Annotated in this window: 53 protein-coding genes, 1 pseudogene and 1 riboswitch (2 of these 55 cut by a window edge); of the genes and pseudogenes, 37 read left to right on the top strand and 17 right to left on the bottom strand. The window is 66.4% G+C overall.

Annotated features, from left to right (window positions below):
- The 3 genes from ACW5IY_RS21675 to ACW5IY_RS21665 all read left to right on the top strand — a co-directional run.
- Nucleotides 1-1,271, top strand: the 3' end of a protein-coding gene (locus ACW5IY_RS21675) for a hybrid sensor histidine kinase/response regulator (RefSeq protein ID WP_049436039.1). The gene continues 2,188 nt to the left of window position 1, outside the view; the window shows 1,271 of its 3,459 coding nt (coding positions 2,189-3,459); the start codon falls outside the window, past its left edge; the stop codon is at nt 1,269-1,271.
- 140 nt (nt 1,272-1,411) lie between these two features.
- Nucleotides 1,412-1,501: riboswitch (yybP-ykoY riboswitch) on the top strand.
- Nucleotides 1,502-1,589: 88 nt separating this feature from the next.
- Entirely contained in the window at nt 1,590-2,165 is a 576-nt protein-coding gene (locus tag ACW5IY_RS21670) for a manganese efflux pump MntP (protein ID WP_010482394.1), read from the top strand.
- 146 nt (nt 2,166-2,311) lie between these two features.
- Entirely contained in the window at nt 2,312-2,767 is a 456-nt protein-coding gene (locus ACW5IY_RS21665; RefSeq protein WP_049436037.1) for an REP-associated tyrosine transposase, read from the top strand.
- 157 nt (nt 2,768-2,924) lie between these two features.
- On the opposite strand, the gene ACW5IY_RS21660 is transcribed toward ACW5IY_RS21665, so the two are convergent.
- Both ACW5IY_RS21660 and acs read right to left on the bottom strand, forming a co-directional pair.
- Nucleotides 2,925-3,590, bottom strand: coding sequence for a response regulator transcription factor (locus ACW5IY_RS21660; protein WP_005420420.1), 666 nt, complete (start codon nt 3,588-3,590; stop codon nt 2,925-2,927).
- A 121-nt stretch (nt 3,591-3,711) separates the two neighbouring features.
- Nucleotides 3,712-5,655, bottom strand: coding sequence for an acetate--CoA ligase (gene acs / locus ACW5IY_RS21655; protein WP_049436035.1), 1,944 nt, complete (start codon nt 5,653-5,655; stop codon nt 3,712-3,714).
- A gap of 245 nt (nt 5,656-5,900) precedes the next feature.
- On the opposite strand from acs, the gene ACW5IY_RS21650 reads away from it, so the two are divergent.
- The 4 genes from ACW5IY_RS21650 to xth all read left to right on the top strand — a co-directional run bounded on the left by ACW5IY_RS21650 (nt 5,901) and on the right by xth (nt 11,567).
- Nucleotides 5,901-7,328, top strand: coding sequence for a DcaP family trimeric outer membrane transporter (locus ACW5IY_RS21650; protein ID WP_049436033.1), 1,428 nt, complete (start codon nt 5,901-5,903; stop codon nt 7,326-7,328).
- 98 nt (nt 7,329-7,426) lie between these two features.
- Nucleotides 7,427-9,088, top strand: coding sequence for an MFS transporter (locus ACW5IY_RS21645; RefSeq protein WP_049436031.1), 1,662 nt, complete (start codon nt 7,427-7,429; stop codon nt 9,086-9,088).
- A gap of 155 nt (nt 9,089-9,243) precedes the next feature.
- Nucleotides 9,244-10,653, top strand: a complete 1,410-nt coding sequence (locus ACW5IY_RS21640; RefSeq protein WP_049436029.1) for a coniferyl aldehyde dehydrogenase — start codon at nt 9,244-9,246, stop codon at nt 10,651-10,653.
- A 146-nt stretch (nt 10,654-10,799) separates the two neighbouring features.
- The gene (xth, locus tag ACW5IY_RS21635; protein WP_049436028.1) at nt 10,800-11,567 is read left to right on the top strand and encodes an exodeoxyribonuclease III; all 768 of its coding nucleotides are present in this window, start codon (nt 10,800-10,802) and stop codon (nt 11,565-11,567) included.
- A gap of 81 nt (nt 11,568-11,648) precedes the next feature.
- Here the strand turns inward: xth and ACW5IY_RS21630 are convergent, their stop codons facing one another.
- Complete coding sequence (locus tag ACW5IY_RS21630) at nt 11,649-11,900, bottom strand: GlsB/YeaQ/YmgE family stress response membrane protein (protein ID WP_005411656.1); 252 nt, start codon at nt 11,898-11,900, stop codon at nt 11,649-11,651.
- 84 nt (nt 11,901-11,984) lie between these two features.
- Here ACW5IY_RS21630 and ACW5IY_RS21625 point away from each other — a divergent pair, with 84 nt between their 5' ends.
- From ACW5IY_RS21625 to ACW5IY_RS21585, 9 genes are all read left to right on the top strand, one after another.
- On the top strand, nt 11,985-12,584 hold the full coding sequence (locus ACW5IY_RS21625; RefSeq protein ID WP_049436026.1) for a 4'-phosphopantetheinyl transferase family protein: 600 nt from the start codon (nt 11,985-11,987) through the stop codon (nt 12,582-12,584).
- Nucleotides 12,585-12,623: 39 nt separating this feature from the next.
- Nucleotides 12,624-13,262: a 16S rRNA (guanine(527)-N(7))-methyltransferase RsmG gene (rsmG, locus tag ACW5IY_RS21620; protein WP_049436024.1), complete on the top strand. Its 639-nt coding sequence runs from the start codon at nt 12,624-12,626 to the stop codon at nt 13,260-13,262.
- A 112-nt stretch (nt 13,263-13,374) separates the two neighbouring features.
- A complete protein-coding gene (locus ACW5IY_RS21615; protein ID WP_032128472.1) occupies nt 13,375-14,172 on the top strand; it encodes a ParA family protein in 798 nt (265 codons plus the stop codon).
- Nucleotides 14,172-15,095: a ParB/RepB/Spo0J family partition protein gene (locus tag ACW5IY_RS21610; protein ID WP_049436023.1), complete on the top strand. Its 924-nt coding sequence runs from the start codon at nt 14,172-14,174 to the stop codon at nt 15,093-15,095. The genes ACW5IY_RS21615 and ACW5IY_RS21610 overlap by 1 nt, the downstream gene beginning before the upstream one ends.
- Before the next feature lie 126 nt (nt 15,096-15,221).
- Nucleotides 15,222-15,953 (top strand): suppressor of fused domain protein, encoded by a 732-nt coding sequence (locus tag ACW5IY_RS21605; RefSeq protein WP_049436022.1) that lies wholly within the window; start codon nt 15,222-15,224, stop codon nt 15,951-15,953.
- Between the two features lie 51 nt (nt 15,954-16,004).
- Nucleotides 16,005-16,970 (top strand): NAD-dependent epimerase/dehydratase family protein, encoded by a 966-nt coding sequence (locus ACW5IY_RS21600; protein ID WP_049436021.1) that lies wholly within the window; start codon nt 16,005-16,007, stop codon nt 16,968-16,970.
- Nucleotides 16,971-17,059: 89 nt separating this feature from the next.
- On the top strand, nt 17,060-17,782 hold the full coding sequence (locus ACW5IY_RS21595; RefSeq protein ID WP_049436020.1) for a glycosyltransferase family 2 protein: 723 nt from the start codon (nt 17,060-17,062) through the stop codon (nt 17,780-17,782).
- On the top strand, nt 17,782-18,129 hold the full coding sequence (locus ACW5IY_RS21590) for a lipid-A-disaccharide synthase N-terminal domain-containing protein (RefSeq protein WP_010482376.1): 348 nt from the start codon (nt 17,782-17,784) through the stop codon (nt 18,127-18,129). The genes ACW5IY_RS21595 and ACW5IY_RS21590 overlap by 1 nt, the downstream gene beginning before the upstream one ends.
- Before the next feature lie 161 nt (nt 18,130-18,290).
- On the top strand, nt 18,291-20,063 hold the full coding sequence (locus ACW5IY_RS21585; protein ID WP_049436019.1) for a DUF885 domain-containing protein: 1,773 nt from the start codon (nt 18,291-18,293) through the stop codon (nt 20,061-20,063).
- A 100-nt stretch (nt 20,064-20,163) separates the two neighbouring features.
- Here ACW5IY_RS21585 and ACW5IY_RS21580 read toward each other — a convergent pair whose 3' ends face one another.
- The 5 genes from ACW5IY_RS21580 to ACW5IY_RS21560 form a co-directional block, all read right to left on the bottom strand.
- Nucleotides 20,164-23,373 carry an efflux RND transporter permease subunit gene (locus tag ACW5IY_RS21580; RefSeq protein WP_049436018.1) on the bottom strand — a complete coding sequence of 1,070 codons (3,210 nt, stop codon included), beginning with the start codon at nt 23,371-23,373 and terminating at the stop codon, nt 20,164-20,166.
- A gap of 10 nt (nt 23,374-23,383) precedes the next feature.
- Complete coding sequence (locus ACW5IY_RS21575) at nt 23,384-24,589, bottom strand: efflux RND transporter periplasmic adaptor subunit (protein ID WP_049486819.1); 1,206 nt, start codon at nt 24,587-24,589, stop codon at nt 23,384-23,386.
- Nucleotides 24,586-25,839 (bottom strand): TolC family protein, encoded by a 1,254-nt coding sequence (locus ACW5IY_RS21570; RefSeq protein WP_049436017.1) that lies wholly within the window; start codon nt 25,837-25,839, stop codon nt 24,586-24,588. The genes ACW5IY_RS21575 and ACW5IY_RS21570 overlap by 4 nt, the downstream gene beginning before the upstream one ends.
- A gap of 56 nt (nt 25,840-25,895) precedes the next feature.
- Nucleotides 25,896-26,228, bottom strand: a complete 333-nt coding sequence (locus tag ACW5IY_RS21565) for a hypothetical protein (RefSeq protein ID WP_010482368.1) — start codon at nt 26,226-26,228, stop codon at nt 25,896-25,898.
- Between the two features lie 227 nt (nt 26,229-26,455).
- Nucleotides 26,456-26,845 carry a RidA family protein gene (locus ACW5IY_RS21560; protein ID WP_049436016.1) on the bottom strand — a complete coding sequence of 130 codons (390 nt, stop codon included), beginning with the start codon at nt 26,843-26,845 and terminating at the stop codon, nt 26,456-26,458.
- A gap of 108 nt (nt 26,846-26,953) precedes the next feature.
- Here ACW5IY_RS21560 and ACW5IY_RS21555 point away from each other — a divergent pair, with 108 nt between their 5' ends.
- From ACW5IY_RS21555 to ACW5IY_RS21515, 9 genes are all read left to right on the top strand, one after another.
- Entirely contained in the window at nt 26,954-27,847 is an 894-nt protein-coding gene (locus ACW5IY_RS21555; protein WP_049436014.1) for a LysR family transcriptional regulator, read from the top strand.
- 55 nt (nt 27,848-27,902) lie between these two features.
- Nucleotides 27,903-28,412, top strand: a complete 510-nt coding sequence (gene dnaQ / locus ACW5IY_RS21550) for a DNA polymerase III subunit epsilon (RefSeq protein WP_049436013.1) — start codon at nt 27,903-27,905, stop codon at nt 28,410-28,412.
- A gap of 244 nt (nt 28,413-28,656) precedes the next feature.
- On the top strand, nt 28,657-28,893 hold the full coding sequence (rpmB, locus tag ACW5IY_RS21545; RefSeq protein ID WP_005411638.1) for a 50S ribosomal protein L28: 237 nt from the start codon (nt 28,657-28,659) through the stop codon (nt 28,891-28,893).
- Nucleotides 28,894-28,903: 10 nt separating this feature from the next.
- Entirely contained in the window at nt 28,904-29,071 is a 168-nt protein-coding gene (gene rpmG / locus ACW5IY_RS21540; protein WP_170272460.1) for a 50S ribosomal protein L33, read from the top strand.
- A gap of 192 nt (nt 29,072-29,263) precedes the next feature.
- Nucleotides 29,264-30,682, top strand: coding sequence for a cardiolipin synthase (gene cls, locus ACW5IY_RS21535; RefSeq protein ID WP_049436012.1), 1,419 nt, complete (start codon nt 29,264-29,266; stop codon nt 30,680-30,682).
- 45 nt (nt 30,683-30,727) lie between these two features.
- Nucleotides 30,728-32,149 (top strand): FAD/NAD(P)-binding protein, encoded by a 1,422-nt coding sequence (locus ACW5IY_RS21530; RefSeq protein ID WP_049436011.1) that lies wholly within the window; start codon nt 30,728-30,730, stop codon nt 32,147-32,149.
- A 9-nt stretch (nt 32,150-32,158) separates the two neighbouring features.
- Entirely contained in the window at nt 32,159-34,351 is a 2,193-nt protein-coding gene (uvrD, locus tag ACW5IY_RS21525) for a DNA helicase II (RefSeq protein ID WP_049436010.1), read from the top strand.
- A 104-nt stretch (nt 34,352-34,455) separates the two neighbouring features.
- Entirely contained in the window at nt 34,456-34,782 is a 327-nt protein-coding gene (locus ACW5IY_RS21520; RefSeq protein ID WP_049436009.1) for a low molecular weight protein tyrosine phosphatase family protein, read from the top strand.
- Nucleotides 34,783-34,959: 177 nt separating this feature from the next.
- On the top strand, nt 34,960-35,514 hold the full coding sequence (locus ACW5IY_RS21515) for a hypothetical protein (RefSeq protein WP_043399601.1): 555 nt from the start codon (nt 34,960-34,962) through the stop codon (nt 35,512-35,514).
- An 81-nt stretch (nt 35,515-35,595) separates the two neighbouring features.
- Here the strand turns inward: ACW5IY_RS21515 and ACW5IY_RS21510 are convergent, their stop codons facing one another.
- Complete coding sequence (locus ACW5IY_RS21510; RefSeq protein ID WP_162838409.1) at nt 35,596-35,742, bottom strand: hypothetical protein; 147 nt, start codon at nt 35,740-35,742, stop codon at nt 35,596-35,598.
- Between the two features lie 185 nt (nt 35,743-35,927).
- On the opposite strand from ACW5IY_RS21510, the gene ACW5IY_RS21505 reads away from it, so the two are divergent.
- Nucleotides 35,928-36,374 (top strand): universal stress protein, encoded by a 447-nt coding sequence (locus ACW5IY_RS21505; RefSeq protein WP_005411629.1) that lies wholly within the window; start codon nt 35,928-35,930, stop codon nt 36,372-36,374.
- 130 nt (nt 36,375-36,504) lie between these two features.
- Here ACW5IY_RS21505 and ACW5IY_RS21500 read toward each other — a convergent pair whose 3' ends face one another.
- Nucleotides 36,505-36,789, bottom strand: coding sequence for a DUF2782 domain-containing protein (locus tag ACW5IY_RS21500; RefSeq protein WP_005411628.1), 285 nt, complete (start codon nt 36,787-36,789; stop codon nt 36,505-36,507).
- A 98-nt stretch (nt 36,790-36,887) separates the two neighbouring features.
- Between ACW5IY_RS21500 and polA the strand changes: the two genes are divergently transcribed.
- The gene (gene polA, locus ACW5IY_RS21495) at nt 36,888-39,662 is read left to right on the top strand and encodes a DNA polymerase I (RefSeq protein ID WP_049436008.1); all 2,775 of its coding nucleotides are present in this window, start codon (nt 36,888-36,890) and stop codon (nt 39,660-39,662) included.
- Between the two features lie 328 nt (nt 39,663-39,990).
- Nucleotides 39,991-40,470 carry a DUF421 domain-containing protein gene (locus tag ACW5IY_RS21490; protein WP_032129193.1) on the top strand — a complete coding sequence of 160 codons (480 nt, stop codon included), beginning with the start codon at nt 39,991-39,993 and terminating at the stop codon, nt 40,468-40,470.
- A gap of 78 nt (nt 40,471-40,548) precedes the next feature.
- Here ACW5IY_RS21490 and ACW5IY_RS21485 read toward each other — a convergent pair whose 3' ends face one another.
- From ACW5IY_RS21485 to ACW5IY_RS21455, 7 genes are all read right to left on the bottom strand, one after another.
- A complete protein-coding gene (locus ACW5IY_RS21485; RefSeq protein WP_049436006.1) occupies nt 40,549-42,069 on the bottom strand; it encodes a hypothetical protein in 1,521 nt (506 codons plus the stop codon).
- A gap of 96 nt (nt 42,070-42,165) precedes the next feature.
- Complete coding sequence (gene hemF, locus ACW5IY_RS21480) at nt 42,166-43,062, bottom strand: oxygen-dependent coproporphyrinogen oxidase (RefSeq protein ID WP_049436005.1); 897 nt, start codon at nt 43,060-43,062, stop codon at nt 42,166-42,168.
- A gap of 40 nt (nt 43,063-43,102) precedes the next feature.
- Nucleotides 43,103-44,806, bottom strand: coding sequence for a hypothetical protein (locus ACW5IY_RS21475; protein ID WP_152906227.1), 1,704 nt, complete (start codon nt 44,804-44,806; stop codon nt 43,103-43,105).
- 37 nt (nt 44,807-44,843) lie between these two features.
- Nucleotides 44,844-45,986 carry a hypothetical protein gene (locus ACW5IY_RS21470; protein WP_049436004.1) on the bottom strand — a complete coding sequence of 381 codons (1,143 nt, stop codon included), beginning with the start codon at nt 45,984-45,986 and terminating at the stop codon, nt 44,844-44,846.
- A 32-nt stretch (nt 45,987-46,018) separates the two neighbouring features.
- On the bottom strand, nt 46,019-46,579 hold the full coding sequence (locus ACW5IY_RS21465) for a hypothetical protein (RefSeq protein ID WP_049436003.1): 561 nt from the start codon (nt 46,577-46,579) through the stop codon (nt 46,019-46,021).
- A 27-nt stretch (nt 46,580-46,606) separates the two neighbouring features.
- Nucleotides 46,607-47,026, bottom strand: coding sequence for an NUDIX hydrolase (locus tag ACW5IY_RS21460; RefSeq protein ID WP_049436002.1), 420 nt, complete (start codon nt 47,024-47,026; stop codon nt 46,607-46,609).
- A complete protein-coding gene (locus tag ACW5IY_RS21455) occupies nt 47,023-49,392 on the bottom strand; it encodes a S9 family peptidase (protein ID WP_049436001.1) in 2,370 nt (789 codons plus the stop codon). Before ACW5IY_RS21455 ends, ACW5IY_RS21460 begins: the two co-directional genes overlap by 4 nt.
- Nucleotides 49,393-49,559: 167 nt before the next feature.
- Here ACW5IY_RS21455 and ACW5IY_RS21450 point away from each other — a divergent pair, with 167 nt between their 5' ends.
- From ACW5IY_RS21450 to ACW5IY_RS21410, 9 genes and pseudogenes are all read left to right on the top strand, one after another.
- The gene (locus ACW5IY_RS21450; RefSeq protein WP_049436000.1) at nt 49,560-49,889 is read left to right on the top strand and encodes a hypothetical protein; all 330 of its coding nucleotides are present in this window, start codon (nt 49,560-49,562) and stop codon (nt 49,887-49,889) included.
- 37 nt (nt 49,890-49,926) lie between these two features.
- Nucleotides 49,927-50,580: pseudogene (locus tag ACW5IY_RS21445) on the top strand (RNA polymerase sigma factor).
- Nucleotides 50,577-50,792, top strand: a complete 216-nt coding sequence (locus ACW5IY_RS21440; RefSeq protein ID WP_049435999.1) for a hypothetical protein — start codon at nt 50,577-50,579, stop codon at nt 50,790-50,792. Before ACW5IY_RS21445 ends, ACW5IY_RS21440 begins: the two are co-directional and overlap by 4 nt.
- Nucleotides 50,793-51,058: 266 nt before the next feature.
- Nucleotides 51,059-51,364 (top strand): hypothetical protein, encoded by a 306-nt coding sequence (locus tag ACW5IY_RS21435; protein WP_152906226.1) that lies wholly within the window; start codon nt 51,059-51,061, stop codon nt 51,362-51,364.
- Nucleotides 51,365-51,416: 52 nt separating this feature from the next.
- Nucleotides 51,417-52,628, top strand: a complete 1,212-nt coding sequence (locus ACW5IY_RS21430; protein ID WP_152906225.1) for a hypothetical protein — start codon at nt 51,417-51,419, stop codon at nt 52,626-52,628.
- Nucleotides 52,625-53,443, top strand: a complete 819-nt coding sequence (locus ACW5IY_RS21425; protein ID WP_049435997.1) for a hypothetical protein — start codon at nt 52,625-52,627, stop codon at nt 53,441-53,443. Before ACW5IY_RS21430 ends, ACW5IY_RS21425 begins: the two co-directional genes overlap by 4 nt.
- A 54-nt stretch (nt 53,444-53,497) precedes the next feature.
- Nucleotides 53,498-54,244 carry an ABC transporter permease gene (locus tag ACW5IY_RS21420; RefSeq protein ID WP_457327245.1) on the top strand — a complete coding sequence of 249 codons (747 nt, stop codon included), beginning with the start codon at nt 53,498-53,500 and terminating at the stop codon, nt 54,242-54,244.
- Nucleotides 54,201-54,776, top strand: a complete 576-nt coding sequence (locus tag ACW5IY_RS21415; protein ID WP_239682858.1) for an FtsX-like permease family protein — start codon at nt 54,201-54,203, stop codon at nt 54,774-54,776. Before ACW5IY_RS21420 ends, ACW5IY_RS21415 begins: the two co-directional genes overlap by 44 nt.
- Before the next feature lies 1 nt (nt 54,777).
- Nucleotides 54,778-55,973, top strand: partial view of an ABC transporter permease gene (locus tag ACW5IY_RS21410; protein WP_049435996.1) — the 5' portion only. 4 nt of this gene lie beyond the right edge of the window; only the first 1,196 of its 1,200 coding nucleotides appear in the window; the start codon lies at nt 54,778-54,780; its stop codon lies beyond the right edge, outside the window.

Genomic DNA, 55,973 nt, shown 5'->3' with positions numbered 1-55,973 from the left:
AGATGCGTGGGCAGGCGCTGCCCGGCGGCGGTTACGTGACCAGCTACAACGACATCACCGACTACAAGCACGCGGAAAAAGCACTGCTGGAAGCCAACGAGACGCTGGAACAGCGCGTGGCCGAGCGCTCGCACGAGGCCGAGGTCGCGCAGCAGTCGAAGACGCGGTTCCTGGCGGCGATCAGCCACGACGTGCTGCAGCCGTTGAACGCCGCGCGCCTGTTCGCTTCGGCGCTGCGCGACAGCGACCACGTGAGCGACGAACAGAAGCACCTGGCCGAACGCGTGGATGCGTCGCTGCGCGCGGCCGAAGAACTGCTGGATGGCCTGCTGGACGTGTCGCGGCTGGATGCCGGTGGCCTGCACCCGGTCATCGGCGAGTTCGACGTGAGTGCGTTGATGCGCGAACTGGCGGCGCAGTACACGCCGGTGGCTGCAGGTCGTGGCCTGCGCCTGGACCTGTTCGCGCGCCCGGCGTGGGTACGCAGTGACCGCCGCCTGCTGCGCCGCGTGCTGCAGAATTTCCTGGCCAACGCGTTGCGCTACACCCGTCAGGGGCGCATCGTGCTGGCGGTGCGCCATCGTGGCGATGAGGTGGAGCTGCAGGTATGGGATACCGGACCCGGCATTCCCGAGCACCATATGCGGCAGATCTTCGACGAGTTCCACCGCTACCAGCAGCCGTTCGACTGGGGCGAGCAGGGTCTGGGGCTGGGCTTGTCGATCTGCCAGCGCATCTCGCGCCTGCTTGACCATCGCCTCAATGCGCGCAGCCGCGTCGGCAGCGGCTCGATGTTCTCGATCATCCTGCCGCGTGTGGCGCCGTTGCCGGGTTACACCGAGCTGGCCACGCCGGTACAGGCGGTGGCCGCACCGGTGCGCAGCGATTCGCTGGCCGGCCTGCGCGTACTGTGCGTGGACAACGACGAAGAGATCCTGGACGGCATGCGCGCATTGCTTGGCCGTTGGCAGGTGCAGGTGATCACCGCTGCCACCGTCGACCAGGCGCTGGAGAAGATTGCCGAGCGCCCGCAGGTGATGCTGGTGGACTACCACCTGCACGACCGCATGGATGGCCTGGATGCGCTGGTGGCACTTCGCGAGGCTGCGGGCTACCCGTTGCCCGGAGCGCTGCTGACCGCCGATGGTCGCGACGAGTTGAAGCGGATGGCGCGCGAACGCGGCTACCGCGTGCTGACCAAGCCGATCAAGCCGGCCTCGCTGCGCGCCTTCCTGGGCGCGCTGCGCGACGCCGGCAGCAGCGACGCCTGACGGGCAACTGTAGAGCCGAGCCCACGCTCGGCTCCCGCACGCAGTGCGGGCCTGATATAGCCATCGCTATACAAACCAGCCCTGCCTGCGCGTTTCGCTGCAAATGCGCCATGCGCGAATCGCGGTGCTAAGCTGCGCGTCCCCTTGGGGAGTAGCCGGATTCCTTCGCAGGAATCGTCCACGTCAACATACTCGGCCAGTGCGCCGTGGCGTGGACAACCATGATGGTTGGCGAGACCAGCGGCCCGCGCGCGCAACGTCAGGTTGGGCGCGAGCGCGAGCCGTGCGTCCGTCCTTGCCCGACCTCAGCAGCCGCCAATGTCCCCCATTTCGATCCTCCTGATCGGCTTTGCCATGTCCACCGATGCCTTCGCCGCGGCGATCGGCAAGGGTGCGGCCATGCGCAAGCCGGTGTTCCGCGATGCGCTGCGCGCCGGCATCATCTTCGGCGTCATCGAGGCGATTACACCGATCATCGGCTGGTTGCTCGGCCGTGCCGCCCTGCAGTACGTGGAAGCGTTCGACCACTGGATCGCCTTCGGCCTGCTCGGTGCGCTGGGCATCCACATGATCTACAACGGCCTGCGTCCGGACAGCGCCGAGGAAGACGAAGATCCTTCGCAGCATCACGGCTTCTGGAAGCTGGCGTTGACCGGTTTCGCCACCAGCATCGATGCGATGGCGGTGGGTATCGGCCTGGCCTTCATGGACGTGCATATCGGCGTGATGGCTGCGGTCATCGGCCTGTGCACGCTGACCATGGTTACCGTCGGCATCATGCTCGGCCGCGTGCTGGGCAGCATGGTCGGCAAGCGCGCCGAGATCATCGGTGGTGTGATCCTGGTGATCATCGGCGCGACGATCCTGTACGAACACCTGCACGGCGTGGGGTAACGCCCGCCCCTGTAGAGCCGAGCCCATGCTCGGCTGCTTCGCGCGCCAGCCGAGCATGGGCTCGGCTCTACCTCAGGGTGTTGGCTGACAAGCATTGCGGTGTTGCACTGATGGAAGGGCTGTCATGCGTGCCATAGCCTCTTCGCATGGCCAGTCCCGCACTCCGCTTTGGTCGCTGGTCGCAGACCGGCAATGTCTACGCGATCACGGCTGTGACACGCGCACGCCGTCCTTGGTTCGACGACAAGGCCAACGTCGATCTGCTGAACGAAGCGCTGCGCACCCTAGAGCGAACGGGGCGGACCTCCTCCCTCGCCTGGGTGGTGATGCCGGATCATCTGCATTGGCTGTTCGAACTCCGTACCGGCACGCTTGCCGGCTGCATGCAGATCCTCAAATCACGGAGCGGGCGTTCCATCGGCAGGCGCGCTGATGCCAACGCGCCGATCTGGCAGCCGGGATACTACGACCACGCGCTGCGCAGCGATGAATGCCTGCGGACGCAGGCGATGTACATCGCGGCCAATCCCGTGCGTGCTGGGCTGGCCACGCGCATCGGGGAATACCCCTATGTGTGGAGTCGATGGCCGCTTGAAGCGTGATCTGGAACCTGGCGAAGAGCAACCGTGCATGGGCTCGGCTCTACAAAGGCAGGTGCTGTGGAGTCCTGTAGAGCCGAGCCTGCGCTCGGCTCACGCGCGTAGCGCGGGCTTCAGGCGAACAGCAGCCGAGCATGGGCTCGGCTCTACAGCGGAGGTCTCAGTCTTCTTCCGGCGGCAGCACGATGGCGTCGTCGTCGATGGCCAGCTTGCCGGCCATCAGCACGGCCTGGGTGCGGTTGGTCACGCCGAGCTTGCGCAGGATGGCGGTGACGTGGGCCTTGATCGTTGCTTCGGAGACGTTGAGGTCGTAGGCGATCTGCTTGTTCAAGCGACCGGCGCCGAGCATCTGCAGGACGCGGAACTGCTGCGGGGTCAGCTCGCGCAGGCGCTGGCCGACTTCGCGTTCTTCGCTGCCGGTGGGCGGCACGTTGTGCGCTTCCGGCGGTGCCCAGGTCTCGCCATCGAGGATGGTGCCGAGTGCATGGCCGATGGTGTCCGAGTCGGCCGATTTGGGAATGAAGCCGAGCGCACCGTGGTCGAGCGCGCGGCGCATCACCGTGGCTTCTTCGCGCGCGGACACCACCACCACCGGCAGCTGGGGGTGCAGTGAGCGCATGTGCACGAGTGCGTTGAAGCCCTGCGCACCCGGCATGTTGAGGTCCATCAGGACCAGGTCGGCGTCGTTGTGCTGATCGGCCAGCGCGTACAGTGCTTCCACGCTGTCGGCCTCGAACAGCTGCACGCCGGGGATGACCCGCTGCACGGCCCCACGCAGGGCTTCGCGGAACAGCGGGTGGTCATCGGCAATCAGGAGGGTGGTCATGGGTCGAGCTTATCGATCAGGAAAAAGAGCGACGTGATGGCAGGTGCAGGACGGGTCGGACACGGCCGGGTCCCTCCTCCCGGCCACGTCCCTGGCGCGTCCTGCGCCTGCAGTCACGCCATCAGCGCACCTTGCGCTCGTCCACCAGCGACGCCACCACCGACGGATCGGCCAGGGTCGAGGTGTCACCCAGCTGGTCCGGTGCGTTCTCGGCGATCTTGCGCAGGATGCGGCGCATGATCTTGCCCGAGCGGGTCTTCGGCAGGCCCGGCGCCCACTGCAGGTGGTCCGGCGTGGCGATCGGGCCGATTTCCTTGCGTACCCAGGCGACCAGTTCCTTCTGCAGTTCGTCGCTCGGCGCTTCTTCGGCCACCAGGGTCACGTAGGCATAGATGCCCTGGCCCTTCACGTCGTGCGGGAAGCCGACCACGGCGGCTTCGGCCACCTTCGGATGCGAGACCAGCGCGCTTTCCACTTCGGCGGTGCCGATGCGGTGGCCGGACACATTGATCACGTCGTCAACGCGGCCGGTGATCCAGTAATAGCCGTCTTCGTCGCGGCGGCAACCGTCACCGGTGAAGTAGCTGCCCGGGTAGGTGCGGAAATACGTATCGATGAAACGCTGGTGGTCGCCGTACACCGTACGCATCTGGCCTGGCCAGGAATCACGAATGATCAGGTTGCCCTCGGTCGGGCCGTCCTGGATCTCGCCATCGGCATTGACCAGCGCCGGCTGCACGCCGAAGAAGGGCAGGGTGGCCGAACCCGGCTTGAGGTCCATCGCGCCGGCCAGCGGCGAGATCAGGATGCCGCCGGTCTCGGTCTGCCACCAGGTATCGACGATCGGGCAGCGGCTGTCGCCGACCACCTCGTAGTACCAGCGCCAGGCTTCCGGATTGATGGGTTCGCCCACGCTACCGAGCAGGCGCAGCGACGCGCGGGAGGTCTTCTTCACCGGCTCCTCGCCCTCGCGCATGAGCGCACGGATGGCGGTCGGGGCGGTGTAGAAGATGCTCACCTTGTGCTTGTCGATGACGTTCCAGAAGCGCGAGGTATCCGGGTAGTTCGGCACGCCTTCGAACATCAGCGAGGTCGCGCCGTTGGCCAGCGGACCGTACACGATGTAGCTGTGGCCGGTGACCCAGCCGACGTCGGCGGTGCACCAGTAGATGTCGTCCTCGCGCAGGTCGAACACCGCTTCATGCGTGTAGGCCGCGTACAGCAGGTAACCGCCGGTGGTGTGCAGCACGCCCTTCGGCTTGCCGGTGGAACCGGAGGTGTAGAGGATGAACAGCGGGTCTTCGGCGTTCATGCGTTCCGGCTCGCAGCTGGCCGGCTGGCTGTCCACCACATCGTGGAACCAGCGGTCGCGCGGCGCCTGCATGTCCACCGCGCCGCCGGTGTGGCGCACCACCAGCACTGTTTCCACGGTATTGGTGCCGGGCAGCTTCAGCGCGGCATCGACGTTGGCCTTCAGCGGAATCCTGCGGCCACCGCGCAGGCCCTCGTCGGCGGTGATGATCAGCTTGCTCTGGCAGTCGCTGACGCGGTCGGCAATCGAGTTCGGCGCGAAGCCACCGAACACCACCGAGTGGATCGCACCGATGCGCGCGCAGGCCAGCATGGCCACCGCAGCGTCGACAATCATTGGCAGGTAGATGGTGACCCGGTCGCCCTTCTTGACGCCCAGGTTGCGCAGCGCGTTGCCGAGGCGGCAGGTGCGCTCGTACAGCTCGCGATAGGTCACGTGCTGGGCCGGTGCATCCGGGCCGTCCGGCTCGAACAGCAGGGCGGTCTTGTCGCCGCGCGTTTCCAGCTGGCGATCCAGGCAGTTCACGCTGGCATTGAGCTCGCCATCTTCGAACCACTTGATGTGGAAGTCGGACAGGTCATAGCTGACGTTCTTGATCTTCGTCGGCGCGCGCATCCATTGCAGGCGCTCGGCGGCCTTGCCCCAGAATCCATCCGGATCGGTCACCGACGCCTGGTACTGCTGTTCATAAGTCTTCTTGTCGATGCGTGCCTTGGCGGCGAACTGCGGATCGACGGGGTAGATATCAGCCATGGCACCCTCACTTGCACGTTGACTTTGTGTGTGCGGTCGCAGCATCGCAGCGACCGATCCCCCTCAGTTTGCCCCATCCACCCCCGGTCGCGTCACCACTCTGGTTAGACCATGGTCGAAAGTGAGCGCCCAGCAGGGCCGGGTTCGACCAATGGCGAATAGCCGCTATACATAATCGCCCCGCAGTCTCGGCTCGACCGTGCCCCACGCGCGGCATCACCTTGCCACTTGGGAGAGAGGGCAACATGAGCCACCGTACGTTGAAAGCCGTGCGCACACCTTTGGCGGCCTGCCTATTGGTCGCCCTGGTCGCACCGGGCATGGCGTTCGCAGAGACCGCCAAAGAGAAGGCGCTGGAAGCACGCGTTGCCGAACTGGAACGCCAGGTCCAGCTGCTGCTGTCTTCGCAGCAACAACAACAGACCCAGATCAGCCAGACCCAGCAGGCCGTAACCGAAGTCCGCACGGTGCAGGCCGAGCAGAAGCCGGTCGCACAGGTGCCGGCCGGCAAGCAGCCGATCCAGGTCACCACCATCACCCCGGGCGCGGCGCCGGGCACCACGGTCAAGATCGGCGGCTTCATCAAGGCCGACTTCCTGGCCACCCAGACCAGCGATGGCCAGCTGGCCGACGACGCCACCGGCCGCTCGCTGTACCTGCCGGGCCAGACCCCGGTGGAAGGCGCCGGCGGCAGCGGCAAGCGTTCGGGCACCGACTTCAACGCCCACGCCAAGTTCTCGCGCTTCAACCTGGGCATCGACAACGTCAGTGAGTCGGGCAACAAGGCCGGCGCGTTCTTCGAGATGGACTTCTTCGGCAATTCACTGGGCAACCAGACCGCCACCAATACCTACGGCGTGACCCTGCGTCACGCCTACATGTACTGGAACAACTGGATGGCCGGCCAGACCTGGTCCAACTTCATGGATGCCGCGTCGCTGCCGGAAGCGGTCGACTTCGTCGGCCCCACCGACGGCGTGATCTTCGTGCGCCAGGCCCAGGTGCGCTACACCCAGGGCGGCTTCAGCGTCGCACTGGAAAACCCGGAAACCACCACCCTCACCGGTACCCGCAATCCGGTCACCGGCGCCTGGACCAACGCCAGCGCCAACTCCGACCGTGGCAGCCTGCCCGACCTGACCCTGCGCTATGGCTGGAAGGGCAACTGGGGCACCTTCGGTGTCGGCGGCATCGTCCGTCAGCTGAAGGTCGACAACCAGGCCACCGGCGCCAAGGCCGACAAGGTGGCTGGCGGCCTGACACTGGGCGGCAAGTGGGTGATGGGTGACAGCGATTCGCTGCACTACCAGCTGACCGGCGGCGAAGGCATCGCCCGCTACATCGGCCTGGGCATCACTGCCGACAGCGCCTACGACGTGGCCCGCGACGAGCTCAACCCGACCGGCGTGCTTGCCGGCTACGTGGGCTGGCGGCATGCGTTCTCGCCGAAGCTGCGCACCAACCTGATCTATGCGCGCAGCGACTACGACAACGACAGCATCCTCGGCCCGCTGGTGACCAAGAGCGTGCAGAGCATCCGCGGCAACATCTTCTATTCGCCGCTGCCCAAGGTCGATATCGGCGCGGAGTTGATGTACGGCCGTCGCGAGGTGGAGAACGGCAACAAGGGTGACATCACCCGGTTGCAGTTCACCACGAAATACAGCTTCTAAGAGCGTGCCGGCCAACGGCCGGCACCTACCGAATTGAGTGCCGACCAACGGTCGGCACCCACCGACCCAGGTCGGCATCCACAGAGGGAAAGCGTCCCATGTCCAGCACACCCAGCACCGCACACAAAGCGGGCACCCTGACCCAGGGCCACAAGAAGGTCATCTTCGCCTCGAGCCTCGGTACGGTCTTCGAGTGGTATGACTTCTTCCTGTACGGCTCGCTCGCAGCCATCATCGCCAAGCAGTTCTTCAGTGGCGTCAATGAAACCACGGGCATGATCTTCGCCCTGCTGGCGTTTGCCGCCGGCTTCTTCGTGCGTCCGTTCGGCGCGGCCTTCTTCGGCAGCCTCGGCGACCGCATCGGCCGCAAGTACACCTTCCTGGTCACCATCCTGATCATGGGCATCTCGACCTTCCTGGTCGGCGTGCTGCCCAACTACGCTTCGATCGGTTTCGCCGCGCCGGTGATCCTGATCATCCTGCGCCTGGCCCAGGGCCTGGCGATGGGCGGCGAGTACGGCGGTGCCGCCACCTACGTGGCCGAGCACGCGCCGGACGACAAGCGCGGCCTGTACACCAGCTTCATCCAGTGCACCGCCACGCTCGGCCTGTTCATGTCGCTGCTGATCATCCTGGCCTGCCGCTACTTCTTGGGCAACGAAGCCTTCGAAGCCTGGGGCTGGCGCATTCCGTTCCTGGTCTCGATCCTGCTGCTGGGCGTGTCCGTGTGGATCCGCCTGCAGCTGAGCGAATCGCCGCTGTTCCAGCAGATGAAGTCCGAGGGCAAGGGTTCCAAGACCCCGTTCCGTGACAGCCTGAAGGGCGGCAACCTGAAGCTGATGCTGCTGGTCCTGCTCGGCGCCGCGGCCGGCCAGGCCGTGGTCTGGTACGGCGGCCAGTTCTACGCGCTGTTCTTCCTGAGCAGCATGCTGAAGGTCGATGCCACCACCTCCTACCTGCTGATCGCCGCCGCGCTGGCGCTGGGTGTGCCGTTCTTCATCTTCTTCGGCTGGCTGTCCGACCGCATCGGCCGCAAGAAGATCATCCTGGCCGGCTGCCTGCTGGCCGCCGTCACCTACATCCCGATCTTCAAGGGCCTGACCCACTTCGCCAACCCGGCCATCGAAGAAGCCCGCAGCAGCTCGCCGGCCCTGGTCGTGGCCGATCCGAACACCTGCTCGTTCCAGTTCGATCCGGTCGGCCTGCGCAAGTTCACCAGCTCCTGCGACGTGGCTACCGCCGCGCTGACCAAGGCTGGTGTGCCGTACGACGTGCAGCCCGCCGCCGCCGGTTCGCTGGCGATGGTGAACGTGGGCAGCGCCAGCGTCACTTCGTATGAAGCTGCCGGCCTGACCAAGGAAGACGGCAAGGCCAAGGCCGATGCGTTCGGCGCGGAACTGAAGACCGCGCTGACCACCGCCGGCTACCCGGCCAAGGCAGATGGCGCCCGCATCAATATCGCCGGCACCATCTTCATGCTGTGGCTGCTGGTGCTGTACGTGACCATGGTCTACGGCCCGATCGCCGCCTACCTGGTCGAGCTGTTCCCGACCCGCATCCGCTACACCTCGATGTCGCTGCCCTACCACATCGGCAACGGCTGGTTCGGTGGCTTCCTGCCGGCGATCTCCTTCGCGCTGGTGGCCGGTACCGGCAACCTGTACTACGGCCTGTGGTACCCCATCATCATCGCGCTGATGTCGGTGGTGATCGGCGGCCTGTTCCTGCGCGAAACCAAGGACGTGGATATCACCAAATAACCGGCGTGCCGACCAACGGTCGGCACCCACCGGGTTTCAGGGGCCGTGGTGCAGACCACGGCCTTTTCGTTTCCCTGTTTTTGGGGTCAGATCCCTTTCGCTTGCGAAAGGGATCTGACCCCACCGAGACGTGCCGCACCCCGTATAGTCGGCCCATGACCACCACCGTCCCGGCCGAGCTCCCCGCCATCCTGCACACCCTGCGCAGCGCCTGGCAGTCGCAGCGCCCGTCGCTGGACCAGCGCGAAGCTGACCTGCGCCGCCTGCGCGAGGCGTTGAAGCCACGCCTGGACGAAATGGCCCAGGCCATCGCCGAAGACTTCGGCCATCGCGCGCACGTCGAATCGAAGCTGGCCGATGGCATGAGTGTGCTGTCGGCCATCGACCACCTGCGCCGCCACCTGCGGCGCTGGTCGAAGCCGCAGCGAGTCGGCGCCGGCTGGCGGTTGTGGCCGGCACGCGCGCAGCTGCGACCGACGCCACTGGGTGTGGTCGGGGTGATCTCGCCCTGGAACTACCCGGTCACGCTGGCACTGGTGCCTTTGGCCACCGCCATCGCCGCTGGCAACCACGTGCTGCTGAAGCCCTCTGAACACACGCCGCGCACCAGCGCGTTCCTGGCCGATCTGCTGGCCAGTGTGTTCCCGCCCGATCGGGTGGCGGTGGTGCAGGGCGGGGCGGACGTGGCGGCGGCAGTGTCTTCGCTGCCGCTGGACCATCTGCTGTTCACCGGCTCGACGGCCGTTGGTCGCAAGGTGATGGCGGCCGCAGCCGAGCATCTGGTGCCGGTCACGCTGGAACTGGGCGGCAAGTCGCCGGCGATTGTCTGTCGCGATTTCCCGCTGGACAAGGCCGCCGCGCGGTTGGCCACCGGCAAGTGGTTCAACGCCGGCCAGACCTGCATCGCGCCGGATTATGTGCTGATCGATACCGTTCGCCAGCGCGAGTTCGTACAGGCGCTGCAGCAGCAGGTGCGCGAGCGCTACGGCGATTTCAGCGATGCCGACGACTACACGCGCATCATCAACGAAGGCCAGTACCGGCGCCTGCAGGGCTATCTGGCGCAGGCGCGCGAACGCGGTGTGCCAGTGATTCCGCTGGCGCAGGTGGATGATGCGCGTGCTGACCGTGAGCGCCTGCTGGTGCCGACCGTGGTGCTGGACCCGCTGGACGACCTGGACCTGATGCGCGAGGAGATCTTCGGGCCGATCCTGCCGGTGCGGGCCTACCCGGATCTGGATGCTGCGCTGGCCGACGTGCTGTCGCGTGACCGGCCCCTGGCGCTGTATCCCTTCAGCCATGACACGGCGACGGTGGAGCGCATCCTCGGCCAGGTGGTGGCGGGCGGGGTGACGGTGAATGACACGCTGCTGCACTTCGCCGCCGATGGCCTGCCGTTTGGCGGGGTAGGGGCCAGCGGCATGGGCGCGTACCACGGGCAGGCCGGGTTCGATGCCATGAGCAAGCGGCTGCCGGTGTTGTGGCAGTCGCGCTGGTCGGCCAGTGATAGGCTGCGGCCACCGTATTCGAAGATTGCCGGGTTGTTGAGGTTGCTGTTGCGGTGAAGCCATTCCGGTGACGCATTCCCGTAGAGCCGAGCCCATGCTCGGCTGCTCTTGGCTGGTCCAGGCAGAAGCAGCCGAGCGTGGGCTCGGCTCTACACGGGAATCCGGGCCGACCCCCATCCCGCCCACCCGGGTAGAATGCGCCCATGAAGATCGCCTCGTGGAACGTCAATTCGCTCAATGTCCGCCTGCCGCACCTGGAGCAGTGGCTCAAGGATTTCGGCCCGGACATCGTCGGTATCCAGGAAACCAAGGTGGAGGACCACAAGTTCCCCGATTCGGCGCTGATCGCCGCGGGTTACCGCAGCGTGTTCGCCGGCCAGAAGACCTACAACGGCGTGGCGCTGCTGTCGCGTGAGCCGGCGCAGGACGTGCAGATCGGCATTCCCGGTTTCGAGGACGAGCAGAAGCGCGTCATCGCCGGTACCTTCGGCGACCTGCGCGTGATCAACCTGTACGTGGTCAACGGCCAGGACATCGGCACCGACAAGTACGACTACAAGCTGCGCTGGCTGGACGCGGTGCATGCCTGGATCGCCGAAGAACTGCAGCGGCACCCGAAGCTGATCGTGATGGGCGACTTCAACATCGCCCCGGACGCGCGCGATGTGCACGACCCGGAGGTGTGGAACGAAAACCACATCCTGACCTCCACCGCCGAGCGCGGCGCATTGAACAAGCTGCTGCAGCTGGGCCTGCACGATGGCTTCCGCCTGCACAATGACGAGGCGGGTACCTTCAGCTGGTGGGATTACCGCGCCGCCGGTTTCCGCCGCAACCTGGGCCTGCGCATCGACCTGACCCTGGTCTCCGACGCGCTGAAGGGCAGTGCGGTGGCCTCGGGCATCGACCGCGAACCGCGTACCTGGGAACGCCCGAGCGACCATGCGCCGGCGTGGGTGCAGTTGGGTTGAGTTGAGGTAGCGCCGGGCCATGCCCGGCGAGCGCAGCGGCGGCAGGGTGACGCCGGGCATGGCCCGGCGCTACCCCCCAGATCACCGTATGCTCTTGCGGGTGAACAGGTTGACGATCGCCAGCAGGATCACCGCACCGATCAGCGAGAACAGGAAGGTGCGGATGGTGATCGCTTCGTTGATGCCGCCGCCGAACAGCCAGCCGGAAATCAGCGCGCCGACAATGCCGACCACGATGTTGAGGATGATGCCCTGCTGGGCATCGCGCTTCATGATGATGCTGGCCAGCCAGCCTACGATGCCGCCGACGATCAGCCAGATGATGATGCCCATGATCGAACCTCCGGTGGGGAACTGTGACCAGTTGACGCGCAGGGCTGTGAACCCGTCGTGGAATTGCGTGATGGGCGCGTGCGGATGAGCCTGCCAGCGACCTTGGACGGCCCGTGGCGCTTCGGTCCGGTGACGGTCTGGCGGCGCCCGCATGTGCCGGGCCAGCGTGGTGAACCGCAGGCGCGGCAGGTGCTGGCACAGGCACTGGGTACCGATCCGGAGGCGCTGCCGCTGGTCCGCGACGACAAGGGCCGGCCGGAGCTGAGCGGCGCGCTGGCCCACTACGGCACTGGCTGGAGCCACAGCGGCGAGGTGTTGCTGGTGGCGCTGGGCGAGGGTGTGCGGTTGGGCGTGGACCTGGAACTGCTGCGGCCGCGGGCCCGCCTGCTGGAGATCGTGCAGCGTTTCTTCCACCCCGAGGAAGTGGCCTGGCTGGAAAGCCTGGACGAGGCCGGGCGCGAGCACTGGTTCTTCCGCGTGTGGTGCATCAAGGAGGCCATCCTGAAGGCGCATGGGCAGGGCATCTCGTTCGGCCTGCACCGCCTGCAGCTGGCGCCGGGGGCCGATGGCGCCCTGCACCTGCGCTGGTGCGACCCGGAACTGGGCGAGGCCGCGCGCTGGCACCTGCACGAATGGCAGGCCACCGGCCAGTTCCGTGCGGCATTGGCCTGGTATCCGCACTGAAGCGGGGAATCAGCACGCAAAACCGGCGATAATGCCTGCATGAGCGAACACCCACTTCCCGCCAGCGTGGCTGCCACGCTGGAACAGGGCCTGGCCAGCATGGGCCTGGACGCCGCGCTGGCGCCGCCGCTGCTGCGCTACCTGGCCCTGCTGCACCGCTGGAACGGCACCTACAACCTCACCGCCATCCGCGACCCGCAGGAGATGGTCACCCGCCACCTGCTCGATTCGCTGGCGATGCAGCCGTTCGTGGCCGACGGCAGCCTGGCCGACCTCGGTACCGGCCCCGGGCTGCCCGGCATCCCGCTGGCGATCGCCTGCCCGGGCCTGCAGGTCACCCTGGTCGAGAGCAACGGCAAGAAGGCGCGCTTCATGCGCGAGGCCGTGCGCCAGCTGGGTCTGGACAATGCCCGCGTGGCCGAATCGCGCGCCGAGGCGCTGGACGAGGCCGGCCGCTACGACCAGCTGACCGCGCGCGCGATGGACACCCTGGCCGGCATCGTCCGCGTTGGTGGCCACCTGCTGCGCCCCGGCGGCGTATTGCTGGCCATGAAGGGCGTCTACCCGCATGAGGAAATCGCGGACCTGCCGGCTGGCTGGCAGGTGCGTGAGGTGACCCCGTTGAGCGTGCCCGGCCTGGCCGGCGAACGCCACCTGGTCACTGTTACAGGCCCCTGATTCCCGCCGCCAGCCCCTTGTGGAACAACGGGTTGGCGATCCACGATTTCCGCAAGGGGCCGGTTGTACGCATAATGACCGGTCCCAGCACACGTCGACGAGGCACACCCGCATGGCCCGCATCATCGCCATCGCCAACCAGAAGGGTGGCGTCGGCAAGACCACGACCGCCGTCAACCTGGCCGCTTCCCTGGCCAACGCACCCAAGCGCGTGCTGTTGGTCGACCTGGATTCGCAGGGCAACGCGACCATGGGCAGTGGCGTGGACAAGCGTGAGCTGGTCTCCTCCACCTACGATCTGCTGCTGGGCGAGTCCAGCGCCGCCGATGTGCGCGTGCAGACCGCCGAAGGCTATGACCTGCTGCCCGGCAACATCGACCTGACCGCGGCCGAGATCCAGCTGATGGCGCAGAGCGAGCGCGAGCAGCGGCTGAAGCGCGCGCTGGCACCGATCCGCGACGAGTACGACTACATCCTGATCGACTGCCCGCCGGCGCTGTCGCTGCTGACGCTCAACGCGCTGGCCGCCGCAGATTCGGTGATCGTGCCGATGCAGTGCGAGTACTACGCACTGGAAGGCCTGAGCGCGTTGGTGGAAACCATCGAAGCGCTGCGTGCCAACCTGAACCCGGCGCTGGAGATCGAAGGCGTGCTGCGCACCATGTTCGACGTGCGCAACAACCTGGCCAACGCGGTCTCGGCCGAGCTCACCGAGCACTTTGGCGACCGCGTGTTCCGCACCATCGTGCCGCGCAACGTGCGCCTGGCCGAGGCGCCCAGCCATGGCCAGAGCATCGTCGGCTACGACCGCGCCTCGCGCGGTGGCGTGGCCTACCTGGGCCTGGCCGGCGAGATCATCCGCCGCAACAACGAACGCAACAAGGCCGCCAAGGCCGTGGAGACCGTCTGATGACCAGCAGCAAGCCGGCAGCCAAGAAGCGAGGCCTCGGCCGTGGCCTGGATGCGCTGCTGGGTCCCAAGGGGGCGGTCAGCCAGGTGCAGGCCACCACCGCGGTGATCGAGCCGCTGCCGGGCGAAGTGCTGCGCAAGCTGGCCGTGGGCCAGCTGCAGCCGGGCAAGTACCAGCCGCGCCGCGAGATGGACGAGGGCAAGCTGTCCGAGCTGGCCGACTCGATCAAGTCGCAGGGTGTGATCCAGCCGATCCTGGTGCGCCAGCTGCCGGCGGGCAACTACGAAATCGTTGCCGGTGAGCGCCGCTGGCGCGCCTCGCAGCTGGCCGGGCTGGACGAAGTGCCGGTGGTGGTGCGCGAGCTGGAAGACCGCACCGTCATCGCGATGGCGCTGATCGAGAACATCCAGCGCGAAGACCTCAACCCGCTGGAAGAAGCCGAGGCGCTGCAGCGCCTGATCAGCGAATTCACCCTGACCCATGCCGAGGCCGCCGAGGCCGTCGGCCGCTCGCGCGCGGCGGTGTCCAACCTGCTGCGCCTGCTGGAGCTGCCGGTGGCGATCCGCCTGCTGCTGGAAACCCGCCGCCTGGAAATGGGCCATGCCCGCGCGCTGCTGACCCTGGCCCCCGAGCTGGCCGGCAAGCTGGCACAGGAAGCGGCCGATGAAGGCTGGTCGGTGCGCGAGGTCGAGCGCCGTGCGCAGGCCTTCGCCGCCGGCAAGGTGCCGAGCAACCGCCCGCTCGCCACGCCGAAGGTGCAGCAGGCCGACATCGCCTCGCTGGAAACCGAGCTGTCCGAAGCGCTGGGCGCCAAGGTGGCGATCAGCCACGGCCGGGGCGGCAAGGGCAAGCTGATCATCCACTACACCGACCTGGATACCCTGGACGGCGTGCTGGAAAAGCTGCGTACGCGCCAGGGCTGAGCCCGGCGCAGCGCCAGGGGATGCGGCCTGTTCCTGCCGTGTCCTGCAGATGACAGGGAACGCACCGCCGCGCACACCGGGGGATGCATCGCTCTCCGGTCCGTGGCCTCATCCAGGGAGCAGGACATGAGCAACACATTCGACGACGTCAGCCCGGGCGGCAGCCCGATCATGGTGCACAGCCGCCAGAAGGACTTCACCCCGCCACAGGGCGAAGAACACATCGAGGCGATCGGCGCGCACATCGAGCGCCATCTGGGTCCGGTGTCCGGTGTCTTCCACGAGATCATCTCCGACCTGGTGCACATCGACGTGCACGTGGTACCGGCCACTGACCAGTGTCCGTACCTGCGCCTGGTCACCTCCGGCATGAGTGACCTGCCGATGACCGTGCCCGCCGAGGTGGACGCGGACGTGCCCCGCTACATGGAACTGATGGTGACCCTGCCGGCTGACTGGCCGATCTCGCAGGATGCCTTCGAGGACGAACGCAATTACTGGCCGGTGCGCCTGCTGAAGGGCATGGCGCGGCTGCCGCACGAGTACGACACCTGGCTGGGCTTCGGCCACACCATTCCCAACGGCCATCCCAGCGAGCCCTACGCGCCGGGCGTGGGCTTCGACGGTGCCATCGTGCTGCCGCCGGTGACCACCCCGGAAGAATTCGCCACGCTGGAACTGGACGACGGCAAGACCATCAGCTTCATGAGCCTGGTCCCGCTGTATCCGGAAGAGATGGACCTGAAGCTGAAGAAGGGCGCCGAGGCGCTGCTCGACCGCTTCGATGCGAAGAAGATCCAGGATGTGATCGAACCCGGCCGCACCAACGTGGCCAGGAAGCGTTTCGGGCTGTTCTGAGTCTGCGGCGTATCCTCTGCACCTGTATTCATTGATTCCCAGGCAACTGCAATGACCATCCTGCTCACCGGCGCTGCCGGCTTCATCGGTGCCTACACCGCCCGCGCGCTGCTGGAGGCCGGCCAGGCCGTGGTCGGCCTGGACAACTTCAACGACTACTACGACCCGCAGATCAAGCGCGATCGCGTGGCAGCGCTGTGCCCGGCGCTGGACCTGCGCACCCTGGACCTGACCGATCGCGATGGCCTGGCCGCGCTGTTCGACGAGGTGCAGCCGACCGCCGTGATCCATCTGGCCGCGCAGGCCGGCGTGCGCTATTCGCTGGAAAACCCGCACGCCTACGTCGACAGCAACCTGGTCGGCTTCGTCAACATGCTCGAGCTGTGCCGCCACCGCGGCGTGCAGCACCTGGTGTACGCGTCCAGCAGCTCGGTCTACGGAGACTCGGCCACACCGCCGTTCTCCGAGGACCAGCGCGTGGACCAGCCGCGTTCGCTGTACGCGGCGACCAAGGCCGCCAACGAGCTGATGGCCTACACCTACGCGCAGCTGTATGGCCTGCATGCCACCGGCCTGCGCTTCTTCACCGTGTATGGCCCGTGGGGCCGGCCGGACATGGCGCCGCTGCTGTTCTCGCGCGCGGTGCTGGCCGGGCGTCCGATCGACGTGTTCAACGAAGGCCGCATGCAGCGCGATTTCACACATGTTTCCGACATCGTATCGGGTATTCTCGGCGCGCTCGCGCATCCGGCCGAAGGTCCGGTACCGCACCGGGTGTTCAACCTCGGCAACCATACGCCGGTCGAGCTGGAGCGCTTCATCAGCGTGATCGAGCAGGCCGCCGGTCGCCCCGCGCAGAAGGTCTACAAGCCGATGCAGCCGGGCGACATGGTGCGCACGATGGCCGATACCCGGCGCGCCCATGACGCATTCGGCTTCGATGCGGTGACTCCGATCGAAGAAGGGTTGCCCCCCGTCGTGCAGTGGTGCCGCGAGTATTTTGGCGATCGCGCCTGAGGAGGGATCCTCACACGGCCGGATTCATCTTCGGATAACCTCGGCTTCGGAGAATGCGCGGTCTTTGTCCCCCTTTGGCCGAGTGCCTTATGAGCCAACCCGAGCTTTCCGTTGTCGTCCCGGTGTTCAACGAACGCGACAATGTCGCCCCGCTGGTTGCCGAAATCACCGCTGCACTGCGTGGGCGGCTGCCGTTCGAGATCGTCTACATCGACGACCACTCGCGCGATGACACCCTGGCGGTGCTGCAGGGCCTGAAGGCAACCACGCCGGAACTGCGGGTGCTGCACCACGTGGACCAGAGCGGGCAGAGCACCGCCGTGCGCACCGGCGTCAAGTACGCACGTGCGCCGTGGATCGCGACCCTGGATGGCGACGGGCAGAATGATCCGGCCGACATTCCCAAGCTGCTGGCCGCGCGCGATGCAGCCGAGGCACAGGTGAAGCTGTTCGCCGGCTGGCGGGTCAACCGCCAGGACAGCGGCAGCAAGCGCTGGGCCAGCAAGTGGGCCAACGCCATCCGCGCACGCATGCTGCGCGACGATACGCCCGATACCGGCTGCGGCATCAAGCTGTTCGAGCGCAGTGCGTTCCTCGACCTGCCGTACTTCGACCACATGCACCGCTACCTGCCGGCGCTGATGCAGCGCGCCGGCTGGAAGACCACCAGCGTGCCGGTCAACCACCGCCACCGCACCGCCGGCGTCTCCAAGTACAACAACCTCGGTCGCGCGCTGGTCGGCATCCGCGACCTGCGCGGCGTGGCCTGGCTGATCACCCGCAGCAAGCGCACCGCGGTGGAAGAGCGGTGATGGGCCTGGAACTGCACTGGCTCGACCAGCCGCTGACCTGGCTGTACTGGACCGGCCTGCATGTGACCGGCTGGAAGCTGATCGGCTATACCGGCGCGCTGATGTTCGGCGGCCGCTGGCTGGTCCAGTTCGTTGCCTCCAAGCGTGCGGGCAAGCCGGTGATCCCGCGGCTGTTCTGGTACATGAGCGTGGTCGGCAGCCTGATGACACTGAGCTACTTCCTGTTCTCGGCCAAGCAGGACTCGGTGGGCGTGCTGCAGAACCTGTTCCCGGCGTTCACCGCGCTGTACAGCCTGCAGCTGGACATCAAGCACCGGGGCTGGAAGCGGGACAGGGCCAGCCACTAGGTCTCCGGTAGATGCCGACCTTGGTCGGCGCTGGGTTTGGGGCCAACCCAGGTTGGCCGCTACCGGGGCCCCGGTCCGCTGCGCAGGCAGGACCTTCGTCCCATGCCATGGGCCGTGGGCGGTGCCATCATCGGGGTCTGCCTTCCCGGGAACCTGTGCTCGTGAAAACCCGTCTTGCCGTTGCCCTGCTGATCGTCCTGTCCGCCCCTGCTGTGGCCCTGGCCGCGCCGCCCGCCACCGTCGCACCGGCCAGCGTGGCCACCGAATCGCCCGCCGATGCCGCCTTCCGCGCGCTGTACGAGAAGGAATGGAAGTGGCGCCAGGATGGCGGCGGCGAGGCCAGCGAGGACGAAGACGCCCCGGCCAATGCCACCCGCATGCCCGACGTCGGCCCGGCCGCGCAGCAGGCGCGCCTGAAGGTGTGGGACGAGACCCTCGCCGCGCTGAAGAAGATCGATCCGAAGACCCTGTCGCCCGACAACCAGGTCAACTACGCGATCTACCGCGATCAGGTATTCAACCTGGCCGAAGAGACGCGCCTGCGCGGCTACGAGATGCCGTTCAATGCCGACTCCTCGTTCTGGTCCAACCTGTCCTTCATGGCGCGGCGCGAGATGAAGACCGTGCAGGACTACCAGAACTACATCGCACGGCTGAACGATGTGCCGCGTTACTTCGGCCAGCAGACCGAAAACATGCGCGCCGGCCTGAAGCGCGGCTTCAGCGTGCCGCGCGCGGTGCTCGATGGCCGCGAAGTGTCCATCGCCACCGTCGCCGAGTTGAAGGACCCGACCGAATCGCCGCTGTACGCGCCGTTCAAGAAGCTGCCCAACACCGTTCCGGCGGCAGAACAGGCCAGGCTGCAGGCGCAGGCGCGTGAAGCGATCAGTGGCAAGGTGGTGCCCGCGTTCCAGCAGCTGCGCACCTTCTTCGTCAACGAATACGTGCCTCAGGCGCGTACCACCCTGGCCGCCGAAGCGATGCCGGACGGCAAGGCGTACTACAAGCAGCAGATCCACGAATACACCACGCTGGACCTGTCGCCGGACGAGATCCACCGCATCGGCCTGGATGAAGTGGCACGCATCCAGAAGGAAATGAACGACATCATCAAGCAGGTGAAGTTCAAGGGCAGCTTCGCCGAGTTCCTGACCTTCCTGCGCACCGACCCGCAGTTCTATGCGAAGACGCCGGAAGAGCTGCTGTCGCGTGCCGCGTGGATCTCCAAGCGCGCAGACGGCCAGCTTGGCAAGTACATGACGTTGCCGCGCGCGCGCTTCACCATCGTGCCGGTGCCGCCGGACATCGCCCCGTTCTGGACCGCCGGCCGCGGTGGCATGGGCACCTACTGGCTCAACACCTACAACCTGCCGTCGCGCCCGCTGTACAACCTGCCGGCGTTGACCCTGCATGAATCCGATCCGGGCCACGCGCTGCAGGGCGCCATCGCCGCCGAGCAGAAGAACCTGCCCGAGTTCCGCCGCAACGCCTACATCTCCGCCTATGGCGAAGGCTGGGCGCTGTACTGCGAGAAGCTGGGCGTGGAAATGGGCATCTATGAAACCCCGTACGAGGACTTCGGCCGCCTGACCTACGAGATGTGGCGCGCCACGCGCCTGGTGATCGACACCGGCGTGCACAGCAAGGGTTGGACCCGCGAGCAGGCGCTGGCCTACCTGCGTGACCACACCGCGCTGAGCGAGCATGAAGTGACCACCGAAGTGGACCGCTACATTTCCTGGCCGGGCCAGGCGTTGAGCTACAAGCTGGGCGAGATCGCCATCGTGCGCCTGCGTGCGCAGGCCGAGAAGGAACTGGGCGACAAGTTCGACATCAAGGGCTTCCACGACACCCTGCTCAAGCAGGGCTCGGTGCCGCTGCCGGTGCTTGAACAGCAGATCCAGGCCTACATCGCCGAGCGCAAGAAGGCCTGACCGTCGTGTGATCGGGTCAGAGCCCCGCCCGAAGGGCGGGGATCCGACCCTGTCACGGGGTCGGATCCCTTTCCTGTGGAAAGGGCTCCGACCCCCAACCTCAGCCGATCGCCCGCGGCTTGGCCACGCGCGCGGCAAACGTCGGCAGCACCAGCAGGGTCAGCACGGTGGCGGTGATCAGGCCACCGATCACCACCGTCGCCAGCGGCTTCTGCACTTCCGCGCCGGAACCGCTGGCAATCGCCATTGGAATGAAGCCGACGATCGCCACCAGCGCCGTGGTCAGCACCGCGCGGATGCGGCTGGAGGCACCGTTGATCGCCGCCTGCAGCGGCACGTCACCGGCATCCAGGCGCTCGCGGATCGCTTGCATCAGCACCAGGCCATTCAACGTGGCCACGCCGGAGACGGCGATGAAGCCGACCGCCGCCGACACCGAGAACGGCATGCCACGCAGCAGCAGTGCGAGGATGCCGCCGACCAGCGCCAGCGGTACGCAGCTGAACACCAGAATGGCTTCCTTGCCGCTGCGCAGGGCCATGAACAGCAGGCTGCCGATCAGCAGGAACACCACCGGCACCACCGTTGCCAGTCGCTTCTCCGCGCGCTGCAGGTTCTCGAACTGGCCACCCCAGGTCAGGTAGGCGCCTGGCGGCAGCGCTACGTCCGCTACTGCGGCCTGCGCCTCGCCGACGAAGCCACCCAGGTCACGCCCACGCACATTGGCCTGCACCACCACGCGGCGGCTGCCGTTGTTGCGGCTGATCTGGTTCGGCCCTTCGCTAACTGTGATGCGGGCGACCGACGACAGCGGAATCACCAGCCCCGACGGCGTGGCGATCGGCAGTGACGCGAGCTGGTCCGGATCGTTGCGCGAGGCATCGTCCAGGCGCACCACCACGTTGAAGCGGCGATCGCCTTCGAAGATCTTGCCGGCCGCAGTACCGCCGATGCCGGTGGACAGCGCATCACTCACGTCCGCGGCGGTCAGCCCGTACTGCGCCGCCGCCACGTGGTCGATCGCCACGTTCAGCGTGGGCAGGCCGGAGATCTGTTCCACCCGCACGTCGGCCGCGCCATCCACTGCACGCAGCTTCAGCGCCACCTGGTCGGCCACCTTCTGCAGCTGGCTGAAGTCATCGCCGAAGATCATCACGGCCAGGTCGGTACGCACGCCGGAAATCAGCTCGTTGAAGCGCAGCTCGATCGGCTGGCTGAACTCGAAGCTGTTGCCCAGCTGCTGCCCGGCCAGTTTTTCGAAGCGCGCCACCAGTGCGTCCTTGCCCAGCTTCGGATCGGGCCAGTCCTTGCGCGGCTTCAGCACGATCACGCTGTCGGAGATGTTGGTCGGCATCGGGTCGATCGCCGCCTCGGCGGTACCGGTACGCGAGAACACGGTCTCTACTTCCGGCTGCTTGGCGATCGCTTTTTCCAGTGCCAACTGCATCGCCAGCGACTGCTCCAGCGAGGTCGAGGGCACGCGCAACGCCTGCATCGCCACGTTGCCTTCGTCCAGCGTCGGCATGAATTCGCGGCCCAGCAGCGAGAACGAACCGATGCCCACCACCACCATCATCACCGCGCCGGCCAGCACCGTGCGCGGATGCGCCACGGCCTTCCGTACCACCGGCTCGATGCGCGCGCGCAGCACGCGGATCAGCTTGGTTTCGTGCTCGCCATCGTCTGCATGGGCGTCACCGTCTTTCACCTTGGGCTCGCGCACCAGCAGCGCGGCCATCGCCGGCACGAAGGTGAAAGAGAAGAGGAAGGCACCGACCAGGGCCAGCATGAAGGTGGCCGCCATCGGGTGGAACGTCTTGCCCTCCACGCCTTCCAGCGTGAGGATCGGCGCGAACACCAGCAGGATGATCAGCTGGCCGAACGCCGCCGGCCGCGCCATCTTCATTGCCGAATCGGCGGCCACGCGCAGCCGTTCCATCGCGGTCAACGCACGGCCCAGTTCGGCGCGGCGCTGGCCGAGCATCAGCAGCGTCGATTCGACCACGATCACCGCACCGTCCACCAGGATGCCGAAGTCCAGCGCACCCAGGCTCATCAGGTTGCCGCTGATGCCGAAGCGGTTCATGCCGATCACTGCGAACAGGAACGACAGCGGAATCACCAGCGCGGTGATCGTCGCCGCACGCAGGTTGCCCAGCAGCAGGAACAGCACCACCACCACCAGCAGCGCGCCCTCGGTGAGGTTCTTGGCCACGGTCTTGATGGTGGAATTGACCAGCACGCTGCGGTCCAGCACCGGCGCGGCCACGATGTCGGCCGGCAGCGACTTGTTCACCTGTTCAAGGCGTGCGGCCGCGGCCTGCGCCACGGTGCGGCTGTTGCCACCGGCAATCATCAGCGCGGTGCCCAGCACGGCCTCGTGGCCGTTACGGCTGGCTGCACCCAGGCGCGGTGCGCGGCTCAGTTCCACGGTGGCCACATCGGCCACGCGTACCACCACGCCATTGCGGGTGGCCACCGGTGCCTGTGCAAGATCGTCGGTGGTCAGCGCCAGGCCATCGGCACGCACCACCAGGCCTTCGCCGGCGCGCTGCACGAAACCGGCGCCGGCCTGCACGTTGGAACGCTGCAGCGCGGTGACTAGGTCGGCCAGGCCGAGGCCATGCGCAGCCAGCCGCGCGCTGTCCGGATGCACGCCGTATTCCTTCACATAGCCGCCGACCGTATCGACGCCGGCCAGCCCCGGGCTGGAACGCATCTGTGGCGCGATGATCCAGTCCTGCACGGTGCGCAGGTAGGTCGCACGCTCTTCGGGTGTACGCAGCAGGTTGCCTTCCGGCGTGCGGTAGACCTCGCCGGCCTGCCAGCCGGCTTCACCGGGCTTGGCCAGCTTGGCTGGATCGAACGTGGTGAAGTCCACCGTCCACATCAGCACTTCACCGAGCCCGGTGGTGACCGGCGATAGCATCGGTGATGCACCATCGGGCAGGTCTTCCGACGCTTCGCGCATGCGCTCGGCCACCTGCTGGCGGGCGAAGTAGATGTCGGTGGCATCGGTGAAGATCGCGGTGACCTGCGAGAAGCCATTGCGCGACAGCGAACGGGTGGTGGTCAGGCCGGGAATGCCGGCCAGCGCGGTTTCCAGCGGATAGGTCACCTGCCGCTCGATCTGCTCCGGGGTCAGTGCTGGCGCCACCGTGTTGATCTGCACCTGGCGGTTGGTGATGTCCGGCACCGCGTCGATTGGCAGCTTGCCCAGCTGGAACAGGCCCACGGCGGCGATCAACGCGGCCATGAACACCACCAGCCAGCGGTGGCGTACCGCTGTTTCAATGATCAGCTTGAACATGGTCGCCTCCTCAGTGGCCGTGCTCGGCTTCGCCCTTGGCCAGTTCGGCCTTGAGCAGGAAGGCATTGGCACCGACGATGCGCTCGTTGCCGGTCAGGCCACCGAGGATCTCGATGCGGTCGCCGGCGCGACGCCCGGCCAGTACCGGCTGTGCCTTGAAGCCGCCTTCGACGGCAATGAACACCGCGCTGCTGCCATCGACGTTCTGCACCGCATCGGCGGGCACGCTGAGCGAACCGTCCTGGCCTTCGGTGACCACCACTGCCGATACCGGCGAACCGGCCGGCGGCAACGCGGCATTCACCGGCGCGGCACGGATCACCGCGACGCCGCCCTGCTGGCGCACATCGGCGGCCGAGCCGGTGACGGTGGCGGTGAAGCTGCCACCCGGCACACTCACTTCCAGCTTCATGCCCGGCGTGACCTGCGCGGCCAGCGCCGGCGGTGCGGTGAACACCAGCTCGTTCATCGCCGGATCGGCGACGTCGGCCACGGCGCTGCCGGCGGCGACCACACCGCCCGGAGTGACCTGCACGTTACCGACGATGCCGGCCACCGGACTGGTGATGCGCACGCGGCCATTGGCATCGGGCGCGCCGTTGGCGGCGGCCTGGGCCTGCGCGGCAGCGGCCTGGGCCTGTGCCGCCAGCGAACGTGCGCGCGAGGCTTCCATCTCCTGGCGCGCGACCACGCCCTGGTCGACCAGCGACTTGTCGCGGCCATAGGCCAGGCGCGCGGCCTCGGCTTCGGCCGAGGCGGCCAGCGCATTGGCACGGAACACCGCCGCTTCGCCACTGACCACGATGGCCAGGGCCTGGTTCTGCTTCACTGCGGTGCCCGGTGCGACCAGCACGCGTTCGACGCGGCCGGTCACGGTCGACGCCACCGAGGCACGTGCGCCCACCGACGGCTCGACGCGGCCGGACAGCCGCGTCGAGCCACCGCCACCGCGGCCGATGGCGACCACCTCGATACCGGACGCCTTGATCTGCTCCGGGGTCAGCGGCACCACGCCTTCATCGGCGTCAGCCGGCGCCTTGGCGGCTTCCGCCTTGGCTTCCTTGCTGTCGGTCGCGTGGCCGTGGCCATCGTCGGTGCTCGCCTTGGCCGTGGCGGGGTCTTCATTTGCAGGTGTCTGCGCGTTGCCAGCGCAGCCGGCCAGCAGCACGGTCAGCAGCACGCCGCCGATCAGCGGGAAAGTACGGGAGAGAGTCATGGGGCCTCCACAAAAGGTGCGCGCCCTTCAAGGCGGGCAAGATCGATTTCCGCGGCGACGCGCGACAGGCGCGCATCCACGGCGGTGCCGCGGGCGGCGATGAGGGCGCTGCGCGTGCTGCGCAGTTCCAGCTGCGAGATGCGTCCGGCATCGAAGCCGACGCGGGCCAGGCGATACGCCTCTTCGGCGGCGACGACGCTCTCATCGGCGGCGCGGGTACGGCTGCTGGCGGCTTTCAGTCCGGCGACGGCGGACAGGCGTGCGGCCTCGCTGTCGCGGCGTTGCTGGTCCAGGCGTGCTTCGGCCGCGCGCTGGTCGGCATTGGCGGCGCGGATGCCACCGCGGTTGCGGTCGAACAGTGGGATGCTGAGGCTGACCCCGAGGTTGTAGGCACGCTCGCCGCCTTCGCGGAAGCGGGTCTGTGCGGCGGTGACGCTGAGGTCGGGCAGGGCGCGCTTGCGCTCCACGTCGACCAGCTTGCCCGCCGCATCGGCTTCGGCTTCGGCAATGCGCACTGCCAGTGCGGTATCGGTGGCACCGCGCGGCAGCGGCGGTGCGCGGTCGAGCAGGCTGTTGTCGATCGACTGCACCGGCGCATCCAGCAGCGCGGTGCCGGCCAGGCGGGCCAGCGCGGCATCGCGGAACGCCTGTGCTTCATCCAGCGACGCCATGGCATTGGCTACTTCGCTCTGCGCTTGCACCGCGCGCAGCTGTGGTTCGCGGCCCTGCTTGACCATGGCGTTGACGGCGTTGGCGTCATCGCGGGTCAGTGACAGTGCTTCCTCGGCCAGGGTGTAGCGGCGCAGTGCACTTTCCGCCTGTGCATAGACCACCGCCAGCTGGCTGGCCACGTCGCTGCGACTCTGCGCGCCACGCAGGTTGGCCGCCTGGGCCTCGGCACGGGCGGCGCGGACGCGCGCGCCACGCTGGCCCCAGACCTCCAGCGGCTGGGACAGGGTGAGCACGGTGTCGGCCTTGCCCATGCCACGGTAGGTGCCGGAGCCCCAGGCGTTTTCGGCCGACCAGGAAAGGGAGGGATTGGGCAGCGCACGGGCCTGGTCGGCGCGCGCATCGGCGGCCTCGGCCAGTGCCGTGCCCACACGAGTGCCGGGCAGCTGGTCCAGGCGTTCAAGCAGGGTGTCGTAGGAGGGGGCGGCTTGCGCCATCACCGATGCCGCCGGGGCCAGGCCCAGCAACACGGCGACGACCAGCCCGGCCGCACGCGGCGACCGAGGTGTCAGGATCGACATAGGGGGATTCCGGTTGTGAGTGAAACGGGAGCCCGCAATCGCGGGACGCGCTCAACTCACGCCCGGGGTGGACGCGTCAATTCATCCTGGGCGACCGTATAGGCCGCCGCATCGCCCGCACTCATCCAGCGCGCCGGCAGTGGCGCCCCGAAGGCGGCGATCGTGTGCGCCGGCAGGCTCAGGTTGGAGTGGTGGCAGTGGTTGTGGCCACAGGCACCGACATGCTTGCCGTCGGTATCGCCATCGGCATCCGGTGCGGATTCCACATGCACCGTGCTGGCATGCGGTTCCACCGTGCACGCCAGGGCGTCGGCCACCGGCACGACCACGAATGCCGCCATCAGCAGCATCAGCAGGGTCGAACGGAGGTGGCGGGTGATCCAGCGCATGAAGGGCAGGCTAGCAAGCGGTTTTCGCCGGATACAATATCAATGGCCGCTTCGGGAATACGTCGGAATCTTCCGTTCAGGTGGGCGGCCTGGGGGCCTTCTGCCCTGATAGGTGCAGACCTTGGCCGGCACGCCTTTCGGCCCGTGGGGTCGGACACCGGCTGCGCGTCTGTAGAGCCGAGCCTACGCTCGGCTGCTTTCGCACGACCAGCTGAGCATGGGCTCGGTCACGGCAGCTTCGCGATCACCTTGATCTCGAACTGGAACCCATACAGCCAGGTCACGCCGATACCGGTCAGGGTCGGGTGCGGCGCCTCGCCCCAGTACTCGGGCACGATCGCCCAGGCCTTCTCGAAGTTGGTTTCCGGGTCGACCAGGAACACGGTCACGTCGATCACGTCATCAAACGTGCAGCCTGCGGCGGCCAACACCGCATTGAGATTCTCGAAGGCGCGGCGCACCTGCGTCTCGAAGTCCGGCTCGGGCGAACCGTCCTCGCGGCTGCCGACCTGGCCGGAAACGAACAGGAAGCCATCGGACCGGATCGCCGGCGAATAGCGGTTGCGCTGGTACAGGGCCTGGCGCCCGGCGGGGAAAACGACATCACGCTGTGACATGGGGAAGATCCCGTGGGAGAGAACGCCATCCTCCGCGCCAGTGCTGTCTGGATAAACCGCGATGATCGGGCTAGATTGATTGTCAATTCCAAACAATCATGGCCCGCCATGGACCGTTTCGAGGCGATGCGGGCCTTTGCCCGCGTGGTGGAAACCGGCAGCTTCACCCGCGCCGCGCAGACCCTGCAGATCAGTCGCACCACGGTGACCCAGCTGGTGCAGCAACTGGAGGCGCACCTGCGGCTGCGCCTGCTCAACCGCACTACGCGCCGGGTCAGCGTCACCGCCGATGGCGCGGCCTATTACCCGCGCATCGCCCGCCTGCTGGCCGAACTGGAAGAGGTGGAAGGCGGGCTGGGCGACGCAGCTACCCAGCCGCGCGGGCGTCTGCGCGTGGATGTGCCCGGGCCCTACGCGCGGTTGCAGCTGGTACCGGCGCTGCCGGATTTCCAGGCGCGCTACCCGGAGATCCAGCTGGGTATCGGCGTCAGCGACCGCGAGGTCGATGTCATCGCCGACAACGTCGATTGCGTGATCCGTGGTGGCACCCCGGCCGACCCAGCGCTGGTGGCGCGGCCGCTGGCGGCGCTGCCGATCGGTTTCCACGCCAGCCCCGGCTATGTGCAGCGCTTCGGCCTGCCGACAGACCCACGCGCGCTGGAAGGGCCCGATCACCACATGGTCGGCTTCCTCAGCCCGCGCAGTGGCCGGGCGCGGGTGTTCAGCGCGCAGCGCGGCGATGAACGCGTTGAGGTGCAGGGCCGCTATACGGTCGGCTTCGATGACGGCAACGCCTATCTGGCCGCAGCGCTGGCGGGCCTGGGCGTGGTGGCGCTGCCCAGCTACATGGCCGAGCCGCATGTGGCGCGTGGCGAACTGCTGCCGGTGCTGCAGGACTGGCAGCTGCCGCCGATGCCGATGCACGTGATGTTCCCGCCGACCCGGCACATGAGCCAGCGGCTGCGGGTGTTCATCGATTGGGTGGTGGAGGCGCTGGGGTGACACACACGGGGCGTGCGAAAATCACCACAGCACGCAAAAGAAAACAGCCTCACGCATGAGTCGCATCGTCGCACTGGATACCGAGACCACCGGCATCTCCCACCGCCTGGGGCACCGGGTGATCGAAATCGGTGCCGTCGAACTGATCGATGGCCAGCTCACCGGCCGCCAGTTCCACACCTACCTGCAGCCGCAGCGCAGGGTCGATTGGGGCGCGCAGCGCGTGCATGGCATCAGCGATGCGATGCTGGTGGGCAAGCCGCTGTTCTCCAGCAAGGCCGCCGAACTGCTCGACTTCCTGCGCGGCAGCGAGATGGTCGCGCACAACGCCACCTTCGACGTGGGCTTCCTGGACAACGAGCTGCGCCTGGCTGGCATCCCCGGCACGCTGGCCCAGCATTGCCGCATCACCTGCAGCCTGAAGCTGGCGCGGGGGCGCTGGCCCGGCCAGGGCAACAAGCTGGACGATGTGCTGCAGCGCCTGCGCATCCCGGGCAACCGTGGTCTGCATGGCGCGTTGAAGGATGCCCATCTGCTGGCCCAGGTGATTCCGCACCTGCGTTGAGCTGGCGCTACAGGGGGCCGTCGTGTTCAGCCCCGGCCTGTGGGTAACTTGCGCAAGTGCTTGAACCCGTGCATAATGCGCGGCTCGCTGTGTCCGGTTTTCTACCGGGCGGCGCCCCCGGGAGCATGTCCCCGGCCGCCCAACGCCAGCGTAACCCTTTGATTCTCTTGACGTGTGGTGGGCAACCATCGAGGCCGCCGTCTCCCGGGCTACGGGCTGACACAACTTACTATCGAGGTGCGCAATGTCCCGCGTATGCCAGGTTTCCGGCAAGCGAGTGCAGACGGGTAACAACGTCTCGCACGCCAACAACAAGACCCGTCGTCGTTTCCTGCCGAATCTGCACGAACGCCGCTTCTGGGTTGCCAGCGAAAACCGCTGGGTGAAGCTTCGTGTTTCCGCGCATGCACTGCGCACCATCGACAAGAACGGTATCGATTCCGTTCTGGCTGAGCTGCGTGCGCGCGGCGAAAAGGTCTGAGGAGTAGACGATCATGGCAGGCAAGCGCGATAAGGTCCGTATGATTTCGACCGCTGGTACCGGTCACTTCTACACGACCGACAAGAACAAGAAGAACACCCCGGGGAAGATGGAATTCTCCAAGTACGATCCGGTCGTGCGCAAGCACGTCCCGTACAAGGAAGGCAAGATCAAGTAATCCGCAAGGATTGCTGGTCGCTTCCGAAGAAACCCGCCCTCGTGGCGGGTTTTTTCATGCCCGACGGTGGGGCCGGTGGGTGCCTGTGGGTGTCGACCTTGGTCGACACGCTGGTTCAACGCAGTCGAGCGCGGCTCGACTCTACACACCCTGCTGGGCAGAATGGCCCATCACCTCCCGACGGGCGACGCGATGCTGTTCGAGTGGTTGCTGGGTTCCTACCTGCTGCTGATCGACTGGCTCATCCGGCTGGTCGCGCTGTGCTGGATTCCCACCCGCACCACGCCGGGTGCGGCGCGCAGCTGGCTGCTGCTGGTCGGCTTCGTGCCGCTGCTGGGCCTGCCGCTGTACCTGCTGTTCGGCCACCCATGGCTGTCACGCGAGCGCATCCGCCGCCAGGCCGAGGCCTCGCAGGTCATCCGCGAAGAACAGGCGCTGCAGCATCGTCTGCGCTGGACCCCGCAGCCGGACACCGCCTGCGCCGAGATCGTGCCGCTGGTGCAGCGCCAGGGCGACTTCATGCCGGTACACGGCAACGCGGTCGACCTGCTGACCGACTACGACGAATCGCTGCACACGCTGATCGCGGACATCGACCAGGCCGAAGACCGCGTGCACCTGCTGTACTACCTGATGTTCGACGACGCGGTGGGCGAGGCTATCGTCGAGGCACTGCAGCGTGCGGCTGCACGGGGCGTGCAGTGCCGTGTGCTCCTCGACGCGGTGGGTGCCAAGCGCGGCCTGCGCGCCTACCGCAAGCGTCTGGAAGCACGCGATATCGAAGTGCGTGCGATGCTGCCCGGTGGCCTGCGCTGGCGCCGCAGCGGCCGCATGGACCTGCGCAACCACCGCAAGATCGCGGTGATCGACAACGAAGTGGCCTATGTCGGTTCGCAGAACCTGGCCGGCCCGCAGTTCGTGCCCGGCCACCCGAACCGCGAGCTGGTGGCGCGCGTGCGCGGCCCGGCGGTGGCGCATCTGGAAGCGGTGTTCGCCAGCGACTGGTACATGGAAACCGGCCAGCGCCTGGATGTGATCACCGATGTTCCCGAATGCGGCGACGACATCGCCACCCAGCTGCTGCCCAGCGGCCCGGCCTACCCGTACAGCAACGCGCGCGATGCGGTTGCGGCGCTGATTCATCTGGCGCGGCGCCGGCTGGTGATGGTGACCCCGTACTTCGTGCCCGACGAGGCCACATTGAGCGCACTGCGTATCGCCGCATTGTCCGGCGTGCAGGTGCAGCTGATCCTCTCTGCCAGCAACAACCAGCGGCTGACCTCGTGGGCGCAGGAGGCCTACTACGACGAGCTGCTGCGCTGTGGCGTGCGCATTGCCCTGTACGAACCGCAGTTCCTGCACGCCAAGCACATGAGCGTGGACGAGGACATCGCCGTGCTCGGCTCGATCAACATGGATATCCGCTCGTTTGCGCTGAATGCCGAAATCGGCCTGATCTGCTACGACCATGCGCTGGTGAAGCAGTTGTGCGGGATCGAGGATGGCTACCTGCGTGAATCGCGGCAGCTGGATCTGCAGCAATGGCGCAAGCGTCCTGCCTGGCGGCGCAGCCGCGAGGGCATCGCACGCTTGGCCGATGCGTTGATGTAAGGCAATGCCGGCCGCCCATTTCGGCAATCCGGCCTGTCATCGCCGATGGCCTACAATCGGTGCATGACTGATTCACCGCGTAATGGCGAACTGGACCTGGCGATCATCGGTGGTGGTGCGGCGGGGGTGCTGGTGGCGATCCAGGTACTGCGCCAGGCCCACGCGCCGCTGGCGCTGGCCATCTTCGAACCCGCCTCGCAGCTGGCCCAGGGCATCGCCTATGCCACGCCGTGGCCGGAGCATCTGCTGAACGTGCCGGCGGCCAAGATGAGCGCGTTTGCCGACCAGCCCGGCGATTTCCTCGATTACCTGATGGCCGCCAACGCCTACCCGGGCGAGGCGCGCGAGGTGCTGGGCGAGCGCTACGTGTGCCGCCACTTCTTTGCCGCCTACCTGCAGCAGCGCCTGCAGGACACCGTGGCCGCCAGCCCGGCGCAGCTGCAGGTGATCGCGCAACCGGTGCTGGGCCTGCAACCGGATGACCACGGCTACCAGCTGGCACTCGGCGATGGCGGCACGCTGCACGCCGCGCAGGCGGTGCTCGCCACCGGCAACAGCATGCGGCCGCTGCCGGTGGCCGGTGCCGAGGCACTGCCCGCCGACGACGTGATCGAGGCCTGGGACTACGACGGTGTGCGTACCTTGGCCGGCGAACAGGCCGTGGCCATTGTCGGCTCCGGCTTGAGCATGGCCGACACCGTGCTGGCGCTGGTCGCCGCCGGTCACACCGGGCCGCTGCATGTGATCTCGCGTCATGGCCTGCTGCCGCTGCCACACGCGCACGGCGGCCTGCCCAGCTTCGATCCGGCGATGCTGCTGCCGATGAACCTGCGCCAGCGCCTGCGCGCGCTACGTGGGTTCGCGCGTCAGGCGCAGGCCGACGGCTTGCCATGGCAGAGCGTGATGGACCGTATCCGTCCGCACGGGCAGGCGCTGTGGTGCAGCCTCGATGAGGCCGACCAGCGTCGTTTCCTGCGCCATGTGGTGCGCTACTGGGACGTGCATCGCCACCGCATCGCCGAAGAGGTGGACGCGCAGCTGCAGGCCCTGCAGGACAGCGGCCAACTGCGTATCCACCGGTCCCGCCTGCAGCGCGTCTGGCGCGACGGCGATGCGCTGCAGTTGTCGGGCCGCGATGCCTCCGGCAATGAACAGCAGTGGACGATCAGCGGTGTGATCAACGCCACCGGCGTCGAAACCCGCGCCAGTGCGCTGCGCAATCCGTTGCTGCAGCAGCTGCAGGCCGATGGGCTGGCCCGCCCCGGCCCGCATGGGCTGGGCCTGGACAGCACGGTGCCGGGCGGCCGCCTGCGCGCCGCCGGTGGCCAGCCGCAGGCGCGGCTGGGCGTGCTCGGCAGCCTGCGCATCGGCAGCCTGTGGGAAAGCCTGGCGGTGCCTGAACTGCGTCAGCAGGCGCAGGCGCTCGCCACCGAAGTGATCGCAGGAGCCGCGACGGCGATGCCGTAAAATGGGGGCATGGATGTCTCCCACCTGCTTGATGGCCTGAACCCGGCCCAGCGCGAAGCCGTCTCCGCTCCCCCCGGCCACCACCTGGTGCTGGCCGGTGCCGGTTCCGGCAAGACCCGCGTACTCACCCACCGCATCGCCTGGCTGCATGAAGTCGATGGCGTGCCGACCCACGGCATTTTCGCGGTGACCTTCACCAACAAGGCGGCCGGCGAGATGCGCCACCGCATCGACGCCCAGCTGCCCCATGGCAGCCGCGGCATGTGGATCGGTACCTTCCACGGCCTGGCCAACCGCCTGCTGCGCCTGCACTGGCAGGACGCCAAGCTGCCCGAAGGCTTCCAGGTGATGGACTCGGACGACCAGCTGCGGCTGGTCAAGCGCGTGGTGCAGGCGCTGGAACTGGACGACGGCAAGTACCCGGCCAAGCAGATTGCGTGGTGGATCAACGCACAGAAGGACGAGGGCCGTCGCCCGCAGCACATCCAGCCCGAGCCGCACGATGCGTGGCTGGAAACCATGCGCCAGGCCTACATCGAATACCAGGCGCGCTGCGACCGCGCCGGCCTGGTCGACTTCGCCGAGCTGCTGCTGCGTGCGCACGAACTGCTGCGCGACAACCCCGCGCTGCTGTCGCATTACCGCGCCCGTTTCCGCGAGATCCTGGTGGACGAGTTCCAGGACACCAATGCCATCCAGTACGCTTTCGTGCGCGTGCTGGCCGGCGATTCCGGCCACGTGTTCGTGGTCGGCGACGATGACCAGGCCATCTACGGTTGGCGCGGTGCCAAGGTCGAGAACGTGCAGGGCTTCCTGCGCGATTTCCCCGGCGCGCAGACCATCCGCCTGGAGCAGAACTACCGCTCCACCGCCAACATCCTCGGCGCCGCCAACGCGGTGATCGCGCACAACCCCGACCGCATCGGCAAGCAGCTGTGGACCGACAGTGGTGACGGTGAGCCGATCGACCTGTACGCCGCTTACAACGAAATGGACGAGGCGCGCTACATCGTCGAGCGTGCGCGCCAGTGGGTGCGCGACGGTGGCAGCTACACTGAAGTGGCCGTGCTCTACCGCAGCAACGCGCAGTCGCGCGCGCTGGAAGAAGCGCTGCTTAGCGAACAGGTGCCGTACCGCGTGTACGGCGGCATGCGCTTCTTCGAGCGTGCCGAAATCAAGGACGCGCTGGCCTACCTGCGCCTGCTGTCCAACCGCAACGATGACGCCGCCTTCGAGCGCGCGGTCAATACGCCCACCCGTGGCATCGGCGACCGCACGCTGGACGAAGTGCGCCGCGAGGCGCGCGCTCAGGGTATTTCGCTGTGGGAAGCGACCATGCTGGTCACCCAGGGCAGCGCGCTGGCCGCACGTGCGCGCAATGCGCTGGCCGGCTTCCTGGTGCTGGTCAACGAGCTGCAGGCGCAGACCCTGCACATGACCCTGGCCGAGCGCGTCGACCACGTGCTGGCCCGCTCGCAGTTGCGCGAGCACTGGAGCAAGGAAAGCCGCAACGCGCTGGACTCGGAATCGCGCACCGACAACCTCGACGAACTGGTCTCGGTGGCCTCGCGCTTCGTGCGCCGCGCCGACGACATCGAGGAAGTGGGCGAGGACATGGACGAGCTGATCGCGTTCCTGGCCTATGCCGCGCTGGAGGCCGGCGAGGGCCAGGCGCAGGCGGGCGAGGACGGCGTGCAGCTGATGACCCTGCACTCGGCCAAGGGCCTGGAATTCCCGCTGGTGTTCCTGGCCGGCCTGGAGGAAGGCCTGTTCCCCAGCGCACGTTCGCTGGAGGAAAGCGGGCGGCTGGAAGAAGAGCGCCGCCTGGCCTACGTCGGCATCACCCGCGCGCGCCAGAAGCTGGTGCTGAGCTATGCCGAATCGCGCCGTATCCACGGCCAGGACAACTACAGCCTGCCGTCGCGCTTCCTGCGCGAGATTCCGCGCGAGCTGCTGCACGAAGTGCGCCCGAAGGTGCAGGTCTCGCGGCCGGCCTCGATGGGCGCCAGCCGGGTGATGGGCCATGCCTCGATCGAGGCACCGCCGGTCAAGCTCGGTGCGCTGGTCACCCACCCCAAGTTCGGCGAAGGCATGGTGACTGACTACGAGGGCAGCGGCGCGCACGCCCGCGTCCAGGTCGAGTTCGCCGACGCCGGCAGCAAGTGGCTGGTGATGGCGTATGCGAATCTGACGGTGATCTGATCACCATCGAGGGGCGGGAACTCCTGTAGAGCCCGGCCATGCTCGGCTGCTTTTGGCGAAGAAAACCAGCCGAGCATCGCTCGGTGCTACCAAGGTGAGTACGCATGACCCGCAACGTGCTCTTCCTCTGCAGCCAGAACCGCCTGCGCAGCCCGACGGCCGAGCAGGTATTTGCCGATTGGCCGGGCATCGAGACCGCCTCGGCCGGGCTGCTGGCCGACGCCGAGGAAGTGCTCAGCCCCGAGCTGCTGCAGTGGGCCGACCTGGTGTTCGTGATGGAACGCGCCCACCGCAACCGGCTGTCCAGCCGCTACAAGGCCTGGTTGAACGGCAAGCGGGTGATCTGCCTGGATATCCCGGATGACTACGACTACATGGACCCGGTGCTGGGGGAGTTGCTGAAACGCAAGGTGACGCCGTTCCTGCGCTGACGGGCTGTTGTAGAGCCGAGCCCATGCTCGGCTGCTCTTTCCCACCAGAAGCAGCTGAGCATGGCGATGCCGGTCGTCCTGACCGGCACCCTTCGGGCCGTCGCAAGCGACGTTGGCAGCGGCTCCTGCCGCTACCTTCGGCTCTACAATAAGCGGCACTTCTTCCAGGAACGCCCCATGACCGAACCCACGCTGCACGTCACTGTGAAGTTGAACGCCCGGCTGCAGCCGGAGCATCGCCACGAACTGTTCGAGGATCCGCTCGACGCGCTGCTGCAGGCGGCCCAGGTGGGCGAGCTGACTGGCGGCGGCACCGCGATGTCGGACCTGGGTGAGGTCGAGTACGGCGATATTGAAGTTGCCCTGGTGGACGCGGCCGGCGTGCCGAAGCTGATCGATCTGCTGGAACAGCTGGGCGCGCCGAAGGGTTCGCAGCTGCAGGGGGCTGGCGAGGCTGATCGCAGCTTCGGCGTGACCGAGGGCCTCGGCATCTACCTGGATGGCCTGAATCTGCCGGACGAAGTCTACGAACAGTGCGATTCCAACCACGTATTCGAACAACTGTCGGAGAACATCGACGGCCTGGGCGAGATCTGCAGCTGGTGGCAGGGCCCGACCGAAACCGCGCTGTACATGTATGGCGAATCGTTCGAGGCGATGCGTGATGCGATTGCCGAATTCGTGGCCAGCTATCCGCTGTGCCAGAACGCACGCGTGGTGCAGATCGCCTGAGGGCGGGCCTGATGTAGAGCCGAGCCCGTGCTCGGCTCCTTCATCCGCAGCCGAGCATGGGCTCGGCTCTACAGAAGCAGGTTACTTGCCCGCTGCCTGAAGGGCGTTGTCTCGCAGCGCCATGTCCTTGCCGATCTGGTAGCCACCGAAAAGCACCGCCAACGCGACGATCAGCACGACCATGATGGACTTCTGTGAGCTCCAGACCGGGGGCTTGTTGTCCTGCATGTGCGTTCTCCTTGGGGGCAGCGCGGTGCCGCTGGTCCAGCATGCGCCGCGGTCAGGGGGTGTGCAAGCGGACGGTGCGCACACGCCGCTGCGTGGCGCCGGATTGATCCTGCTCAAGGCGCAGCCTGCACATCCGGTGTGTAATGGTGTCGTTCCCATCTGGCAGATCGCCACGGAGCCCCACCATGTACAAGCGCATCCTGATTGCCACCGACGGGTCCGAGCTGGCCGACAAGGGCCTGGCCAAGGGCCTGGAGCTGGCCAAGGACCTCAATGCCGAGGTCGATATCGTGACTGTGTCCGAGCCGTGGGCCGTCGGCATGTACGACGCCATGGGCTGGAGCGTGGGCTACATGAACAGCCCGGAGTACAAGGCCGACCGCGAGGAAGGCGCGCAGAAGGTGCTGCAGCCGGCGCTGGCCAAGGCCGCCGAGCAGGGCATTACCGCCAATCCGGTGCATGTGCTGGACCGCTACGCGGCCGACGGCATCATCGAGACGGCGGGCGAGCGCAACAGTGATTTGATCGTGATGACCTCGCATGGCCGCCGTGGCGTGACCCGCGTGCTGCTGGGCAGCCAGACCGCTGAGGTGCTGGCACGCAGCACGTTGCCGGTGCTGGTCATCCGCTGATTCAAGCGTTCCCGGGGAGGGGACCCGACGCCGGCCGCAGGATGCGCGCCGGCGTTGTTTTTTGTGGGGGGGATGTGAATCCACGCATGGCGTGGATCCACTGGATCGCAGGGATCCGACCCCGGGCACCTCACCAGCTGTACAGCTTCCAGTACACCGGCGACACGCCATCCTTGTCGTTGTCGAAACGGCCGTCGCCGTTCTTGTCGTACATGTAGAACGGAGCACCGCGCGACGGAGTCACCTTGACCATGCGCAGCTGGCCGGACACGCGGTATTCCTCGATGACATCGCCGTTGTCCATGGTGCGCTTGGACACGTCCGCGCCCTTGACGTCCACCGGGGGAGCGCCTGCGCCACCCATGCTGGCGCAGCCAGCGAGCAGGAGCAGGGAAGCCAGCATCAGGGTCTTCATCGGCGGGGGCCTTTGCCTGGAAAGAGCCTTGATTATGCCCCATCGCCGGGCGCCTGCCGTGTCGCCGCGATGCAGGCACGGGCGCGTAGAATCGACCCATGAGCAGATTAGTCCTGATCGACGGGTCCAGTTACCTGTACCGCGCGTTCCACGCGCTGCCGCCCCTGTCCAATGCACAGGGCGAACCCACCGGTGCGCTGTTCGGCGTGGTCAACATGCTGCGTTCGACACTGAAGGAGCGCCCAGCCTACGTGGCGTTCGTGGTCGATGCGCCCGGCAAGACCTTCCGCGATGACCTGTACGACCAGTACAAGGCCAACCGCCCGCCGATGCCCGATGAGCTGCGCAGCCAGGTCGAGCCGATGTGCCGCATCGTCGAGGCGCTGGGCATCAGCATCCTGCGCATCCCCGGCGTGGAAGCCGACGATGTGATCGGCACGCTGGCCCTGCAGGGCGTAGCGCAGGACCTGAAGGTGACCATCTCCACCGGCGACAAGGACTTCGCCCAGCTGGTGCGCCCGGGCATCGAGCTGGTCAACACCATGACCGGCAGCCGCATGGATTCGGACGCGGCGGTGATGGAGAAGTTCGGCGTGCGCGCCGACCAGATCATCGACCTGCTGGCGCTGATGGGTGACACCGTCGACAACGTGCCGGGCGTAGAGAAGTGCGGGCCGAAGACCGCCGCCAAGTGGCTGGCCGAGTATCAGCACCTGGATGGGGTGATGGCGGCCGCGCCGACCATGAAGGGCAAGATCGGCGAGAACCTGCGCGCCGCGCTGGAGCGGCTGCCGCTGAACCGCGAGCTGGTGACCATCCGCACCGACGTGGAGCTGGACGCCAGCCCGACCACGCTGGCCCTGCGCGAGCAGGACGTGCCGGAGCTGACCGAGCTGTATGCGCGCTACGGCTTCACCCAGGCGCTGAAGGAGCTGGGTGCGCCGCTGCCGGCGCCAACTGCCGCCAGCGAGGCCACTCCAAGCCTGCGCGGCACCGCTGCCGGTTTCGCGCGTGGCAGTGCCGAGGCGCCCGCTGCCGGCACGCTGGATCCGGCGCTGGCCGCGCCAGGTGAATACGAGACCGTGCTGACCGCCGAGCAGCTGCAGGCCTGGGTCGAGCGCCTGCAGCAGGCTGACCTGATCAGTTTCGATACCGAAACCGATGCGCTGGACGCGATGCGTGCGCGCCTGGTGGGTATCAGCCTGGCGGTCGAGCCGGGCAAGGCCGCCTACATTCCGGTCGGCCACGATTACCCGGGGGCGCCGGCCCAGCTGCCGATGCAGCAGGTGCTGGATGCGCTGCGCCCGGTGCTGCAGGACCCGGCGAAGAAGAAGCTGGGCCAGCACGGCAAGTACGACCTGCACGTGCTGCGCCGTCACGGCGTGCAGGTGCAGGGCTACCACGACGACACCATGCTCGAGAGCTTCGTGCTCAACTCCACCGCCACCCGCCACGACATGGATTCGCTGGCCCTGCGCTATCTGGGCTACAACACCATCAAGTTCGAGGACGTGGCTGGCAAGGGCGCCAAGCAGATTCCGTTCTCGCAGGTGGGCATCGACGAAGCCAGCCGCTATGCGGCCGAGGACGCCGACATCACCCTGCGCCTGCACCGCGCGCTGCAACCGCAGCTGCTGGTCGAACCGGCACTGGGCAGCGTGTACCGCGACATCGAGATGCCGCTGGTGCCGGTGCTGACCAGCATCGAAGCCAACGGCGTGCGGGTCGACACCGACGAACTGCGCCGGCAGAGCCAGGACCTGTCCTCGCGCATGCTGGCGGCGCAGCAGAAGGCCACCGAACTGGCCGGGCGCAGCTTCAACCTGGATTCGCCCAAGCAGCTGCAGGCGGTGCTGTTCGACGAGCTGAAGCTGCCGGCGGTGGTGAAGACCCCGAAGGGCCAGCCCAGCACCAATGAAGAGGCACTGGAGGCGATTGCCGACCAGCACGAGCTGCCGCGCGTGATCCTGGAGTACCGCGGGCTGGCCAAGCTGCGCAGCACCTACACCGACAAGCTGCCGGAGATGGTCAACCCGGACACCGGCCGCGTGCACACCAGCTACCACCAGTCCGGTGCCGCCACCGGCCGCCTGTCCTCGTCGGACCCCAACCTGCAGAACATCCCGATCCGCACCGAAGATGGCCGCCGCATCCGCCGCGCGTTCATCGCCCCGGAGGGCTTCCAGCTGCTGGCCGCCGACTACTCGCAGATCGAGCTGCGGATCATGGCCCACCTGTCCGAGGACCCGGGCCTGGTGCGTGCCTTCGAGCAGGGCGCCGACGTGCACCGTGCCACCGCCGCCGAGGTGTTCGGGCGTGCGCTGGAAGAGGTGACCCCGAATGAGCGCCGCGCTGCCAAGGCGATCAACTTCGGCCTGATGTACGGCATGAGCGCCTTCGGCCTGGCCCGCAACCTGGGCATCGACCGCGGCCAGGCGCAGGACTACGTGGCGCTGTACTTCAGCCGCTACCCGGGCGTGCGCGACTTCATGGAGCGGATGCGCCAGCAGGCCCGCGACCAGGGCTATGTAGAGACCCTGTTCGGCCGCCGCCTGTACCTGAACGACATTCATGCACGTAACCAGGGGCTGCGCGCCGGTGCCGAGCGTGCTGCGATCAACGCGCCGATGCAGGGCACCGCCGCCGACATCATCAAGCGCGCGATGGTGGACGTGGACCAGTGGCTGCGTGACAGCGGTGCACCGGCGCGGATGATCCTGCAGGTACACGATGAACTGGTGTTCGAAACCGAAAGCAGTTTCGTCGAGGAGTTGCGTTTGCAGGTGGTCGAGCGCATGTCGCAAGCGGCCAAACTGCGGGTGCCGCTGGTGGTCGATACCGGCATCGGCAACAACTGGGACGAAGCGCACTGAGGGTGTTTCAGGCCGAAAACGACGTGAATTCGTTCATTCGTCAGAGGTTTCTGACTCGATCATGAATGTTGCCCTGATCGAGGTTCATTAAATTGGGCCCCTTCACGAACCGTTAGTGTTCGGAGTGCTTCTATAACTCTCGACAGGCGCAACGCCTGTTGTGGATCTCTCCCATCCCCTGGAGCAGATCTCGGAACGGGGACTCCTCCCCAAGTGCCCGTTCCCCGGCCCCGTTGACCTCCCCCTGGTCAGCGGGGCTTTTTATTTGTGCCGTTGCCAGACGCCATGGCCTGCGCCACGCTGGGCCACCGCTCCGCAGGGGAAGACAATGCCCGACCTGTTCGCACTGGCAATGCCGTGGTGGGAGTTCATCCTGCGCGCGGTGGTGGTCTACGTGGTGGTGCTGGGCATGGTCCGGCTCAGCGGCAAACGCCCGCTGGGGCAGATCACCCCGTTCGACGTGCTGCTGGTGGTGCTGCTGGGCAATGCGGTGCAGAACGCACTGCTGGGCACCGACACCTCGCTGGGCGGCGGCCTGCTGCTGGCGGCGACCCTGATCCTGCTCAACTATGGGGTAGGCTGGGTGAGTACCCGCAGCCGGCGGATCGAGCGCTTGGTTGAAGGAGAACCCGTGGTGATCGCGCGTGATGGGCGCCTGTTCGACGCCGTTCTGCGCCGCGAGCAGGTCACACGTGCCGATTTCGAGGCCGCCATGCGCCAGCAGGGCTGCCTGGGCGTGGAGGATGTCGAGCTGGCCCTGCTGGAGATCAACGGGCACATCACCATCATTCCGAGGAAGAGCACCTGACCTTGTAGAGCCGAGCCCATGCTCGGCTGCCTTGCGTCCGGAGCCGAGCATGGGCTCGGCTCTACAGGTGCATGAGCCTCAGGGCGCGGCTTCGGCCTTCAGTGCCGGCCAGTTGCGGGTGGCGTCCACATCACAGGCCACGTGCGTGCCTTTGCCATCCTTCGCGCAGATCGCAGCCATGGCTTGCGGGATCTTCGGGTCTGCGGTGTGCGAATACACCGCTGCCAATGCCAGGCACCCTTCGCGCACGCCCGCGGCGCACAGCGTCTCGAAGTAGGGCAGCGACGCGGCCCATTTTTCGGACTCGAACAGCGCTTCGCCGGCAACCTTGCAGCCCAGCAGCTTGCCATCGGTACAGCAGGCCTTGGCGCCGTCCTTGCGTGCCAGGGTCGGGCAATCCAGCGGCAGCGGGATCTCCACGAAGGCCACCGGCGGCGTGCAGGTGGTATTGCCTGTGGCGGGCTTGCGCTCGTAATAGGCGAAGCGGTTGCCGCCGTCGACGCTGGCCAGGTTTCCGTTCTTCAGCGGCTGCAGTACGAAGTCGCTGCCGACATCGCGACGGATGAAAATGCGGCCGTCCTGCAGGCGCGCGCGCAGGCGCTGGTCGCGACCCTCGGCCTCAACCAGGCCACCATCGAGGAAGCGCAGCTGCGAGAGCACGCCGTATTCGGCTTCAAAGCTGCCACAGGGCAGTGCGGTGGCCGGCACCGGGGCCAGTGCAGCGGCCGGTGCGGCGGCCAGGCTGGCAAGTGCCTTGGCGCGGCCGCAGGCCACGCCGTCCGCGCGCTGCGCGCACGACAGCTGCAGTGCTTCGTGGGCCTGCGAAAGGCGCCCACCGCTCCACAGCACCTCGGCAACGTCGGCGCAGAAGGTCTCGCCGTGCTGCTGCCGGCACAGTGCGGCCAGCTCATCGAGCTGCGCAGACGGCAACGCAGGTTCGACCGCATGCTGCAGCCCGAGCAGGGACTTGCCGATCATCTCCAGCCCGATCACCTCGGCGATCGCCCTGCAGCCCTCGGCGTTGAAGGATGCGGAATCCTCCATGCAGATCTCCGGCTTCGGCGGCTCGGCTCGTGCAGGCGCCGGGGCTGCGTCCTTGGCCTGCTGCTGGTAGGTCTCCAGCAACCGCATGCAGGCTGCGCCCACGCCCTCGGCACACCAGGCGTGCAGTTTCACGGGTGCGGCCTCCGGCAGCGCCTCCAGGCACTCGGAGGTGTTCATCACGCAACCGTCTTCGACGGGCTCCGGCATCGTCCTGCAGGCGGCGGCGTGCTCACGGGTGAACTCGCGATAGGGCGTGCTGATCGTGCGGTCGTTGTCCGAGAAGTACCAATTTTCCAGCTGGCCCGTGGACAGGTTGCCGGTACCCAGCACGTCCTCCTGGCGGGCGATGCGCAGCTCCTCGGTGGCCTGGTAGGGGCCGGACAGGAAGCCGTGGCCTTCGCTCTCAAGGGTCAGCGTGGTGTTGCCGCTGCTGTCCTTGTAGGTGCCGCAGGCCATCGACTGCGCGGCGGCCGGCAGGCTGGCCGAGGCCAATGCAAGCAACAGCAGGGAGCGCCAACCCGCGGCACGGGGGCGGAGGGAAACAGCAGCAGGCATGGGGGTCATCCTTGAAAGAAGTGGGGCAGGGCCTGTCCGGTGCGGGGCGCACCACAGGCGGGGAAGGCGCCACGCGTCAGGCGTGGCGCCGGAAGATCAGAGCCAGTCGCGCGGCACCAGGTAGTCGGCCAGGCGCGCTTCGGCGCTGCCCGCTTCCGGGGTGAAGCCGTATTCCCAGCGCACCCGCGGCGGCAGGCTCATCAGGATGCTTTCGCTGCGGCCACCGCTCTGCAGACCGAACAGCGTGCCGCGGTCATAGACCAGGTTGAATTCCACATAGCGGCCGCGACGGTACAGCTGGAACTCGCGCTCGCGCTCGCCATGGGCGGCGTCCTTGCGCTGCTGCACGATCGGCAGGTAGGCCTGAAGGAAGCCATCGCCGACCGCCCGCAGGTAATCGAAATCGCGCTCGAAGTCGCCGTGCAGGTCGTCGAAGAACAGGCCGCCGACACCGCGCGTTTCATTGCGGTGGCGCAGGAAGAAATACTCGTCGCACCAGCGCTTGTGCGCGGCATAGCGTTCCTCGCCGAACGGCGCACACAGGTCGCGTGCGACCCGGTGCCAGTGCTGCACGTCTTCGTCGAACGGATAGAACGGCGTCAGGTCGAAGCCGCCACCGAACCAGCTGGCCACCACTTCACCGTCGCGCTGCGCCTGGAAGAAGCGCACGTTGGCATGGGTGGTCGGCACGTAGGGGTTGAGCGGGTGGAACACCAGCGACACGCCGGTGGCGCGCCAGGAGGCGCCGGCCAGTTCCGGGCGGTTGGCCGAGGCCGACGGCGGCAGGCGGCTGCCGGCTACGTCGGAGAAGCCGATGCCGGCCTGCTCGAACACCGCACCGTCACGCAGCACGCGGGTACGCCCGCCACCGCCCTCGGCCCGCTGCCACAGGTCTTCCTGGAAGCGGGCCTGGCCGTCGGCGGCCTCGATCGCCGCACAGATGCGGTCCTGCAGATCGGTGAGGTAGGCGCGCACGCGCTCGAATTCGTTCATGGCGCGTACTTTACCGCAGGGCCCGGCCAGGCAAGCTCCCTTACTGCTTGTGGTTGGGGGTGCGTGGGGCCGGTCTGGTCCGATCCTCGTGCGCGGACTGTTCCTGGACCGCGCGGTCCAGAGCCTGGCCGAACTCCAGCAACCCCCAGTTACGCGTCGCCAGCACGTCGCAGGCTACATGGCGGCCACTGCCATCGGCCTCGCAGATGGCCTCAAGCATGGGGCGGACGTCTACCCTGCTGCTGTTCTCCATCACGCTGACCAGGTTCTCACAGCCCTCGCGGATACCGGCCTGGCAGACCTTCTGGTAATGCTGGCTGGCCTCCACCCACTTCCCGTTCAGCGCGGCGCGACTGCCCAGCACGTGGCAGCCCTGCATCCTGCCGGCGGCGCAGCAGGCTTCGGCTTCACCGTCGATGGGCGCGCGCGGGCAATCCTGCGGGAACGGAGTTTCGTCGAACACCAGTGGCGCGCTGCACTGTGCATTGTCCGGCTGCCGCTGGAACCGCTGGAAACGCGTCGAATCGTCCAGCCCCAGCAAGTCGCCGTTGGCCAACGGCTGCAGTACATAGTCAGCCCCACGCTCGTGGCGCATGCGGATCTGACCGTCCTGTACGCGCGCGCGTACTCGCGAGCCGAAGCCAACCTCCACCATGCCACCTTCGCCGAAAGTCAGTTCGTCCATCAGCCCGCCGGAGGCCGCATAGTGGCCGCAGGGCACGGCGGCGGTGGGGTGCTGCACCAGCGCTTCGCCCAGCTGCAGCAACGCGGACGCCTGACGGCACGATCGCTCGTCGCCGCCGTCGCAGGCCGCCTGCAAGGCCGTCCGACCTTCCCTCAGATTGCCGGCGTCCCACTGCAGCATGGCGACCTCCATGCAGAAGCCACTTTCGCGGACCTGCGTGCACAGCCCCTGCAGGCGCTGCAGCCGCGCGTCAGACAGTGCGGGCTTGACTGCAGGCGAGAACACTTCAACCATGCTGGCCGCCATCGAGGCCGTGCGAATGGCGGTGTCGACAGCCTCGACGAGCTCGGGCCGCTCTTCCAGAATGACCATGCAGGCCTCGGCGTCGGCAGCAGGGTCATCGTCGCGGCACTGGGGGGGGAAATCCATCTCGGCCATCGCCTTTTCCATGGTGGCCTGTATCACCGCGATCTGTGCTTCGGTCGGCGTATCGCTGCCGGGGGCCTGGTCGGCCTTGCGATAGCGATCGGGCAGGCGCTGGCAGAGTTGCGGAGCGCCTTCGGCGCAGCCCGATTCCAGTGCCGGAAGGCTCAGCTCATGGTGGTTGTAGAGGCACTGCCGGGCGTCGGCCAGGCAGCTGCCGGGCGTATGTTCGACCGGGGGCAGGCACGCGGCCGGCTGGATCAGGCGGTAGCGTTTGCCGTCCCTATGCAGGGCGCGACCATCGCGCTGGACCTCCAGTTCAGAGACGAGGCCGAAGGTGAGATCAACCAGATTGAGGCTGCCTTCGCTGCGCTGGACAACGAAGGGCCGATCGGAGATGTAGCTGCCCTTCTCGACCCCGCGGTCAGGCCCATCCACGCGCAGCTGGTTGCCGCCGCCTTCGGCCTCGAAAACGCCGCAGCGTGGCAGGCCGGATGCGGCGGCCTGTTGGGCGCAGAACAGCATGGACAGCAACACGATGCAGCGCGGAAGCAGGGTGCGCGGGGTGAATGCAGACATTTCGAGGCCAGGGCAGAAAGACGCGGGCCACGATAGCCAGCCTGACTCGATCTGCAATCAATCCCGCCGGAACGCAGGACCTGCCGTCGCGGCTTCAGCGCCGGGCAGGTCGTTCGCGACAAAACTGCGGGGCGCCCGGCGGGCGTCGGTAACGCTGGTACCCCGTAAACGCGTCCAGCCCCAGCAGATCACCATTGGCCAGCAGGCCCAGCACGTAATCGGCGCCATTGTCGTGGCGTATGTGAAGGGTGCCGTCCAGCAGCAGCGCGCGCACGTACTGCGTATCGACCCTGGCCTGCCCGGCATCGTCGAACGTGAGTGTGTCCAGGCTGCCACCGTCGGCCTGATAGCGGCCGCAGGGCACCTGCAGGGCCGGCACCAGGCGCAGATCCGCGCCGAGATCGCGCAGCGGTGCGATACGTTCGCAGGCGCTGACGCGGCCTGCATCGCAGACCACCTGCAGGGCCTGCACCGCCAATGCAGGTTCCAGTGCGATCAACTGCTGTTCGGCCACTTCGACGCAGAAGCGACCACTGCGGTGCTGCAGACACAGTTGCTGCAGACGGTCGCGTGCAGCGGCCGGAAGCGGTGAATCCAGTGTGTCTTCGTCTTCCTGTTGCAGGCGTTCACCCACCCGGTGCATCGCGGCGGCCAGCGCATCACCGGTCAGCGCCTCGCAGGCCTGCGGGTTATGCCCGGGCGTGTGTTCGCGGCAGGCGGACGGTCGTTCGAAGAGGGCGGCGCCGGTGTCACCAGCGGCTGCGGCGTTGCCATCGCGCAGTTGTCGCAACAGCGCCGAGCAGCCCGCGCCAACGCCTTCGCCGCACGCGCGCTGGGCCTGGCCGGGAGAGGCCGTGGGCAGCTGCGCAATGCAGTGGCTGCCGGCGGCGCGACAGCTGCCGTCCATCGCGCTGGGCTCGACGGTGCAGGCTCGGGACTGGCGCAGGGTGTAGGTCACCACCCCGTCGTCCTCGATGCGCTGGCCATCGGCACTGATCCGGATCGGCTCCGCCACGCCATCGTCGAGCATGACCAGGCGCGTCTGCGCCGCACTGCGATCAACCCACAGCGGCTCCGGTTCGCTGATGTCGTTGTGGCGGTAGCCGGCGCTGGGGGTAGTGAACACCAGCGCCATGCCGCCATCGGTGCTGCGGTATTCGCCACACTGCAACGCGTCGGCGCCGGCTGGCAGCGCGGCGAACAGCAGCAGTGCGGGGAGAAGAGCCTGCAAGCGCATGCGACGGTCCTTGTCGTGCGGGAAAGGGGAACTCAGTGGAAACGTGAGCGGATTTCCGGCCGCAGCAGGCGCCAGGCCAGCCAGCCCTGTGCAACGAGTAGGGCCACGGCGCCTCCGGACAAGGTCAGTGACACCAGGATTCGTTGGACCTGGGCTTCGCGCAGCGTATGTGGATCGACGATATGCGTCATGAGGTCAGCGAAGATGCTGTCCAGCCACCAGACGACCGCGAAATTCGCCACCGCGGACAACCACAGCAAGGCCACGTAGCTCCAGAGTCCCCAGCGACGCTGCCGGTAGAAGCCCCAGCTTGAAAGCACGGCAGGTATGCCGGGTACCGACAGCCATAATGTGGCGGCGACCGGGTCCTTCAGCATCCACTGCACGCTGTGGGGGAAACCCTGCTCAGTGGCCATCATGATCATTCTCTGCCAGAGCGGACTGTCAGCCAGCTGCCAAAGCAACACTGCTTGAAGTGCAATGAGTACGATGAATCCTGCGCAGACCAGCAGGGAAGCCAAGCCCAGCGGTCGGATGAAATCCTGGGCGGCGACTGCGCTGGGAGGACGGCCTTGGGGCGATTGAAGCGACATCCGATGTCCTGGGCAGCAGTGGGGTAATCAGCGGGCCGTCACCCGGGTGGCGACGGCCGGCAGGATATGGTGTTCGCTCAACGGTGCCAAGGGCAGGGCATGCGGCGACTGCAGCGGTACCCAGGCCAGTTCGGCGATCTCGGCGCGCGCCCGTGGCGTGCCGTCCACCTGTACCCACCAGGCCTGTGCCTGTACGCGGTGGCCGGGCTCATTCACCGCCCAGTCCTCGAACGTGCCCAGCGCGTTGGCGGTCCCGGCGCGCAGCTGCACACCGAGTTCCTCGTCCAGTTCGCGGGCCAGTGCCTGCAGCGGTGCTTCGCCGGGTTCGGGCTTGCCGCCCGGCTGGATGAAGCGGCTGGCGCCCTGCTTGCGCACCACCAGCGCCTGGCCGCGGTCATCCAGGATGACCGCGGCCACGATGTGGATCGTGGCCGCGGCGTTGCTCACTTCAGGTTCTGCTCGAACAGCTTGAGGATGCGCTTGTACTGGTCCAGCCAGGAATCGGCACGGGTGTAGCCGTGGCGTTCCAGCGGGTAAGGTGCGATCGACCAGTTGTCCTTGTGCAGTTCGATCAGGCGCTGGGTGAGGTTCACCGAGTCCTGGAAGAACACGTTGTCATCCATCATGCCGTGGGCGATCAGCAGGTTGTCCTGCAGGTTCTGCGCGTATTCGATCGGCGAGGACACGCGGTACGCCTCCGGATCGATGTCCGGGGTGTTGAGGATGTTGCTGGTGTAGCCGTGGTTGTACTGGTGCCAGTCGACCACAGGGCGCAGCGCGGCGCCGGCCTTGAAGGTGCCCGGCGAGCGGAACAGCGCCATGAAGGTCATGAAGCCGCCGTAGGAACCGCCGTAGATGCCGGCGTGGTCGCGGTCACCCTGCTGGGTATCGACCAGCCAGTCCAGGCCGTCCTTGTAGTCTTCCAGTTCCGGGTGGCCCATGTTGCGGTAGATCGCCGTGCGCCAGTCGCGGCCGTAGCCCTCGCTGCCGCGGTAATCCATGTCCAGCACGATGTAGCCCTTCTGCACCAGCAGGTTGTGGAACATCTGCTCGCGGAAGTAGGCCGGGTAGCGCTGGTGCACGTTCTGCAGGTAGCCGGCGCCGTGCACGAACATCACGATCGGGTACTTCTTCCCCGGTTCCTTGTTTTCCGGTTCGTAGTACTTGGCCCAGACCACGCCGGCACCGTGCTTGGACGGCACTGCCACCAGCTTCGGCTGGATCCACTGGCGCGCCTTGTAGTCGGCGGTGCGGGTGTCGGTCAGCACGCGGGCCTGGCCACCGGCACTGGGCAGCACGGCCAGCTGCGGCGGCAGGTAGGCGCCGGAGTAGCGCACCAGCAGCTGCTGGCCGTCCGGCGACAGCGAGAAGTCTTCCACGCCGTTGAGGCTGGTCAGCTCGCGCACCTGGCGGCTGCCGGTATCGACCGCGCAGACTTCGTAGTCATGCGGCGCCTGCTGGTTGCACAGGAAGTAGAAGCCCTTGCCATCAGCCGACGGCACCGGCGCCGAGGTTTCCCACTTGCCGCTGGTCAACGCCTGCGGCTTGGCGGTGCCGGCCTGGGTGTACAGGTGCGAGAAGCCGGATTCCTCGGACAGCAGCCACAGCGTGCGGCCATCGGCCATCCAGCCGAAATCGTTGAAGCCCCAGTTGATCCAGGCGTTGTCGGTCAGGCGGTGGCGGTTCTGCACGCGGCCGTCGGCGGCGTTGACGCTGATGATCCAGCGGTCCTTGTTGTCGTTGGCACGCAGCATCACCGCAGCCTGCTGGCCGTCGGCGCTCCAGCGGATGCCACCGCCCATGAAGTCGCTCATCACCTGCAGGCTGCGCTCGCCCTTCAGCGCGTCCTTGCCGGCCTTGCGGCGCAGCTCGGCCAGCGGATCGGTGCTGATGCCCGGCAGGCCAGCCAGCGAGACCTTCTCGGCCTTGCCGGTGCGCACGTTCACGTACCACAGCGTGTGCGGCTCGAAGCCGTTGCGGCCGACGCGGGTGCGGGTGTCCTCGGTTTCCTCGTATCCCGACTCGGTCACGTACAGCGGCATCTTGCCGCCACGGCCGTCATCGAAGTCCTTCGGCTTGGTCACCACGATCAGGTGGGTCAGGTCCGGCGACAGCACGCTGTCGGCGATCTCCACGTCGGCGCCCAGGTACACCGGGCCCGGCGCGCGGGTCGGGTCGGCCTGGCGCCAGCGCTGGTCCTGGTCCTTCAGTGCTTCGCGCTGGTCACGGTCGCGGCGCAGGGTTTCCAGCGTGCGCAGCTGCTGGTCGCGCAGCACGTCGGCCTTCGGTGCCGTACGCGGGTCCTTCTCGGCCTTCAGGCTGACCACCTGCTGCACGCCGCTGGCGGCGGTCCAGTGGAACCAGTTCTGGCCGACCCGCCAGATCACGCCGTTGTCGGCGGCGAAGTTCACGTTGCCCGCGCGCTCGTTGCTGCGGGTCAGCTGGGTCAGCGCGCCGCTGCGCAGGTCGCGCACGAACACGTCGCCATTGCGCACGAAGGCGCTGCGGCTGCGGCTGCGGTCGTAGACCGGCTCGGCCACGTCCAGGGTGCCGCGCTGGTCATCGGCCACCTGCGCGGCCACGCCACCGGCCAGCGGCTGGCGGAAGGTATCGCGCACCGGGCTGCCGTTGCGCTTGAGCTGGTACTCCACCTGCTGGCTGTTCCACGACCACCAGGCCTTCTCGACCGGCGGACCGATCCAGTCCGGGTCGGCCATGGCCTGTTCGATGGTGATCGGCGTCGGCGCGGCATGCGCAGCCGGTGCGGCCAGCACGGCCGACAGCAGGAGGGACAGGGGCAGCACTCGGGACATGGGCGGACGGCACCAGAAGAGGAAACCGGGCAAGCGTAGCAGCCGCAAGGGCCCGGGGCAGGGGCCACAGGTCATGGCAGCGGGATTGGCAAAATGCTGCAACCGGTTGCCGGGGTCGCGCATCCAATCTCCTGAACCCGCATCATCCACCGAACAGGAGCCCGACCATGCAGGAACTGATCCCGATCACCCTCTTCATCTGCATCGCCTACGCGATCCATGCCATCGCCGATGCGCGCGCGCGCAGCAAGCTGGTGGCTCCGCACCTGCCGGAGGAAGTGATCCGCTCATTGGCCGTGCTGGAAGAAGAACGCCGCCGCCAGGGCGCGCTGCGCTGGGGCATCAGCCTGGTCAGCCTGGCCGTGGCCATGGCCCTGCTGGAGGCGATCGGTGCACGCGAACTGACCTTCGGCGCCGCCGCCGCGATGGTCGGCAGTGCCGGCCTCGGCCAGCTGCTGGCCTGGCACTTCACCCGTCCTGCCGCACGCAAGGGCTGAGCCAGGACATGCCACGGGCACAGGAGGCGCCCCGCGCATGAGCCTGCTCGGCGAAGCGCTGTCGGCACTGCGGGGCCGTCGCCGCCACGATGCAGCGGCGACGGCGGCACCCGCTGCACCGCTGGATGCGGACCAAGCCTTGGTGCGGGCCATCATCGACAGCTCGCAGGCGGCGTTTTCGCAGCTGGTGGAGACCCATCAACGCACCTGCGCGCATGTGATCGGGCGCATGGTGGGCGACCGCGATCAGGTCGCCGACCTGCTGCAGGAAACCTTCCTGGCCGTGTTCCGCCAGCTGCACCGGTTCCGCTTTGATTCCTCTTTGCGTACCTGGGTTTCACGGGTGGCTTACACCACGGCGTTGCAGCACCTGCGCCGGCGACGGCTGGAGGCGCAATGGATGGTGGCGGTGGAAGTACCCGAGGAACTGGGTATTGGCGATGAAGGGCCGGGGCCGGCTGAACTGAGCGAGGCGCTGTAGGCTGGTCGCCATCTTGGCGCGGCGCTGGAACGGCTGAGTGCACCGCAGCGGCTGATCGTCGGCCTGCATTACCTGGAGGATTTCGATCTGGCCGAGATCGAGCAGGTGACCGGGCTGGCACGCGGTACCATCAAGAGCCACCTGTACCGCGCGCGCCAGGTCCTGAAGCAGGAACTGACGCGGCATGCCACCGCTGGAGAACTGCTGTGAACCCACCGACCGACCCTCGCGATGCGGAAAAGCGCGCGCTGGCGCAGGCGTTGCGTGAGCAGGCGCAGCAGGAACAGACACCGGATGTGAGCGAGGCGCTGCAGAAGCGCATCGCCGCTGAGTCGCGCGACAGTGGCGTGGGCTATGTGGTGGTGCAGGTGGCGTCGTTTGGCGCGCTGCTGGCTGCAGCGGGCTGGTACTTCTGGAATTAATCGATTGTCAGTCGTATCCAGCATGAATTTTCCTCCGCCATTTCCAATGTCACTGATTCGGAGAATCCCCCGCACTCGGCGGATTGCGTCATCTCCAGACGCTACGTGAAGGTCCCCGCACTGAGGATAGTTGCAAAGGAATCTGCTGCTATTGATGTCGATGACTCTGCTGGAACAGTCTAAATCGTCAGCAATCGCTGACGCTGGCCAGGAGCCGCGCAAGCTCACGGCCATATTCAGCAGTATCAACTTCAAGGAGCTGAACAATGTCGAAGATCTGCAAGTCCGTGCTTCTTCCTCCGGCACTCATTGCAATGCTTGGTCTATCCGGAATCGCATCTGCGTCGCAGGAAAGTGCGTCCAATGATCTCACGCAGATCCAGAACGCCTCTTTGCTGGACATCACTCTCGTCAGTGGGGCGGAGTTGCGAGAAGGAACCGGCGATAGCGAGATCGCAGGTGTTCAATGTACCAACTACTCAAGCGGTGGTACCCACTGCGGCCACTACTCGTCAGGTGAAGAGCTCCAGTTTGCGCACGTAGTTCCTGACGCCCAGAAGTTCAACGTCTAAGAACGCGGACGGCCGCCCATGGGGGTGGTCGTCCGTCACCAAGGAGAGGTTGATGAGAACTTCCATAGAGGATCTCAGGAGAGCAATTGAAGATCCATGCAAAACGGTTGACGTTTGCTCGGTGCTGCTGGATGCATGGTTTGAAATAACTCCGCGTCGTTTGGGTGAGGCTCTTTCAAAATTCAGAGATGAGCGGCTTGAGAATCAAGAGCGTGTTGAGAGCTTTGAAAGAACATTCAAGCAGCTGGATCCCGCGGCGAGAAGAAGATTGCTTGGCTCCCCGTGGGTTTCCGGATTCATGGATGATCCAGATGGAATCTCCCATGAAGATACAGATGGAAGGCCTGTCACGACCATCGAAGCGCTTCATCTCGCCGCAATGGCGGAGTGTCTAGTTGCTCCCATCCATGAAGAAATGGGCAAATTTCACCAAGGGATAGGAGTCGAAAGCCCTCTTGGGGAGTGGGTGATCAGGCGGCATGAATCCGGATTTGAGAAGGTCGAGCGCGCAAAGGTGGGCGGTGTGATCGCTCTGGACGTGGATAGTGGGCTGGCACGTCGAAACGAGCCAGAGAGCGGAACGTTCTGCAATCCATTCCTGAGCATCTCATCGGAAGAGCTTGCCGTAATCCAGGAGAAGCTGGAAGCGGCCATAAGGCTTGTGGACGAAGCCACTCCACATCTGGGTCTCCTGATTCGAACATTCACAAGGCGTGTGCTCGTGAGGAAGTCGATCGAGTCGGGTGATCAGGCTTCACCTCTGAATCTTGGATCCGAGTATCGACCGATTCATGCAGGTTGTATCCGAATCCTCAATGTCCACAGGCCGGAAATGACCGTGGATATCTGCGCAGAGGCAATTCTGCATGAGTCTGTCCACTCGTACCTCTCCGCCTATGAAGAGGTGCATGGGAAGTTCATGTCAGGTGCAATCAGAGTTCGCCCGGTTTCACCATGGTCAGGTAACTTCATTCCGAACCATTCACTGGCTCACGCGGTTTTTGTTTACTACGCCATCCACCAGCTTCTCGGGAGGTTGGTTGGTATCGGTGCTGGGATTGGAGAGGAAGCCGGGAGGAGAATGAAGCGACGACTGATGCACGTAGCAGGCGGATTCTTCATCGAACGGAAGGTATCGACGCTATTCGTACTGGAGTCACCCGCCTCGTTGCAGCTGATGGCGGTCGTGGATGAAATTCAGGAGGAGATCAGGGCCGGGTACAGCCAAAGAGTGCCAGGGGAAATGCTGGAGAGCGCGGCATGAAGATTCCAACCATTGTTATCCACTCCGATCCGGAAGACGTCGTCGCAGCCGTGCTCGGGGATGTTCGGGGTGTGAGTGTGATCCATCTGGACGAGCTGACTCGAAATTGGCGCGTTCAGGAGGCTGAGATCATTGAACCCGTACTGGAGAAATCGGTTCCGAGCGTGTGTTCTGCCTACATCATCAACAGAGTATTCGATCTCTCCTGCACCGAGATTGGCAAGCGTCTTCGTACATTCCGTCTGCATGAGAACTGGGCATACACGGCTTTGGGTTCGGTTCTGTCGCGAGCGCACGCACTGGCACACGGAATTGGTCCTCGCGGGGTGAGTAGATCGCTCCTCCCCTTGAATGTGCAGTGGAAGCTTCTTTCCGAGCGTATCCCAGACATCAAAACGCCACGGTTCGCTTTTGGGTTCGGTCATCGAATGCCTGATATGTCGCATCTGGAAAACTTCGTACAGAAGTCAGTCTGGTCCTACTTCCGGTGGAATGGTGACTCTGATGTCGCAGAAGGGGAGCAGCAGTGGCATCCATTTTTCGTCGAACAGCCGCAAGGCATCCCAATCATATGCAGTTATCACGGAGAAGCGTTCGCACTGAGTTTCCCAAGGGGGCGACCCAAAGCGGATCTTGGGGATTTTCCAGCCCTTGTTCATGCATGCCGGGAGCTGTTCGACAGCAGGATGGGCGAGATCCTGGTGTACCAAGAGGACGAAAGCCTGACCTTCTGCGCCTGCAGTCCATACATGGCTGGAATAGGTGAGCTGAAAGAAGGAGAGCAACTTCTTTTACGGGGAGTTCCGTCGAGTTGAAGTTGAGGGCTCTGCAAAAGCCAAGGAGGGTACGTGCACGGTTATTACATCAGGATGTCGTTGATCCGTTTCAAGCAACGAATCGGCACTCATCTGGCAATCGCTCTCATGCTGGGTGCGGGGGTAGGGATCACCACCGTGATGCTCTCCATTGTTCTCCAGGCATCGTCGGATCCCGCACCAGGCCGGAGCTCCGCATTGTTCCGCCCGTACCTTGACGCGCGTCCAGATGCCCTGCGCAGTGGTTCCCCGGATCCTGGACAGGCACTGACCTGGCCAGATGCGAAGGCGCTTCTGGGCCAAGGCGGGACGTGGAAACAGGCAGCAATGGCAGGGGGGGCGGTGACGCTCTCCCGGCCGGGAGAGTCCAGCGCAAGGCTGCGTGCGAGGTTCGCTACGTCGGAAGTCTTCAGTGTGCTTGGCATTGCCGTTGTTCAAGGACGGGCATGGACCGCCGAGGAGGGGCATGCTGCGAGTCGAATCGTGGTGCTTTCGCGTGCGCTCGCCTCGCGTGAGTGTGCACAGGACTGTGTTGGTCATCGGTTGGAACTGGGCAGGCGCAGCTATACCGTTGTGGGTGTCGCGGAGGACTGGCATCCGGTGCCGATGTTTCAGGGAGATCTCACACGCCGGCCGTTTGTGGAACCTGACGAGATCTACCTGCCGGTTGAGACCGCAATCGCAGACAGGCTGACTGTTGTGGACGGGACGGCGATCTGGGGGGGGGGACCAGGACACGGATCCTGCAGGGGCCAACGTGTCATGGCTTCAATTGTGGGCGTGGCTGCCCACTGCGGATGATGTCGCCGCCTACCGTGCGAATCTGAATGCCTATGCACAGGCAAAGGGTCTTCGGATCGAACCAGGCACCCAGCAGGTGGCACTCTGGCCTTTGATGGATTGGCTGGACAGGCTGGGATTGGTTCCAGAGCGGGCCAGGATGCAGCTTCGGCTGTCACTGATCCTTCTCGGTGTGTGCATCGTCAACGCGGCGGCGCTGCTGAGCTTCAGTCTGGGGCGCCGTCGGCGGGAGCTCGCGATACGACGTGCACTGGGCGCGCGACGCCGGGACGTGTTCATCCAGCTCATGTGGGAATCCATCGCGGCGGGAGCCGCAAGCAGTGCGCTCGCTGTCGTCACCTATATGCTGGGAATCCGGGTGGTTGCTGCGGGAGACGTTCTGCCCAGCGCGATAACCGCGATGCATGCTGGGGCATTGCTGATGGCCGCTGGCCTGGGAGTCGTCACGACGTTGCTCTGTTCATTGGTCCCGTCGTTTGAAATCTGCAGGGTCAGCTCCCTGTCGAATGCCTTTGCGAAGGGGGCTGCCTGAAATGTTCGAATCGATGAGGGAGATCCGACGGCATTTGGGAAGCGCCGCACTACTTGCAGTGCAGGCAGCGCTTGCAAGCCTGGCATGTGCGTTCGCACTGCAATCCGCGCTGGACAGCTTCGCCAGATTGAACACCGGGAGCATCCGGGAGGCAGCATCGATTGGTGTGGTCAGGGTATCCGATGTTGAAGAAGGCGCGGATGCAGCAGTGCAGCGGGCAGACCTGTCCGCGATCCGGCTGCCCGGTGTTCAGGACACGGTTGTGAGCGACTCTGTTCCGTTCGGAGGAAGAGCCCATCGATACGGCGTATGCACCAGTGAGTCGGCCATGGTGTATTCGATGAATGCGGGTACGACAGACGTTGCCGGATGTGATCGCATTCCCGTGGTAACTGCAAGCTCTGGTCTGCTGGCGATTCTGGGCGCGGGAATCGTCCTGGGGCGGGACGCCATGGAGGACGACATGGTTGAAGGCACTCCGGTGGTGCTGATCAGTGAATCGCTGGCTGCCCGACTGTTCGGAACGGAGAGTGCTGTTGGCCGCCGCCTGTATTTCGGCCCCGGCAGCAGCCGGGTCATCATGGGCGTATTTGCCTCTGTTGCTGGACCGGCACCAGGAGGTAATGAGCGGGACTCGCAGTGGGCGCTACTTCCGGGCCTCCCCATGGGCGCCAGTCGCTACTATCTGGCGAAGTGGAGGTCGGAGGTTGATCGTTCATCGCTTGATCGTACTGTCGATGCGCTGCAGCGGCCTTATCGGATCGTGACTCCGGCCGGTGTCGAGACCCTGGCGGGATATCGCGACGCCTACGTCAAAGCTGATCGCTTTGCTACGACCGTGCTCGCGGTCATGACGGCCGTTGTTCTCGGTGTGCTGATGGCCGGCGTTTCCGGAGTTGTAGGCGCGTGGCTTGACCGGCGCCGGTACTCCATCGGGGTTCGACGGACATTAGGTGCTCGCAGGTCCGTGATCTTCGCCGAAATCATGTTCGAGGTTTCACTGTTCACCACGCTGGGCGCCCTGCTCGGCGCGTTGTCGTTGCAGTGGGTAGGAGCGCCGCAGGACGGCATCACAGGTTCACCGTGGTTCTCGATATCGAGCGCTGTCGTGCTGGTGATGGCGGCGTGCTTGACTGCACTTGTACCCCGGGCCCTGCGAATCGCCAAGGAGCCGCCCTTGGCCTTGCTGAAGCCCCT

It is taken from the genome of Stenotrophomonas sp. C-A, assembly GCF_054030835.1.
The sequence above is the reverse complement of the archived record's forward strand: the minus strand, read 5'-3'. Positions and strand labels throughout refer to the sequence as shown.

Excerpts from the sequence above, each read along its gene's own strand:
- ACW5IY_RS21670 (WP_010482394.1), top strand. The coding sequence starts at position 1,590 with ATGTCCCCCATTTCGATCCTCCTGATCGGCTTTGCCATGTCCACCGAT.
- ACW5IY_RS21665 (WP_049436037.1), top strand. The coding sequence starts at position 2,312 with ATGGCCAGTCCCGCACTCCGCTTTGGTCGCTGGTCGCAGACCGGCAAT.
- ACW5IY_RS21660 (WP_005420420.1), bottom strand. The coding sequence starts at position 3,590 with ATGACCACCCTCCTGATTGCCGATGACCACCCGCTGTTCCGCGAAGCC.
- acs (WP_049436035.1), bottom strand. The coding sequence starts at position 5,655 with ATGGCTGATATCTACCCCGTCGATCCGCAGTTCGCCGCCAAGGCACGC.
- ACW5IY_RS21650 (WP_049436033.1), top strand. The coding sequence starts at position 5,901 with ATGAGCCACCGTACGTTGAAAGCCGTGCGCACACCTTTGGCGGCCTGC.
- ACW5IY_RS21645 (WP_049436031.1), top strand. The coding sequence starts at position 7,427 with ATGTCCAGCACACCCAGCACCGCACACAAAGCGGGCACCCTGACCCAG.
- ACW5IY_RS21640 (WP_049436029.1), top strand. The coding sequence starts at position 9,244 with ATGACCACCACCGTCCCGGCCGAGCTCCCCGCCATCCTGCACACCCTG.
- xth (WP_049436028.1), top strand. The coding sequence starts at position 10,800 with ATGAAGATCGCCTCGTGGAACGTCAATTCGCTCAATGTCCGCCTGCCG.
- ACW5IY_RS21630 (WP_005411656.1), bottom strand. The coding sequence starts at position 11,900 with ATGGGCATCATCATCTGGCTGATCGTCGGCGGCATCGTAGGCTGGCTG.
- ACW5IY_RS21625 (WP_049436026.1), top strand. The coding sequence starts at position 11,985 with ATGAGCCTGCCAGCGACCTTGGACGGCCCGTGGCGCTTCGGTCCGGTG.
- rsmG (WP_049436024.1), top strand. The coding sequence starts at position 12,624 with ATGAGCGAACACCCACTTCCCGCCAGCGTGGCTGCCACGCTGGAACAG.
- ACW5IY_RS21615 (WP_032128472.1), top strand. The coding sequence starts at position 13,375 with ATGGCCCGCATCATCGCCATCGCCAACCAGAAGGGTGGCGTCGGCAAG.
- ACW5IY_RS21610 (WP_049436023.1), top strand. The coding sequence starts at position 14,172 with ATGACCAGCAGCAAGCCGGCAGCCAAGAAGCGAGGCCTCGGCCGTGGC.
- ACW5IY_RS21605 (WP_049436022.1), top strand. The coding sequence starts at position 15,222 with ATGAGCAACACATTCGACGACGTCAGCCCGGGCGGCAGCCCGATCATG.
- ACW5IY_RS21600 (WP_049436021.1), top strand. The coding sequence starts at position 16,005 with ATGACCATCCTGCTCACCGGCGCTGCCGGCTTCATCGGTGCCTACACC.
- ACW5IY_RS21595 (WP_049436020.1), top strand. The coding sequence starts at position 17,060 with ATGAGCCAACCCGAGCTTTCCGTTGTCGTCCCGGTGTTCAACGAACGC.
- ACW5IY_RS21590 (WP_010482376.1), top strand. The coding sequence starts at position 17,782 with ATGGGCCTGGAACTGCACTGGCTCGACCAGCCGCTGACCTGGCTGTAC.
- ACW5IY_RS21580 (WP_049436018.1), bottom strand. The coding sequence starts at position 23,373 with ATGTTCAAGCTGATCATTGAAACAGCGGTACGCCACCGCTGGCTGGTG.
- ACW5IY_RS21575 (WP_049486819.1), bottom strand. The coding sequence starts at position 24,589 with ATGACTCTCTCCCGTACTTTCCCGCTGATCGGCGGCGTGCTGCTGACC.
- ACW5IY_RS21570 (WP_049436017.1), bottom strand. The coding sequence starts at position 25,839 with ATGTCGATCCTGACACCTCGGTCGCCGCGTGCGGCCGGGCTGGTCGTC.
- ACW5IY_RS21565 (WP_010482368.1), bottom strand. The coding sequence starts at position 26,228 with ATGCGCTGGATCACCCGCCACCTCCGTTCGACCCTGCTGATGCTGCTG.
- ACW5IY_RS21560 (WP_049436016.1), bottom strand. The coding sequence starts at position 26,845 with ATGTCACAGCGTGATGTCGTTTTCCCCGCCGGGCGCCAGGCCCTGTAC.
- ACW5IY_RS21555 (WP_049436014.1), top strand. The coding sequence starts at position 26,954 with ATGGACCGTTTCGAGGCGATGCGGGCCTTTGCCCGCGTGGTGGAAACC.
- dnaQ (WP_049436013.1), top strand. The coding sequence starts at position 27,903 with ATGAGTCGCATCGTCGCACTGGATACCGAGACCACCGGCATCTCCCAC.
- rpmB (WP_005411638.1), top strand. The coding sequence starts at position 28,657 with ATGTCCCGCGTATGCCAGGTTTCCGGCAAGCGAGTGCAGACGGGTAAC.
- cls (WP_049436012.1), top strand. The coding sequence starts at position 29,264 with ATGCTGTTCGAGTGGTTGCTGGGTTCCTACCTGCTGCTGATCGACTGG.
- ACW5IY_RS21530 (WP_049436011.1), top strand. The coding sequence starts at position 30,728 with ATGGCCTACAATCGGTGCATGACTGATTCACCGCGTAATGGCGAACTG.
- uvrD (WP_049436010.1), top strand. The coding sequence starts at position 32,159 with ATGGATGTCTCCCACCTGCTTGATGGCCTGAACCCGGCCCAGCGCGAA.
- ACW5IY_RS21520 (WP_049436009.1), top strand. The coding sequence starts at position 34,456 with ATGACCCGCAACGTGCTCTTCCTCTGCAGCCAGAACCGCCTGCGCAGC.
- ACW5IY_RS21515 (WP_043399601.1), top strand. The coding sequence starts at position 34,960 with ATGACCGAACCCACGCTGCACGTCACTGTGAAGTTGAACGCCCGGCTG.
- ACW5IY_RS21510 (WP_162838409.1), bottom strand. The coding sequence starts at position 35,742 with ATGCAGGACAACAAGCCCCCGGTCTGGAGCTCACAGAAGTCCATCATG.
- ACW5IY_RS21505 (WP_005411629.1), top strand. The coding sequence starts at position 35,928 with ATGTACAAGCGCATCCTGATTGCCACCGACGGGTCCGAGCTGGCCGAC.
- ACW5IY_RS21500 (WP_005411628.1), bottom strand. The coding sequence starts at position 36,789 with ATGAAGACCCTGATGCTGGCTTCCCTGCTCCTGCTCGCTGGCTGCGCC.
- polA (WP_049436008.1), top strand. The coding sequence starts at position 36,888 with ATGAGCAGATTAGTCCTGATCGACGGGTCCAGTTACCTGTACCGCGCG.
- ACW5IY_RS21490 (WP_032129193.1), top strand. The coding sequence starts at position 39,991 with ATGCCCGACCTGTTCGCACTGGCAATGCCGTGGTGGGAGTTCATCCTG.
- ACW5IY_RS21485 (WP_049436006.1), bottom strand. The coding sequence starts at position 42,069 with ATGCCTGCTGCTGTTTCCCTCCGCCCCCGTGCCGCGGGTTGGCGCTCC.
- hemF (WP_049436005.1), bottom strand. The coding sequence starts at position 43,062 with ATGAACGAATTCGAGCGCGTGCGCGCCTACCTCACCGATCTGCAGGAC.
- ACW5IY_RS21470 (WP_049436004.1), bottom strand. The coding sequence starts at position 45,986 with ATGCGCTTGCAGGCTCTTCTCCCCGCACTGCTGCTGTTCGCCGCGCTG.
- ACW5IY_RS21465 (WP_049436003.1), bottom strand. The coding sequence starts at position 46,579 with ATGTCGCTTCAATCGCCCCAAGGCCGTCCTCCCAGCGCAGTCGCCGCC.
- ACW5IY_RS21455 (WP_049436001.1), bottom strand. The coding sequence starts at position 49,392 with ATGTCCCGAGTGCTGCCCCTGTCCCTCCTGCTGTCGGCCGTGCTGGCC.
- ACW5IY_RS21450 (WP_049436000.1), top strand. The coding sequence starts at position 49,560 with ATGCAGGAACTGATCCCGATCACCCTCTTCATCTGCATCGCCTACGCG.
- ACW5IY_RS21435 (WP_152906226.1), top strand. The coding sequence starts at position 51,059 with ATGTCGAAGATCTGCAAGTCCGTGCTTCTTCCTCCGGCACTCATTGCA.
- ACW5IY_RS21430 (WP_152906225.1), top strand. The coding sequence starts at position 51,417 with ATGAGAACTTCCATAGAGGATCTCAGGAGAGCAATTGAAGATCCATGC.
- ACW5IY_RS21425 (WP_049435997.1), top strand. The coding sequence starts at position 52,625 with ATGAAGATTCCAACCATTGTTATCCACTCCGATCCGGAAGACGTCGTC.
- ACW5IY_RS21420 (WP_457327245.1), top strand. The coding sequence starts at position 53,498 with ATGTCGTTGATCCGTTTCAAGCAACGAATCGGCACTCATCTGGCAATC.